Annotated in this window: 56 protein-coding genes (2 of these 56 cut by a window edge); 18 read left to right on the top strand and 38 right to left on the bottom strand. The window is 32.2% G+C overall.

Annotation, left to right across the window (positions count from 1 at the left end):
• Window positions 1–560, bottom strand: the 5' end (the start) of a protein-coding gene (locus ACTJIW_RS15525; RefSeq protein ID WP_440716627.1) for a sensor histidine kinase. 841 nt of this gene lie to the left of the window's left edge; the window shows 560 of its 1,401 coding nt (coding positions 1–560); it begins with the start codon at window positions 558–560; its stop codon lies off the left edge, out of view.
• Between the two features lie 5 nt (window positions 561–565).
• Window positions 566–1,228, bottom strand: a complete 663-nt coding sequence (locus tag ACTJIW_RS15520) for a response regulator transcription factor (protein WP_012024939.1) — start codon at window positions 1,226–1,228, stop codon at window positions 566–568.
• Between the two features lie 202 nt (window positions 1,229–1,430).
• On the opposite strand from ACTJIW_RS15520, the gene ACTJIW_RS15515 reads away from it, so the two are divergent.
• On the top strand, window positions 1,431–3,569 hold the full coding sequence (locus tag ACTJIW_RS15515; RefSeq protein WP_440716626.1) for a sulfatase-like hydrolase/transferase: 2,139 nt from the start codon (window positions 1,431–1,433) through the stop codon (window positions 3,567–3,569).
• A gap of 111 nt (window positions 3,570–3,680) precedes the next feature.
• Here ACTJIW_RS15515 and ACTJIW_RS15510 read toward each other — a convergent pair whose 3' ends face one another.
• Window positions 3,681–4,679, bottom strand: coding sequence for a zinc dependent phospholipase C family protein (locus ACTJIW_RS15510; RefSeq protein WP_149207406.1), 999 nt, complete (start codon window positions 4,677–4,679; stop codon window positions 3,681–3,683).
• Window positions 4,680–4,854: 175 nt separating this feature from the next.
• On the opposite strand from ACTJIW_RS15510, the gene ACTJIW_RS15505 reads away from it, so the two are divergent.
• Complete coding sequence (locus ACTJIW_RS15505) at window positions 4,855–5,805, top strand: hypothetical protein (protein ID WP_440716625.1); 951 nt, start codon at window positions 4,855–4,857, stop codon at window positions 5,803–5,805.
• 2 nt (window positions 5,806–5,807) lie between these two features.
• Here the strand turns inward: ACTJIW_RS15505 and ACTJIW_RS15500 are convergent, their stop codons facing one another.
• The 22 genes from ACTJIW_RS15500 to ACTJIW_RS15395 form a co-directional block, all read right to left on the bottom strand.
• On the bottom strand, window positions 5,808–6,773 hold the full coding sequence (locus ACTJIW_RS15500) for a YeiH family protein (RefSeq protein ID WP_440716624.1): 966 nt from the start codon (window positions 6,771–6,773) through the stop codon (window positions 5,808–5,810).
• Between the two features lie 74 nt (window positions 6,774–6,847).
• A complete protein-coding gene (locus ACTJIW_RS15495) occupies window positions 6,848–7,744 on the bottom strand; it encodes a LysR family transcriptional regulator (RefSeq protein ID WP_440716623.1) in 897 nt (298 codons plus the stop codon).
• Window positions 7,745–7,812: 68 nt separating this feature from the next.
• Window positions 7,813–8,559 carry a M15 family metallopeptidase gene (locus tag ACTJIW_RS15490; RefSeq protein WP_440716622.1) on the bottom strand — a complete coding sequence of 249 codons (747 nt, stop codon included), beginning with the start codon at window positions 8,557–8,559 and terminating at the stop codon, window positions 7,813–7,815.
• Window positions 8,560–9,393, bottom strand: coding sequence for a DUF4846 domain-containing protein (locus ACTJIW_RS15485; RefSeq protein ID WP_440716621.1), 834 nt, complete (start codon window positions 9,391–9,393; stop codon window positions 8,560–8,562).
• A 64-nt stretch (window positions 9,394–9,457) separates the two neighbouring features.
• Window positions 9,458–11,485, bottom strand: a complete 2,028-nt coding sequence (locus tag ACTJIW_RS15480) for a hypothetical protein (protein WP_440716620.1) — start codon at window positions 11,483–11,485, stop codon at window positions 9,458–9,460.
• 80 nt (window positions 11,486–11,565) lie between these two features.
• Window positions 11,566–12,312 (bottom strand): 3-oxoacyl-[acyl-carrier-protein] reductase, encoded by a 747-nt coding sequence (fabG, locus tag ACTJIW_RS15475; RefSeq protein ID WP_012024948.1) that lies wholly within the window; start codon window positions 12,310–12,312, stop codon window positions 11,566–11,568.
• A 432-nt stretch (window positions 12,313–12,744) separates the two neighbouring features.
• Window positions 12,745–12,891, bottom strand: coding sequence for a hypothetical protein (locus ACTJIW_RS15470; protein WP_440716619.1), 147 nt, complete (start codon window positions 12,889–12,891; stop codon window positions 12,745–12,747).
• Between the two features lie 197 nt (window positions 12,892–13,088).
• Window positions 13,089–14,438, bottom strand: a complete 1,350-nt coding sequence (locus ACTJIW_RS15465) for a DUF4302 domain-containing protein (protein WP_440716618.1) — start codon at window positions 14,436–14,438, stop codon at window positions 13,089–13,091.
• A 29-nt stretch (window positions 14,439–14,467) separates the two neighbouring features.
• The gene (locus ACTJIW_RS15460; protein ID WP_440716617.1) at window positions 14,468–15,325 is read right to left on the bottom strand and encodes a zinc-binding metallopeptidase; all 858 of its coding nucleotides are present in this window, start codon (window positions 15,323–15,325) and stop codon (window positions 14,468–14,470) included.
• Window positions 15,326–15,345: 20 nt separating this feature from the next.
• On the bottom strand, window positions 15,346–16,833 hold the full coding sequence (locus ACTJIW_RS15455; RefSeq protein WP_440716616.1) for a RagB/SusD family nutrient uptake outer membrane protein: 1,488 nt from the start codon (window positions 16,831–16,833) through the stop codon (window positions 15,346–15,348).
• Between the two features lie 14 nt (window positions 16,834–16,847).
• The gene (locus tag ACTJIW_RS15450) at window positions 16,848–20,561 is read right to left on the bottom strand and encodes a SusC/RagA family TonB-linked outer membrane protein (RefSeq protein WP_440716615.1); all 3,714 of its coding nucleotides are present in this window, start codon (window positions 20,559–20,561) and stop codon (window positions 16,848–16,850) included.
• 301 nt (window positions 20,562–20,862) lie between these two features.
• Window positions 20,863–21,975: a FecR family protein gene (locus tag ACTJIW_RS15445; protein ID WP_440716614.1), complete on the bottom strand. Its 1,113-nt coding sequence runs from the start codon at window positions 21,973–21,975 to the stop codon at window positions 20,863–20,865.
• An 89-nt stretch (window positions 21,976–22,064) separates the two neighbouring features.
• Window positions 22,065–22,676: an RNA polymerase sigma factor gene (locus ACTJIW_RS15440; protein WP_440716613.1), complete on the bottom strand. Its 612-nt coding sequence runs from the start codon at window positions 22,674–22,676 to the stop codon at window positions 22,065–22,067.
• A gap of 362 nt (window positions 22,677–23,038) precedes the next feature.
• Window positions 23,039–23,467, bottom strand: a complete 429-nt coding sequence (locus tag ACTJIW_RS15435) for a hypothetical protein (protein ID WP_440716612.1) — start codon at window positions 23,465–23,467, stop codon at window positions 23,039–23,041.
• Between the two features lie 137 nt (window positions 23,468–23,604).
• The gene (sucD, locus tag ACTJIW_RS15430; protein ID WP_012024957.1) at window positions 23,605–24,477 is read right to left on the bottom strand and encodes a succinate--CoA ligase subunit alpha; all 873 of its coding nucleotides are present in this window, start codon (window positions 24,475–24,477) and stop codon (window positions 23,605–23,607) included.
• Between the two features lie 86 nt (window positions 24,478–24,563).
• Window positions 24,564–24,926: a nuclear transport factor 2 family protein gene (locus ACTJIW_RS15425; protein ID WP_012024958.1), complete on the bottom strand. Its 363-nt coding sequence runs from the start codon at window positions 24,924–24,926 to the stop codon at window positions 24,564–24,566.
• Between the two features lies 1 nt (window position 24,927).
• Complete coding sequence (locus ACTJIW_RS15420; protein WP_149207417.1) at window positions 24,928–25,857, bottom strand: UDP-3-O-(3-hydroxymyristoyl)glucosamine N-acyltransferase; 930 nt, start codon at window positions 25,855–25,857, stop codon at window positions 24,928–24,930.
• Between the two features lie 121 nt (window positions 25,858–25,978).
• Window positions 25,979–26,545 carry an elongation factor P gene (gene efp / locus ACTJIW_RS15415; RefSeq protein ID WP_012024960.1) on the bottom strand — a complete coding sequence of 189 codons (567 nt, stop codon included), beginning with the start codon at window positions 26,543–26,545 and terminating at the stop codon, window positions 25,979–25,981.
• Between the two features lie 94 nt (window positions 26,546–26,639).
• Window positions 26,640–27,425: an acyl-ACP--UDP-N-acetylglucosamine O-acyltransferase gene (gene lpxA, locus ACTJIW_RS15410; protein ID WP_012024961.1), complete on the bottom strand. Its 786-nt coding sequence runs from the start codon at window positions 27,423–27,425 to the stop codon at window positions 26,640–26,642.
• Between the two features lie 70 nt (window positions 27,426–27,495).
• Window positions 27,496–28,884 carry a bifunctional UDP-3-O-[3-hydroxymyristoyl] N-acetylglucosamine deacetylase/3-hydroxyacyl-ACP dehydratase gene (locus tag ACTJIW_RS15405; protein WP_073410556.1) on the bottom strand — a complete coding sequence of 463 codons (1,389 nt, stop codon included), beginning with the start codon at window positions 28,882–28,884 and terminating at the stop codon, window positions 27,496–27,498.
• A complete protein-coding gene (lpxD, locus tag ACTJIW_RS15400; protein WP_440716611.1) occupies window positions 28,877–29,920 on the bottom strand; it encodes a UDP-3-O-(3-hydroxymyristoyl)glucosamine N-acyltransferase in 1,044 nt (347 codons plus the stop codon). The genes ACTJIW_RS15405 and lpxD overlap by 8 nt, the downstream gene beginning before the upstream one ends.
• Window positions 29,921–29,959: 39 nt before the next feature.
• Entirely contained in the window at window positions 29,960–31,189 is a 1,230-nt protein-coding gene (locus ACTJIW_RS15395) for an HD domain-containing protein (protein ID WP_073410478.1), read from the bottom strand.
• A 222-nt stretch (window positions 31,190–31,411) separates the two neighbouring features.
• On the opposite strand from ACTJIW_RS15395, the gene ACTJIW_RS15390 reads away from it, so the two are divergent.
• The 5 genes from ACTJIW_RS15390 to ACTJIW_RS15370 all read left to right on the top strand — a co-directional run bounded on the left by ACTJIW_RS15390 (window position 31,412) and on the right by ACTJIW_RS15370 (window position 36,050).
• A complete protein-coding gene (locus ACTJIW_RS15390; protein ID WP_012024965.1) occupies window positions 31,412–32,965 on the top strand; it encodes a bifunctional response regulator/alkaline phosphatase family protein in 1,554 nt (517 codons plus the stop codon).
• A 233-nt stretch (window positions 32,966–33,198) separates the two neighbouring features.
• Complete coding sequence (gene tsaE, locus ACTJIW_RS15385) at window positions 33,199–33,606, top strand: tRNA (adenosine(37)-N6)-threonylcarbamoyltransferase complex ATPase subunit type 1 TsaE (protein WP_073410477.1); 408 nt, start codon at window positions 33,199–33,201, stop codon at window positions 33,604–33,606.
• A gap of 152 nt (window positions 33,607–33,758) precedes the next feature.
• Complete coding sequence (locus ACTJIW_RS15380) at window positions 33,759–34,958, top strand: alanine dehydrogenase (protein WP_012024968.1); 1,200 nt, start codon at window positions 33,759–33,761, stop codon at window positions 34,956–34,958.
• 36 nt (window positions 34,959–34,994) lie between these two features.
• Window positions 34,995–35,369, top strand: a complete 375-nt coding sequence (locus tag ACTJIW_RS15375) for a DUF4258 domain-containing protein (protein ID WP_012024969.1) — start codon at window positions 34,995–34,997, stop codon at window positions 35,367–35,369.
• A 21-nt stretch (window positions 35,370–35,390) separates the two neighbouring features.
• The gene (locus ACTJIW_RS15370) at window positions 35,391–36,050 is read left to right on the top strand and encodes a hypothetical protein (RefSeq protein ID WP_440716610.1); all 660 of its coding nucleotides are present in this window, start codon (window positions 35,391–35,393) and stop codon (window positions 36,048–36,050) included.
• Between the two features lie 23 nt (window positions 36,051–36,073).
• Here ACTJIW_RS15370 and ACTJIW_RS15365 read toward each other — a convergent pair whose 3' ends face one another.
• Window positions 36,074–36,739 carry a uracil-DNA glycosylase gene (locus ACTJIW_RS15365; protein ID WP_012024971.1) on the bottom strand — a complete coding sequence of 222 codons (666 nt, stop codon included), beginning with the start codon at window positions 36,737–36,739 and terminating at the stop codon, window positions 36,074–36,076.
• Window positions 36,740–36,872: 133 nt separating this feature from the next.
• Here ACTJIW_RS15365 and ACTJIW_RS15360 point away from each other — a divergent pair, with 133 nt between their 5' ends.
• From ACTJIW_RS15360 to ACTJIW_RS15345, 4 genes are all read left to right on the top strand, one after another.
• Window positions 36,873–39,038: an endonuclease MutS2 gene (locus tag ACTJIW_RS15360; RefSeq protein ID WP_073410474.1), complete on the top strand. Its 2,166-nt coding sequence runs from the start codon at window positions 36,873–36,875 to the stop codon at window positions 39,036–39,038.
• Window positions 39,039–39,358: 320 nt separating this feature from the next.
• Window positions 39,359–39,565, top strand: a complete 207-nt coding sequence (locus ACTJIW_RS15355; protein WP_440716609.1) for a GIY-YIG nuclease family protein — start codon at window positions 39,359–39,361, stop codon at window positions 39,563–39,565.
• A complete protein-coding gene (locus tag ACTJIW_RS15350) occupies window positions 39,505–39,663 on the top strand; it encodes a hypothetical protein (RefSeq protein WP_440716699.1) in 159 nt (52 codons plus the stop codon). Before ACTJIW_RS15355 ends, ACTJIW_RS15350 begins: the two co-directional genes overlap by 61 nt.
• 13 nt (window positions 39,664–39,676) lie before the next feature.
• Window positions 39,677–40,120: a thiol-disulfide oxidoreductase DCC family protein gene (locus ACTJIW_RS15345; protein WP_012024974.1), complete on the top strand. Its 444-nt coding sequence runs from the start codon at window positions 39,677–39,679 to the stop codon at window positions 40,118–40,120.
• 234 nt (window positions 40,121–40,354) lie between these two features.
• On the opposite strand, the gene ettA is transcribed toward ACTJIW_RS15345, so the two are convergent.
• From ettA to holA, 3 genes are all read right to left on the bottom strand, one after another.
• Entirely contained in the window at window positions 40,355–42,046 is a 1,692-nt protein-coding gene (ettA, locus tag ACTJIW_RS15340) for an energy-dependent translational throttle protein EttA (protein ID WP_012024975.1), read from the bottom strand.
• 68 nt (window positions 42,047–42,114) lie between these two features.
• The gene (locus tag ACTJIW_RS15335) at window positions 42,115–42,297 is read right to left on the bottom strand and encodes a CAL67264 family membrane protein (RefSeq protein ID WP_012024976.1); all 183 of its coding nucleotides are present in this window, start codon (window positions 42,295–42,297) and stop codon (window positions 42,115–42,117) included.
• Between the two features lie 64 nt (window positions 42,298–42,361).
• Complete coding sequence (holA, locus tag ACTJIW_RS15330) at window positions 42,362–43,366, bottom strand: DNA polymerase III subunit delta (protein WP_012024977.1); 1,005 nt, start codon at window positions 43,364–43,366, stop codon at window positions 42,362–42,364.
• 93 nt (window positions 43,367–43,459) lie between these two features.
• Between holA and ACTJIW_RS15325 the strand changes: the two genes are divergently transcribed.
• The 3 genes from ACTJIW_RS15325 to ACTJIW_RS15315 are packed head-to-tail and all read left to right on the top strand — an operon-like array spanning window position 43,460 to window position 45,814.
• Window positions 43,460–43,912, top strand: a complete 453-nt coding sequence (locus ACTJIW_RS15325) for a type I restriction enzyme HsdR N-terminal domain-containing protein (RefSeq protein ID WP_440716608.1) — start codon at window positions 43,460–43,462, stop codon at window positions 43,910–43,912.
• Window positions 43,913–43,926: 14 nt separating this feature from the next.
• A complete protein-coding gene (locus ACTJIW_RS15320; RefSeq protein WP_440716607.1) occupies window positions 43,927–44,946 on the top strand; it encodes a glycosyltransferase family 2 protein in 1,020 nt (339 codons plus the stop codon).
• Window positions 44,947–44,980: 34 nt separating this feature from the next.
• Entirely contained in the window at window positions 44,981–45,814 is an 834-nt protein-coding gene (locus ACTJIW_RS15315) for an OmpA/MotB family protein (RefSeq protein ID WP_012024980.1), read from the top strand.
• 187 nt (window positions 45,815–46,001) lie between these two features.
• Here the strand turns inward: ACTJIW_RS15315 and ACTJIW_RS15310 are convergent, their stop codons facing one another.
• From ACTJIW_RS15310 to ACTJIW_RS15295, 4 genes are all read right to left on the bottom strand, one after another.
• A complete protein-coding gene (locus ACTJIW_RS15310; RefSeq protein WP_012024981.1) occupies window positions 46,002–46,622 on the bottom strand; it encodes an L-threonylcarbamoyladenylate synthase in 621 nt (206 codons plus the stop codon).
• An 85-nt stretch (window positions 46,623–46,707) separates the two neighbouring features.
• A complete protein-coding gene (locus ACTJIW_RS15305) occupies window positions 46,708–49,044 on the bottom strand; it encodes an ATP-dependent helicase (RefSeq protein WP_149207428.1) in 2,337 nt (778 codons plus the stop codon).
• Between the two features lie 234 nt (window positions 49,045–49,278).
• A complete protein-coding gene (locus ACTJIW_RS15300; protein WP_159436630.1) occupies window positions 49,279–49,440 on the bottom strand; it encodes a hypothetical protein in 162 nt (53 codons plus the stop codon).
• An 82-nt stretch (window positions 49,441–49,522) separates the two neighbouring features.
• On the bottom strand, window positions 49,523–50,290 hold the full coding sequence (locus tag ACTJIW_RS15295; RefSeq protein WP_440716606.1) for a sulfite exporter TauE/SafE family protein: 768 nt from the start codon (window positions 50,288–50,290) through the stop codon (window positions 49,523–49,525).
• A gap of 124 nt (window positions 50,291–50,414) precedes the next feature.
• Between ACTJIW_RS15295 and ACTJIW_RS15290 the strand changes: the two genes are divergently transcribed.
• A complete protein-coding gene (locus ACTJIW_RS15290; RefSeq protein ID WP_121361282.1) occupies window positions 50,415–50,936 on the top strand; it encodes a hypothetical protein in 522 nt (173 codons plus the stop codon).
• A gap of 72 nt (window positions 50,937–51,008) precedes the next feature.
• Here the strand turns inward: ACTJIW_RS15290 and ACTJIW_RS15285 are convergent, their stop codons facing one another.
• Together ACTJIW_RS15285 and ACTJIW_RS15280 are read right to left on the bottom strand one after the other, a co-directional pair.
• The gene (locus ACTJIW_RS15285; protein WP_012024986.1) at window positions 51,009–51,914 is read right to left on the bottom strand and encodes a patatin-like phospholipase family protein; all 906 of its coding nucleotides are present in this window, start codon (window positions 51,912–51,914) and stop codon (window positions 51,009–51,011) included.
• Between the two features lie 33 nt (window positions 51,915–51,947).
• The gene (locus tag ACTJIW_RS15280) at window positions 51,948–54,008 is read right to left on the bottom strand and encodes a M1 family metallopeptidase (RefSeq protein ID WP_440716605.1); all 2,061 of its coding nucleotides are present in this window, start codon (window positions 54,006–54,008) and stop codon (window positions 51,948–51,950) included.
• A 13-nt stretch (window positions 54,009–54,021) separates the two neighbouring features.
• On the opposite strand from ACTJIW_RS15280, the gene ACTJIW_RS15275 reads away from it, so the two are divergent.
• The 3 genes from ACTJIW_RS15275 to ACTJIW_RS15265 are packed head-to-tail and all read left to right on the top strand — an operon-like array spanning window position 54,022 to window position 55,746.
• Window positions 54,022–54,846 carry a diphthine--ammonia ligase gene (locus tag ACTJIW_RS15275; RefSeq protein WP_440716604.1) on the top strand — a complete coding sequence of 275 codons (825 nt, stop codon included), beginning with the start codon at window positions 54,022–54,024 and terminating at the stop codon, window positions 54,844–54,846.
• Window positions 54,846–55,241: a hypothetical protein gene (locus tag ACTJIW_RS15270; RefSeq protein ID WP_440716603.1), complete on the top strand. Its 396-nt coding sequence runs from the start codon at window positions 54,846–54,848 to the stop codon at window positions 55,239–55,241. Before ACTJIW_RS15275 ends, ACTJIW_RS15270 begins: the two co-directional genes overlap by 1 nt.
• Before the next feature lies 1 nt (window position 55,242).
• Complete coding sequence (locus ACTJIW_RS15265; protein WP_440716602.1) at window positions 55,243–55,746, top strand: hypothetical protein; 504 nt, start codon at window positions 55,243–55,245, stop codon at window positions 55,744–55,746.
• Between the two features lie 3 nt (window positions 55,747–55,749).
• Here ACTJIW_RS15265 and ACTJIW_RS15260 read toward each other — a convergent pair whose 3' ends face one another.
• The 3 genes in view from ACTJIW_RS15260 to ACTJIW_RS15250 are tightly spaced (at most 27 nt apart) and all read right to left on the bottom strand, a layout consistent with a single transcriptional unit that may run on beyond the window.
• Window positions 55,750–56,142, bottom strand: coding sequence for a hypothetical protein (locus tag ACTJIW_RS15260; RefSeq protein ID WP_440716601.1), 393 nt, complete (start codon window positions 56,140–56,142; stop codon window positions 55,750–55,752).
• Complete coding sequence (locus tag ACTJIW_RS15255; protein ID WP_440716600.1) at window positions 56,142–56,681, bottom strand: DUF1697 domain-containing protein; 540 nt, start codon at window positions 56,679–56,681, stop codon at window positions 56,142–56,144. The genes ACTJIW_RS15260 and ACTJIW_RS15255 overlap by 1 nt, the downstream gene beginning before the upstream one ends.
• 27 nt (window positions 56,682–56,708) lie before the next feature.
• A protein-coding gene (locus ACTJIW_RS15250; protein WP_440716599.1) for a hypothetical protein crosses the window boundary here: on the bottom strand, window positions 56,709–57,671 show its 3' portion. Its footprint extends 825 nt past the window's final position; only the last 963 of its 1,788 coding nucleotides appear in the window; its start codon lies off the right edge, out of view; it ends in the stop codon at window positions 56,709–56,711.

Raw genomic sequence — 57,671 nt, 5'->3', positions numbered from 1 at the left:
CTTCTTCCGGCAAAGAATCTGGCAAGAAAAAATAAAATCAATAAAATAATGGGAAATGTAACCAATAAGGTATCCATTAGATTATCTAATACCTTTGAAGAATCTGACAAAGACATCGCAATAATCAAATAGCCGATTTTTTTTGAATGTAAATGAAGCGGTACTTGTATCTGGCGAATTTTATTTCCTAATAATTTAGTATCAAAAAGCTGAAAGTGATCTTTGTTATTATGAAAAACGAGTTTCTCATTTTTTAAATTAGGAGATTTTTCAATGATTTTTTTATTTAAATCTAAAAACTGAACAAATACAGGATTTACATCAACAGAGTTGTGTTCTCTTTCCTCCCATTCTTCTGCATCCATTAAAATTACAACGCCGTTCTCAACTTTAATTTCTTTTAAGTGGTCCTGAACCTCTATATTAAGATTTTCATCTATATGATTGTAAACGGTAAGTTTTACAATAAAATAAATAGCCGAAAAAACTGCCAGAACCAAAAGCCCTGTTCCTACAATATAGTTTAATGCAATTCTATTTTTAAAAGATAATAATTTCATCTTGCTTAATCATTGGCGATATAACCAATGCCCCGAATAGTTTTAATGTAATCTTCTTCAATTTTAAGGTTCAGTTTTTTACGAATCGCATTCATAAAAACATCAATTACTCCGGTATCATATTCAAAATTAATATCCCACACATCTTTTAAGATTTCGTTTCGGGTACAGACTTTGCCTTTTTTTCTAATTAAATACGTCAGTAATTCAAATTCTCTTTGCGTTAAATTGATTTCTTCGTCATTTTTTAAAACGATATGCTTAGAAAGATCAACTGTAATGTTGCCGAGCGTAAGTATTTCATCTGTAGCTTTATTTCTAAAATGAATTTTGACTCTTTCTACCAATTCTTCAAAACTAAATGGCTTTTTTATATAGTCATTTGCTCCCGCACGCAGTCCTTCAATGGTTTCCTGAACGGTATCTTTTGCGGTTAAAAAAATAATGGGTGTTTTTTTATCCTTAATTCTTATGGCTTTGCACAAATCGAGCCCGTTAATTTTTGGCAGCATCCAATCTAATAAAATCAAATCAAATGTGTGATTTTGTGTCAACTCAAAACCTTTAGATCCATCATTGGCGGTCGTAATCTGGTATCCTTCTTCACGAAGTCCCTGTTCTAAAAACTGAACAATTCCAAGCTCATCTTCAACAATTAAAATATGCATGTTAAACTTTGATTCAAGGTTAAATTTATTTTACGTTTTTCAAAGATAGCTATTTTACAGGTCAAAAAATCTTTAAAACCATGAGAGTAATATCTGAATTGTTATCTTAAGCAAAAATTAAGTTTAGGCTAAGCAAGGTAAAAGCATAACTTCATCTAATGTTAATTAATCGAATCTAATTTTGTAAAAAATAATTAACGATATGATTTTTTACAAAAAGCTGTCTCCATTTTACAATCTTGCAATCTTCTATTTCTCAATTAGTTTAGTATTGCGCCTTGTATTACTGTTTCATCCTATAACGCAAAGTTCTTTTACTGCTTTAGAAAGTTTTAAAATTTTTAGCTTAGGATTAGTATCAGATTTTTTTGTTTTTATAATAGCCGGGATTTTTCTTTGGCTGTATCTTATTTTTGTTTCTAATTCAAAATACAACAAACCTTCGGGGTATATTATTTTAGGATTATTGACAGCATTGTTCCTTTATGTTGCATCAGGCAAAAGTATTTTTGATGAATATGGAGGTGCACTGCCAAGAATTATTCTAATTTTTATTGGAATAAAAACAGCTCTGTTTGCTTTATTTCTTTTTTTACCAAAGTGGAAAAACAAAATACGTTTCTGGCTTTTTAGTTTTGTAATTTTTCTATACGTCTTATTGATTCTTCAAAACGGATTGAGTGAATTTTTCTTTTGGAATGAATTTGGTGTAAAATACAATTTCATTGCTGTTAATTATCTTATTTACACAAATGAGGTAATTGGAAACATCATGCAGTCATATCCTGTAGTTCCTATATTTTCGGCTTTATTTTTAATAAGCGGCACAGTAACTTATTTTATTGTAAAAAGATCCGCAGATTATATTAATGATATTCCAACTTTTACTCAAAAAATCAAAATTTCAGCGGTTTATTTAGGTTTGTTTTTAGCGGCGCTTTATGCAATTCCAAATTTGGCTAAAACCGAAAATTCTAAAAATGTATTTGTAAACGAACTGCAGTCAAATGGCTTATACAAGTTTTACCTGGCTTTTCAGAATAATAAACTGGATTATTTTAAATTCTACAAAACAATGCCGAATCAGGAAGCTTTTGCGATTTTAAAAGAACAATTCCCTGATATTTCCGGAAAAATTTCTACTCAAAAAATTGCCAGCGATTCTGCAGAAACTCGCAAAAATGTAGTTTTGATTACGGTTGAAAGTTTAAGTGCTGATTTTATGAAGGCTTACGGAAATAAAGAAAATATAACTCCGTTTCTGGATAGTTTAGCACAAAAAAGCATGCAGTTTACTAATTTATATGCTGCAGGAAACAGAACTGTTCGCGGACTTGAAGCTGTAACATTGTGTATTCCTCCAACTGCTGGTGAAAGTGTTGTAAAACGAGAAGACAATAAAAACAAATTTTCTACAGGAGCGATATTTAAGCAAAAGGGTTACAATGTAAAATTCATGTACGGCGGCGATGCTTTTTTTGACAATATGCAGGATTTTTATTCTGGAAATGGTTACGAAATTGTCGATAAATCCAGCTTTTCTCCAAACGAAATAACCTTTTCTAACGTATGGGGTGTTTGTGATGAAGATATGTACAACAAAGCTATTAAGATTATGAATGATGAGGCAAAACAAAATAAGCCTTTCTTCAATCATATTATGACGGTAAGTAATCACAGGCCTTTTACATATCCTAACAATAAAATTGATATTCCGGGTGATATTAAATCGCGTGAAGGCGGTGTAAAATATACTGATTACGCTCTTAAAAGATTTTTTGAAATGGCAGGCAGACAGCCTTGGTTTAATAATACGGTTTTTGTAATTGTTGCAGATCATTGTGCTTCGAGTGCTGGTAAAACAGAACTGCCGCTGGACAAATACAGAATTCCGGCTCTTATTTATACACCAAATAAAAAGCCTGAAAAGTATAATAAATTAATGTCGCAGATTGACATCATGCCAACGCTTTTTGGAATTTTACATTTTGATTATAACAGTAAGTTTTTCGGACAGGATGTTTTAAAACCAAATTATAAGCCTCGTGCTTTTATTGCTACTTATCAGGATTTGGGTTTAATAAAGGATGATGTATTAACGATTTTATCTCCAAAACAAGAGATCAAACAGTTTCAGTTAAAACAAACTAAAATTGATCCATCTGCTGAATATCAGATTTATTATGACGAAATTCCGTTAAAATCTAAGAAATCAAATTTAGTAGACGAAACTATTTCTTATTATCAATCAGCTTCATATTTATTGAAAGAGAAAGAATATCAGTTTAAAGACTTGAGTTCTACCTCTCAAAAAGCTAAATTATATGCAAAGGTTCGTTAATTCATAAAAACAACAATCAAAAAAGCCTCAAATTCAAATGAATTTGAGGCTTTTTTTTTAAAGTTTAGTTTTCAAAACTGAAAACTCAAAACTAAGACTGAAAACTCTTTTTTAGTCGTTTTGATTTTTCATTCCGAATAAATCTCCTTTTTTATATAGTATTAAATCATCTTGTAAAGATTGATAATTTCTTTGTGTAACCGCTGGCGAATCTAAATCGCTTAAATCTGGTTTTCCTGCATTTACCCAGGCAGTATACCAAAAACTTGCCGTTGCAGTAATAGCTTTTCTCATTTGAGTCTCCACCATTCCATTTAATTGTTCGTGCAATTTTTTAGCATATTCATCAGAGAAAACAGCTGTGTTATATTTGCTTTTCAACACTTTACCTTCTGCATCTAATTTAAATACTTTGTCCTGCGGAGTTGCAGTTCTAAGACTTTTATCAATATCTAATAAAGGCTGTGCAAAGCTGTGTGTATCGTTAATCATGTCCCAGATTGCTTTATGAACATCTGTATAATACTGTGCCTCAGGAACGTTTAATTTGTAATTTTTAACGAATAATTCAGGAAGTCTGCTTTCCCAAAGAGAGTGAATTCCTTTTTGATCCGTTAACTGTCCGTCGTGATTTGCAGATGTATGCAATGGCATATGCGCATCACCTACATAATGACCTAAATCTGCTGCAAGAAATAAAATTTCGGCTCTGTTTTTTTCCTTAAAAGCTTTAGTCAGCTTTGTCATCATGTCTTCGATGTACCAAGGCAGGATTCCGTTATCACTTAAAAATTTAGCGTCGTATTTTTGTTTTGCTTCTTCTAGTGTCTGCGGATAAGTGTCAGCAGCACCAAAGTTTTCCATATCAAAATAGTGTCTGGGACCTTCTTCTTTATAATTTAAAGCATATTTTCGGATATCCGGAACCGAAGCTTCCTGTGTAATAAAATCAATGTGATTGTAGAAAAATATTTGCAATTGTTTTGGTAAAGCCATTACAGCTGCTTTATTAATACGTTCATGGCCTACATTTCCCCATGATAGCATAAAAAAGCCAATAATTAAAGCACCGAAAGCGATTAATTTTGGTCTCATTTGGATTTTTTTCATTTGTAAATTTTATTTGAGGGAGCAAATTTAGCTTTAATTAAAGAAAACGCAAAGAATAGTATTAATAAGATTCTACTAATTTAACATTTTTAATTTTTGAGCCTTGAAAGTGATATAAGTTCATATTAACAATCAATTTCTTTATATATTTGTTTCATTATATAAACACAATATTATGCGCCTTTTAATTTTAAATTTCTTTTTGTTTTTGAATGTTTTTTGTTTCGCTCAAGATGCTGATATCCAACCTAAAAACATTAGCGATACTATTTTAAACCCAAAAAGAATACTAAAAATTGCTGATCCGCTTGACGGCGTAAAAACAATGCAGAAACTTTTTCCGGGAAAATTATACAATCTTGCAGATAAAAACACCTTTATAAGCTGGAAATGTAAATCTTGTAAAGCTTCACCTTTTCTGGATGTAAACGGTGTCGAAGGCGATCAGTTATTTCCTTATACACAAGGCGTTGCAACCAGGCTTCTTGCCAATATAGATTATTCAGATTCAAAGGGAAATCAATTCAAGATATTAGCTTTTAATCATTCTGTTCATGATGAAGACGGTCTGCAAACCGGACGCTTTTTAGGCGGACTGCTTAGCTTAGCTAAATTTGCTAAAAATGGAAGTTCTTGGGAAATGAGATCTTTTCAACCTGCTGTTGCTGCTTTTGGTGCTTTTGCGCAATGCCCTACTCCTAAATTAGTTGAAATTGGTGAAGATCAATTTGCCTTTACATTGATGCATGCAAATGGCGGTGCCGGTGGTGCGTATGAAGGTTATCTTTACCTTGTTGCAGGTTTAGATGGTAAATACCAGCCTATTTTAGAAGCTGATAAATACCAGTTAACCAATTCTTCATTTATCTCCTGGTCAGGATCTTATACAGTTGTAAATGATAATGCTAAAAAACATTTTAGAGATATAATTATTAAAACTAAAGGATCTTACAACAAAACAGCGCGAGCTGAAGATGATTTTGATGTTGATTTTCCTGTGGAAATAGCAGAAATGGCAAAAACAAAAAAAGCATTTAGTTTTGAGATCGAAAGACGTTTTTCATTTAAAGGAAAATTCTATAAAATGATAGATAAACCTATTGTAAAATTTTCAAACGTAAAATAAATCTAACTTAGGTAAATAATTGCTGTTAAACTTAAGCCGGCAATAAATATCCATAAAAATATCCCCTGCAATAAAGGCTTCACACCTACTGATTTTAAAGTATTTATATTTAGAGTTGCACCAATTAAAAACAGTGTTATTGTTAAACCTATTTTAGCTAAAGCTACAATGCCTGGCGCAATAACAGAAATTTGCGGAACATAAGAATTTAAAAGCATCGCTAAAACAAACAAACCAATAAAATATGGAACTTTTATTTTGCTGTTTTTGTTTTTAAAAATTACAGCTGTTAAAAGAGAAATAGGGATAATCCATAAAGCTCTTGCAAGCTTTACAGTTGTTGCAATCTGTAAAGCTTCGGCTCCATATTTGTTTGCAGCTCCAACAACAGAACTTGTATCGTGAATAGCGATTGCACACCACAAACCGAAATCTTTTTGTGATAAATCGAGCTGATGCCCAATAAACGGGAAAGCAAATAATGCAATTGAATTTAGAATAAAAATAACTCCCAAAGCAATTGATGTTTGATTTTCATTTGATTTTATAACGGGAGAAATCGCTGCAATGGCACTTCCGCCGCAAATTGCAGTTCCACAGGAAATTAAGTGTGATGTTTTTTTCTCTGTTTTAAGCCATTTCCCAAGAAGCAAACCAAAAATTATGGTGCTGAAAATAGAAAAAACTGTCAATACAAATCCTTCTTTTCCTGCTGATAATGCACTCGATGCGTTCATTCCAAAACCCAGACTGACTACTGAAAACTGTAATAAGAAAGTTATGGCTTTGTGATTGAATTCTATAAATGGATTTCCAAAAACATTCACAATGATAACTCCAAGTAATAATGCCACTGGAGGTGAAATAATCGAAAACAGACACAAAAGAACAATTACTGCAAAAATGATCTGCTGTAAATAATGATTAATTTCAAATAGTTGTGATGCGGATTGTTGTTTCGTTTTCAAAATAGGATAATTGATAATTACCCTGCAAAGTTCCGACGATTAAATGATAATCGCCAATCGTAAAATACAATCGACTATAACTTCAAGTTATAGTGATTCGCAATGTTTTGAATAAACAATTCTGATAAAGGATCAGATTTTCCTAATAAAGTGATAATATAAAAGTATCTTTCTATGGATAATTTCTCAACATCCAAAACGATTAATTCCTTATTTTTCAATTCTTTACTTACGGCATGAATAGACATAAATGCAAAACAATCTGAATTGAGCAGATACGATTTTATACTTTCTGTACTTCCTAACTGCATTTCAATCTGCAGGTCGCTAAATTTTAAACCGACATTTTTAAGTGCAAATTCTATAACTTCAAGTGTTCCAGATCCGCGTTCACGAGTAATGAATTTCATTGATTTTAAATCGTTTACTGAAATTTCATTTTGTTTTACAAACGGATTTTTACTGCTGCAGACTAAAACTAATTCGTCTTTTAAAAACGAAATGTATTTGATAGATTGATTTTTTGACTGCCCTTCAACAATTCCAATTTCGATTTCTTTATTAATTAAAGCATTTTCAATTTGTTCTGTATTTCCGTTTAACAAATTGACTTTTATATCTTTCTGTTTTTGATGAAAACTGGCCAAAACTGGAGAAATAATATATTGCGAAATGGTTGTACTTGCTCCTAATCGCAGTAATCCTTGACGCTCGCTGATAAAGGAACTCATTTCAAAATCTATTTCCCGGTAAATTTCAAAAATCTCTTTTGTATGCTTTAGCAGAATTTCTCCAGCTGGAGTTAACGCGATTTTAGAACCGTTTCGTTCAAAAAGTTTTGTTTTATAGGTTTCTTCGAGTTCCTGAATATGTTTGGAAACTGCTGGCTGTGTAATATACAATTCAGTAGCCGCCTTAGTGAAATTAAGACGCAGTGCAACGGTATAAAATACTTTCAGCCTGAAATCCATAATTATATTTTTTTTAATTCGTAATCTTCTTTTCTCTGTATTTCTTTTAAAAATAAAATAATTTCAAATTATAACAAAAGTTCAGGTCGATACTCAAAATGCATTGTGTCATAATGTTTCCAATTTCCTCCCCAAATAAAGCCATATTTTTCAAAAATTGAAACTAACTTGAGGGGAATTTGATTTCTATATGAAAGCGTAACTTCTTCATTTTTACATTTACAATCCCATTGCCAGTAATTAGAATTTTTGACATTAATATCTATTGTCATTCCATAACTATGCATACTCAATCGGTTTGTTCCTGAAATTTTTCTCCAATTAAATGTACCTCCAATAACATTAATGTATTTTTTAAATTCTGGATTATTATCTAATTCTGCTGAGAGTTTTTTTACTATTTTATCAATTCCATTTACGGTTGTTACTTTTACTTTTTGATTGACTAATTTCGGACACCAAATAATTTCAGTCATTTTTGATTCAACTTCTGATTTCGAATTTCCGTAGATTTTCTTAAAAAAAGCTTCATTTCGAATTCTTCCTGCATCTTCCTTTGGAATTAAATTCTTATCTGCTTTATTATAAACAAACTTAAATTGATCCTCAATATCAGGATTATCTAATAATTCCTGATTCGTTTTATTTTTAAAATCATCATAAATTAAGCTTGATTTATTACTAAAAATAATTTTATTGTCCTTATAATCAATAATTTGATCTGGATATGCTTTAATTAATTTTTGAACATTCAATGGAATTTCTTGAGAAAAAGCATTTTGAAATATAAGGACTAAAAAAAAGAATCGTTTCATTTAAAAACGTTTTAATTGTGAGGAACTAAAAGTCCATTCGGGAGTTTTTAGAGAAGTGCCAAAATCGACAGCGTACCAAGGACTCAACGAACTATTATTTAGATTTTTCAAAATTTGAATTTCCTGTGCCGGCATATAGCTTTGTGCTAAAAGCATAATTTTTTGATTGTTTTTTGGATTCACAGCCATATCAACTACAATAACAGCGTGACCTGGAAAGCCTCCTTTTATAAAAACATCCCCTATTTTTATGTCTAAAGCATTAATTGGTTTCAATTCTTTTTCTAACGAAGCCGTTCCTGCATACATAAAAACCTTCTCTAAGTATTTCCAATAAGTTTCATAACTGTTGGATGGTTTTGCAGTTTTAATCCAGCTGGTTTTATTTCCTTTAATTGCAATTCTGTAACCTGCAGTCCATTTACTAAAATCGGCTCGGAAACCATTTGTAAAATTAAAATGTATTTTATCGTACTGCTTTTGGCTATAAAAATAATCTGCTCGTAAACGCATCACAGCATCAGCACATTGATGCAAATCCTGTTTTCCAATGGGTAAATCCACAACCGCTTCATAAACATTTCGATTTGGCTTTGTAGTTCCATCAAAATACAAAACATTTGAACCCAATGGTTTTAATGGAAGATTTCGTAAAAAATAATCAAACGAAGTTTTAGATTCTTCTTCTCTCACAAATCCCTGAGGCAGTTGAAAACGCTGCTGAATCGTGTTTTCAAAAAAAATGGTTTTATTGGTATTATTTGTCTCTGAAAATGAAAAAAAACAAAAAATTACCATCAAAATTGCTGCGATAAAAAAGAATTTAACTTTCATAATTTTATACTTTTAATTACAATCACAAGATTACAAAATGTCAGAAGGAATTCAATTATATTTATCACAACAATCCATTATACTTTCTAACAAACCATTCTGTCGTTAATAAAGCGGCAATTAAAATCAATAACCAAACCCAGTCTATAATTGGAGTTTTGGTTGATACATTTTTTTCGATTGATTTGTATTCTTTATTCTCTAAAAGTGTATTAATCAAATCTTCTTCCTGATTTTCAAAAAAGGCTTTTCCATTGGTTTGTAAGGCCAATTGTTTCAATTTTAAAACATCAGGATTTACAAATTGCTTTTCGATATCAAAATCTAAAATTTCGAAATGACTAGAATATGAAGTGTTCGAATTTAATTCTTTTACTGTAAAATTGTATTTCCCTGCTGTTAACCCTTCTAAATTTACAGAGAAAGAATTATTTCCTTTTAATAAGTCGTAGTTTTTTGCTTGTTTGGTTTCGGCATTTGTAACCGTAATTGTTAATCTTGCCTTTTCATCAAACTCATAATTTTTATTGAAATACTGCGCATTGATTACAATATCTTCTCCAGAATTATAAAAGTTTTCGTGTGTTACAACCAAAGATTTTTTTGAAGCCGAAGTTGCTAAATATTGGATTACTTTGTCTACAAAAACATCGTATTTCTCAAACGACTGATTATCGATATGACTCTGTAAGCGCCATTTCCAGCTGTTTTCTCCTAAAAGAAAAGCTGTTCGTTTTCCCTGGTTTTCGGCAAAAGCCAATAAAGGCGCATTTGTAGAAACATTTCTAATTTTTGAAGAAAGTAAAACTGAAACATTTCCGTTTGTTGAAATTGTTCCGAATAAATTCTGCAAAGGCGGGAAATTTTCAAATCCGATATTATCTATAGCAAATAAATTAAACTGCGATTGAAATTCAGACAAATAATCTTCGACTTGTCCGCTCATTTTGAAAACCAGATTGTTTTGCTGCTGATTCAGGAAATTAAAATCAGTGCTGTTTCCGGTTATAATAAAAGTGTTTCTTCCTGCTGCTTTATTGTTATCAAAAACCTGTTTGAAGGATGAATTTGGCTGATATAGAACTAAAACCGAAGCTTCTTGTAACTGATTAATATCGTTTGGTTTAACCAATATTACTTTACGCTGTGCATTAACTTCTACAGCACGTTTTAAAGCTGCGATATCTGGATGATTTATAGAAGAAACAATGGCAATTGTAGATTTTTGATCGATTATTTCTACAGCAAAATTTTTGATGTTATTGTAACTGTTTTTCTCTTTTGCGTTTGAAGATATATTGGCTCTAAAAATTTGCAGCCCAACCTTATCAGCCGGCAAAAGTAAATTTAAAGAAGCTGTTTTTTTAGACGATGAAAAAGAAACTTTTTCTTTTGCCACAACAGAATTTCCCTGTGAAATTGTAAAATCTGCCGTTACTGGTTTGTCTCCTGCATATTGTAGAAAAACTTCTACGGGAAATTTATTTTTATGAAAAGCATATTTATTTACGTTCAGCTGATTTATTTTTAAATCAAAAAACGTAGTTGTGTCTCCCACAACCAAAGGATAAACTTTATTAGCAGGATCGAATCTGTAAACGTAGTCGTTTCCTGTAGTTTGATTTCCGTCAGTAATAATAACCGTTGGGAAAGTCAGGTTTTTGTTGATGCTTTTTAAATTCTTGGCAGCTTCATCCAGATTAGTCTGGTTTCCTTTAAAATCAAATTTATCTGATGTTTTAAATTCATCATCAAATTGATAAGACTGAATTTCGAATTTTTCTTTTAAAGCCGGATTAGATATTAATTTTTGGTATAATTCAAGGGCTTTTTTATCTGATTTTAAAGCAGCTATTGAGCTTGAATTATCTACGGCAATTGCCAAAGGTGTTTTGGTTATTTGAAGCGAACTTTTAGAAATTATCGGATTTATCAATAAAACCAACAATCCAAAAATGACCAGAAAACGTAAAAAAGCCAAAAACCAAATCAGATTTGATTTGTTTTTGGCTTTATAAAAGTATTGAAAGTACGACAAACCACCCGCTATTACTAAAGAAAGTAATAATAATAAAATCGTGTTTGTAGTCATATTTAATTTGGGTTTATAGTTTTTAGTTTATAGTTTTTGGCTGCAGAACAATAAACAACAAACCACAAACAAGTAACATATTAGGTAAGCATTCCTCCACAAACATTAAGAACTTGTCCTGTAATGTAAGCACTCATGTCTGAAGCTAAGAAAAGACAAGCGTTTGCTACATCTTCTGTAGTTCCGCCGCGTTTCAACGGAATTCCTTCTCTCCATCCTTTTACTACATCTTCAGATAATTTTGCAGTCATTTCAGTTTCGATAAAACCTGGAGCGATTGCGTTGCAGCGAATGTTACGAGAACCTAATTCTAAAGCTACTGATTTTGTAAAACCAATTGCTCCGGCTTTTGAAGCTGCGTAGTTTGTCTGCCCTGCGTTTCCAGAAACTCCAACAACAGAACTAATATTGATAATAGATCCTGCACGTTGTTTTAAGAAAGTTTTTTGGATTGCTTTTGTCATATTGAAAACAGATTTCAAGTTAACATCAATAACTTGGTCGAAATCAGCTTCAGACATACGCATAAGTAAGTTATCTTTTGTAATTCCGGCATTGTTAATTAAAATATCAACAGTTCCAAAATCAGCTAAAACTGCATCAACAAAAGTTTGTGCTTCATTAAAATCAGCTGCGTTAGATTGGTAACCTTTTGCTTTTACTCCTAAAGCATTTAATTCTTTTTCAAGAGCTTCAGCAGACGCTGCAGATGAACTATATGTAAATGCTACATTTGCTCCGTGTTTAGCAAAAACTTCTGCAATTCCTTTACCAATTCCGCGGCTAGCGCCAGTAATGATTGCTACTTTTCCTTCTAGTAATTTCATATTAAGGTATTCGTTTTATTTTTCGAAATACAAATATAGATTATTTGGGCGTTTAATAAAATTTGTAATATAAAAAATGGTCGTGATTCTTACTATTAATAACAAAAAACAACTCATTTTTTGAGCTGTTTTTTTATAAATAGTAAATTATTATAAGTGATTTTGTTTCGTTAAAAAAAAATAACTATCAATACAACAGCTATAAATAACATTCTATAAATTGCGTTTTTAAAGTTGTGTGTATCCTGAAATCTGTCATCTTTCTTTTGTTTTATAAGGCCTGCTATTGCTATTGGAATAATTATTACAATTGAAAGACATAAATAATACCTTTTATAATTTAGGATAAAATACTGATATCGTAATAAGTATTAAACCCCAAAAAAGATAAAAATATTGATAAGTCTTAAGTATTTTTCAATTTGTATCATTTTAATTAGCCTTAATAGATTCTGGAAACGAACACGATACAACACAATAAGTTTTATTTGGAGGAGTTCTAGTTCCGCTTACAATTGACTTTTGTTCGTCTTTGCCTAAAACTTCAATTCTATTGAAATTTAAAAGTGATTTTAACATAGTAATTAGTTTATTTATTTTTGTTACTCAATCATTATTGTCTGTCCGTTTCAGACAGAAATTAAATGTGCTTGATTCTTATATTAATATAAGAAAAAAAAACACGATAAAACACACATTAATAGGTTTTTAGTGTTAAAAAAAAGCAGTTCAAATAATGAACTGCTTTCTTCCTAAATAAAAATAAAAAATTAAAACTAATTTAATTGATATGTTGTCATTCTAAAACTGCTTGAAGCACTAGTAAGGGTATAAATAGTGTTTGTAAATGAAATTTTAAAATTTTCTTTTTTAACATACAGACCTGCAGTTGTAAAAAATTGTTCGTCAATATCTTTTAAGAATGCCGGAGCAGGAATAATTGCTGTTCCATTATCCCATGAATCATGAGTTAATACCAATGTTTTAGTTGTATTATTAGGACTTGTTGTAAAGTTATGATAAACCGATGGTCTTCCTCCATTAAAACGATATTCGATATAATCTCCAAAAGCAGAATTAAAATACACCTGAATCCTTGCTATAGATTGATTGGCAGGCAAAGTTGCATTTACTTTATTAATCAAGAATCTGAAATAATCAGAAGTTGTTGGAGCATTGTATAAGTTAGCAGCAATATACCCTACAACCATCTGAGGTTTTCCGTTTACAAAGTTTGTATAATCGTCCGTTATTATTGGCGGGGCATTTGTATATTTGATAGTAGCTTTAACTCCATCTTTTCCTGTTGCTACAAAAGTGTTTGTCGCACTTTCATAAACAAAATCCGAAAGTTTTTGATCTTTAACTGTTAATGGAATTTTAGTAAAAGCACCTGTAGGATTAAATGAAAAAGCTAAATCATAACTTTCGTTTGGAGTTGATGGATCCAAAGAATATCCTGTACCAAAACGAGCATTAGTATTGTAATCAAAATCATAGCTTTTAGTTGTACTTCCATCATTGATTTCCAATAACCTAAACAATGGACTTGTCATATCACCAGTAATGTTTTTAATAATTGGTGTATTTTTTGGTAAATCTTCCCAGTCTTTTGGTGTTGCTTTTACAAAACGTAAGAAATGTCCATTTCTATTGGTCCTAAAAATGATATCTCCATTCTTTTGTCCGTAGTAGTAAAACTGAAAATCACCTAAATAACCTTTTGCAAGAAGACCTGCTGTAGGATAATCTGCAGCATTAGATAAAAGGTGAATTCTGTTTTCTGTTGTAAAAACCAAACTCACTGTACTTCCTACCTGAATATCATACTGGCTTGTATAAACTCCTGTATCGCTATTAAAATCAGATGCCATTTCAACTTTTCCTGCCGGAAGGAATTTAAATAAATGCGTCCATCCTCCTAATTGTGTACTATCTGTGTAATAAACAGCTTTCCATCCATCTGCCGATGAAAGCAATACGTCGTTTAATTCTTTTTGACGGCCGCTTAGTCGCTCAGTAGCATTTTGATCAAATTTTGCATCTACCTCTGGGCTTGAACATGACCCTAGCAGCAAAGCTGCGAAAGAAATCATTAAGCATTTATATATATATTTTACTTTCATAATATTGTTTTTTTATAAAAATTAATATCTTAATTATTTATGACAGCATCTGTATTTTTCTGAGCTTCATCTCTTAAAGCATAAAAATCTACGTTATAAGCATCTTTGTAATATTTAACTACAATTGCTTCTTTTGCTTTAATGTTAGCTTTGGCAGTTGCATCTGTAACGCCAGCCAATATTGCATCATATTCTGCTTTTGAGCTTGTTAAAATTGTGGCAGCAGTTTCAGCAAAATCCTCATAAATATTCAATCTCGCATAACTTGTTATAAATCCTAATGATCTTGAAGTGGCAATTGGTTCATTATACCATGTTGAAGTATATCCTGATGGTGTAAGTTTTGCCCAAGCCTGCTCATCAAAAGGTTTTGTCTGGTTTAAAATATGTACGTACTCGTGCTGAATAGTGTGAATAAACTGCGTTACACTTGATCTGCTTTTTTTATTCAGGTTATCAATTTGAAAAAGAGAAACTCTCTGACCAGCTTCTGCAAGACCTAAAGTAACAGTACCATTTGTATTTAAGTTTACACCTCCAACAAGTACAAATTCTCTTGGAGCCACTTTTTTTACAAAATTTACTCCTCCAATAGTTGTATAGCTATCGATCCAGATTTTCTTAACTACTTCCATTGCCGGCTGTACTTTTGATACTAAAGGCGGATATAAATATTTATTAAAGTCTACTAAATTTTGGTTCCACTCATAGTATACCGCAATATTATATGGATCTAAGAAATTAGTACCAATCCATTTGTCTAAATCTGTTTTCTCCGGTACTGAAAAATCTAATTGACTTTCTTTTGGCTGATCCTCCTGAGCACAAGATGCAAGAAGAAAAACTCCAGCAATTACTGCTATTTTATATGTTTTGAATATTTTCATAATACTTTCTAATTAAAAATTTATCTAGGATTTTTTTCAATACCATTATCTGAAGCTCTAAGCGGAATCTGCAATGCTCTTCTTTTATCGTCTTTTTCTAAAACATTACTTCTGGTAATTTTACCAAATTGAAGCGTATTATGCGTTACAACAAGGTTAAAGCGTTTAATATCAAACCATCTAGTACCTTCACGAAGAAAATCTTTTCTTCTTGCTTCAGCTATTGCTTTGATATAAGAAGCCTGAACAGGAGTTAATGTATAAAACGGAGTAAACTCATTTGGAATTACTGGATATTTTGCTGTAACTACTGTTTCATTTAGTAAATCTGTTGCTGGATTATACCCACTGGTTCTGGTTCCTAAAAAGTATCCTAATTCAGTATTAGCTTCTGCCATTCTATTTTTCATTACTAATGCCTCAATACGATTCAAGTACAATTCGTCATTACTAAATAATACTGTCGCAGTGTAAGGTATACCTGTACCAGATGTTAAGTTAGTATATTTAAAATACTCGTAAAGTTTAGGTGTAAATACATTTGTACCTCCAAAATACTGTCCATTAGCTCTAATCAAATTAGCTTTACCCCACATGTTTGTCTGAGTTCCTAATATTTCATCAGATTTATTTCCAGGAAGACTAAATCTATAAGTGGCAACTCTGTTAGCAATTGAATTCGGATAGCTAATCAATAAATTAGTTTCTTGTTCTGCTCTAGAATATTCAATAGGCATTGTAGCAAAAGCTACAGCATTAAAAGCTGTCCAATTTCTAATTTTTGTTGGTTTAGAACCAATTGACTCAGTAAATTCAAGAACTTTATCCCAATCTCCTTTTATTAAGTAAAAACGGGCAGCAAAAGCTTTAGACGCATCTACGTTAAAGTGGAATTTAGGTTCTTTATACTCATTTGTAACATATTTTAAACCTTCATTGATATCCTGCTCAATAAAATCGAACACTTCTTTAACTGTATTACGTTTGTATTTTGCCAATAATTCTGTTTCTGGTTTTGTTATATAAGGCACACCTAAATCAGTAGCTGCCGTTGCTGGATTATAACGGTTTGACCAAAACTGAACCAGCATAAAATGATTGTAAGCTCTTGCTATTAACGCTTCTCCTTTTTGCGGATTTAAAGTAGCTGGATTTCCTAATTTTTCAATCGCTTCTAAAGCTTGGTTTGCAGCTGCAATTGCTTCGTATGATGCTGTCCAAAACGCATTTTCACTATCATTTCCAATCTGAGTCTGCATTTCCCAGTTAAAACTTTCCTCATTAATGACACTTGTTACAACTTGTGATTCAGTATCAAAAACGTTGTCTGACATTACCTCTCCAATTGGCAGATACGATCTGTTAGGATAAGCCGTTACAAGTAATTCTGATACTTTTTCTGGCGTATCTATTTGTGTTCTGTTATCTGGTATTTCTGAAAGAAAATCATCACAACTGCTAAGTCCGATCATTAATAATAATGACAGTGTTATTTTTATATTTTTCATAATCAATTTTATTGTTAAAATGAAAGATTTATTGCAAATGTATATTGTGCCGTAATAGGGAAAGCTACACCTCCTGTGTTACGGAATTCAGGATCTTGACCGTTTAATTTTTTATCAGAATAAATCAACCATGGGTTAACCGCTGATCCTTTTAAATTGAAAGTTCCTACTCCTAATTTTCTCTTGAAATCACTTGGGAATTCCCATGCAAGAGATATGTTTTTCAATCTTACAAAATCACCGCTTGCAATTCTAACATCAGAAAAATTATAAGTATTATACGCAATTTGTAAATCGCTCGATCCATAATTTCTATTCAACAATCTATCTGCAATAACTGGAACATTTGTATAGTTTTCGTCGCCAGGATTAATCCATCTGTTAGCAAAATCTTTTGTAAAAACAGTTTGATCATTATAAGCATTACTGTATACAGGGTTTAATCTTACTTTATTCCCTCCAGATCCTACGACAAATACATATAACGTTACGTTTTTATAAGTAAATGTATTAGCAAGACCAATTGATTTATTAGGCTCTACAGATCCTTCGTATTTCAAATAATTTGTTACATTATTAGTATCTTGGAAGTTAGCATCTGTAATATTACTTTCAGCACCGTCTTGTAATTTAAAAGTTGGTAATCCTTGATTGTTTAACCCTGTAAATTGGTAAGAGTACAATGAGTTTCTAGGATGTCCTACTGTATTACCTCCATTTGTAGCAATTAAATCAAATACAGCTGGTTTGTTAGCCAATTTTGTAATTTTTTGATCATATACAGAAAAGTTCAATGTAGTAGACCATTTAAAATCCTGACTAGAAATGTTTTGAGTAGTAATACCTACCTCAAGACCTTTTGTCTCCATATCTGCGTTGTTACCTTGCTTAACCTCTTGCCCACCAATTCCTGATGTAATTACGTAATCGATCAAATCAAATGCTTTACGACGATAAACATCTGTAGTAAGTTGTACTCTGTTTCTAAACAATCCTAAGTCTAAACCAATATTTGTTTCATATTGTTTTTCCCAAGTCAAATCTTTGTTTTGTAAATCTTCAATACGAATTGCGTTTTCTCTATCACCAGTGTTGAAACGGTCTGTGATATAACTTTTGTAAATAGCCAATGAGTTTGTAGCCGGTCCGGCTGTAGCTGTTAAACCGTAAGAAGCTCTAAGTGCTAAAGTATTTACAGATTCTACATCTTTCATAAAACTTTCTTCTTTAACATTCCATTTACCACTCACTGTATAAGTTGGCAGCCATCTAGAAGAACCACTATCACCTTGTCTGTTAGATCCATCATAACGCCCAGTAACAGAAGCAGTATAACGACGATCGTATGTGTATCCTACTTTTCCAAAGAAACCGACTGTACGCTCTCTTTCTGCTCCAAAATCATAGTAAGAGTTTCCATCATTGATTAATTTTTCAATTAATTTAGGATCAGTAAATGCGCTAAGTCCTTTTCCAAATTGAATACCAGCAGCAGTAAAGTTGTCATTATTTCTATCTACAGATCTAAACTCTGTTCCAAAGAATCCTTCAACTTCATGTTTGTCATTAAATGTGTTTCTGTAAGTAATACTATTTCTAACATTATATGATGTCATATCGTTAGTGTATTTTCTTAAGAATCCTCCATTTGGTAATACCGAAATTTTTGGTGCTGTTAAATCGTTTGGATTTTGATATAAAAAGACGTTATCTTTTTGAATTTGAGTATTTAGGTTTGCTCCAACTCCTGCATTATAAGCTCCAACAACGTTTGAACCTTCGTAAATTTTGTGCTCTCTTGATGTATTAGCATAACGAGCAGAACCTGTAAAATTATACGTTAAGTTCTTGTTGATTTTATAATCTAAATCACCTTGAAAACGAACATCCTGTACCTTAATGTCCATCGTATTATTTTTCAATTCGTTAAGAATATTCATCGGTGCCCAGTTATTTTGGTAATACTCTAAATTACCATTTTCATCATAAGGTCTCAATGTTCTACTTGTACTTAATACATAATTGAATGGGTTGATGTCAAAATCTCGGGTAATTTTACCAAACACAACATCATTTTTACTTTCGTAAGTTCCAGGAGCTTCCTGATCACGAATAGATCCCAATGTAGATAATGTAACTGTTAATCTGTCGTTGATAAAAAATGTACCTTTAATATTTGATGATAACTGTTTTACATTATCAGCTAAAGTCCATCCCGGATCTGTATAATATCCTAATGAAGCATAAAATGTATTGTTTTTTCCACCACCAGAAAAACTTAACGAATGATTTTGAGTAATAGATGGTCTAAATAAAACTTTGAACCAATCTGTATTTCCTAACTCATATTTTTTCAAGAATTCATTAACATAAGGCTGTTCATTTTTAACACCATATAAACCATTTGAATCTTGGTAAAGATTAATTTGTTTGGCTAAAATACCATAAACACCACTAAATCTAGCTGTTAATGATGAGCTCTGATCTAAGTATCCTTTTGTTCTCATTTCCTGAAAAACACTCATAGATTCCTGAGAATTTAAAATATCATATTGAGTGTAACTAGGAACTGTTCTTACTGTATTTTCTACAGTATAATTAACTTTTAATGGAGAATCTCTACGCCCTTGTTTAGTTGTAACAACTACAACACCATTTAACGATCTTGAACCGTAAATAGAAGTAGCTGATGCATCTTTAAGGATTTCAATACTTTGGATGTCATTAGCATTTAATCCAGCTACAGCAGAACTTAATAATGTTGCTGAATTTCCAGAAGCTAAGTCAGCAAATGAAACATTGATGATATCTTCCTGAACAATACCGTCAATAACCCATAATGGTTTTGTATCTCCAAAAATTGAAGAAGATCCACGAACAGTAATTTTAGGAGTAGCACCAAAAGATCCTGTAACGTTTTGTACTGTAACCCCTGCCGCCTTACCTTCAATCATACGGCTTACATCAACAACACCATCAACTTTTAACTCTGAACCAGAAATTTTGCTGATTGCACCTGTAAATGTTCTTTTAGATGTTTTCTCATATCCTGTTGTAACTACAACTTCTTTTAAGTTTTGACCAGCTTCAGTAAGAACAACTGTTGGTGTAACATTCGTTATTCCAATTTCTTTCGTTTCCATACCTACGTAAGAAATTACAAGTTTATCAGCATTTGCTGGCATTTCGATAGAGAAATTTCCATCAAAGTCTGTCAGAACGGCAACTTTTGTTCCTTTTGCCATTACTGTTGCTCCCGGAAGCGGGCTTCCTGTTTGATCTGTTACTTTACCTTTAATAATTGGTCCGGCGGTTAGTACTTCAAAAAGTGAATCATGGTTATCTGCACTTGCAAATGGATCTGCAGCGGTTTTTTGCAGAATAATTTGATTGCTCACTTCTGAAAAAGTAATATTAAATGGCACCAAAATTCGGCTTAGTATGCTAGAAAGCGTTTCCTGATTCGCTTCTATACTAACTTTTCGGCTTAATTGAGGGAGCCTTGAATTGTACGAAAATTTTACATGAGCCGATTTTTCAATTTTAGATAAAGCATTATCAAGAGTCAAATTTTCAACTATAATGGTAACTTTTGTATCTAATTTTTTTTGCCCATTTACATTATTTGCCACGGCAAAGCTCGAAAACACAAGTGCCAAGACAAACTGAAATAGTGTTATTTTCATGATTCTATGGAGTAATCGTTGTTTAACAACTGGTTTTTTCATAATTTTGATTTGTTTTGATTAATACTAATTTGAGTGTATTTTTAAGAAACGATGAATTACTTTTTACAGAAAGCAATTCAATTTTATAAGTGTCGATAATGTTACAGCATTTCGGCACTTTTTTTTGCAGTACATTTTTTACATAGGCAATAATTTATTTCTGGTTGAGTTAAGTTTTTGGTTAATATTTTTGATAAAAAGCATAGAAATTAGCCGCGATTATTTTCAAAAAAATAGGATTACACTTCAAAAAAGGAGTCATTAAAAAATAGTTTGTCTATGTAATTACAGTTACATAAAATTAATTACAGCCTTCTGAAGTTATGATAATCTGATTTCCATTCATTTCAAAACTGGTATTATTGCCTATGCTTTTACAGACAATTTTTAATTTCTCTGTTAAAGGCTGATCACTCAGTGATGTGGTTAAATGGCATTCTTTTAATTTATTTTGCGGATAATCTATATCTACAAGATACGCCTGCTCTATAGTCTCAAAAATTTGTGATACCGGAATATCGTTAAATTCAAAGCTCAATTGTTCAATATTTCCAACATTTTGAACCAATACAGGATCTTGAGTGATATTTGTAATTTTATTGAATTTCATATCGTTCCGCAGAAATCTCAGTGCCTGATTTGGAAGAAGCACAATTTCTTCTTCGTCTGATTTAGAAATTAATTCGTTAGATTTTACCTTAACTTTACCGGTACGTACTAAAATTTCTACATCTGGCTGATCAGAATAAGCTTTAACTCTAAAGCTGGTTCCAACTACTTTTGTAACAATCTCGTTCGCATAAACGAAAAAAGGCTTTTTAGGATTTTTACTAATTTCAAAGAAACCTTCGCCGGATAAATACACCTTTCTTTCGTTCCCGGTAAAGATTTTAGGGTAACTCAATTTACTATTGGGCTGCAGTAAAACAGAACTGCCGTCTGATAGTGTAATGATTTGTGGTTTATTAGAATTGTTGGTTTGTTCTACTAATCCCTCACTGTTTTCATCAATAAGTTCTTTGTAGGTTACAATTTTGTTTTCAGTTTTAAAATGATTGTTATAAAACCAGGCTGACATTAAACCAATAACTAATGTTGCAGCTATTCCGGTAAGAAATCTTTTTCTGAAAAAATTTAACTTTAAAGTTTTAACGTTTTTTTGATTTTCTTTTTCACGAATTTTGAGCCAGGTATCTTGTAACGCTCTGTGAATATCAGATTTAGTTAATTCGTTCTCTGGAATTTTCATTGCGAGAAGCATTAATCTTGCATCTTCAACTAATTTCGCACGCTGACGACTTTCTAAAGTCCATTCTTCCCATCCGTTTTCATCAACTCTTGATAAAACCCACTGTTGGAATGATTCATCTGATAAGAAATCTTCTATTTCGGTATATTTATTACGTTTTTGCATCTAAAAATAAGGTTACAAAAACATAGAGGACAGTTTCTTTATTATATACTCACCAAATTATGATTTTTTTTAAACTTTTTTAACTTTTTTTAAAGAGAGCTTGAAAACAATAGAGTAATTAAGGCAAAACTACCCTTCCATTCTTTACGAAGAGTAAGTAAGCCACGATGAAGTAAATTACTGGCCGACTGATAATTAACATCCAGCATCTCGGCTATCTGCTCAACCGAAAGTGCCTGATGATAACGAAGATATAGAGCTTCTTTTTGTCTTGGCGGTAATTCGTTTAACAATTTATTTAGATATGAAACTTTTTCTTTTGTTGCATAATCATCATCCAAAAGATCATTTTCTACAGAAAATTCCAGAAGAAAAGCAATATCGTCTGTGCTTGCGGTTTTTCTAAAAATATGATCACGTTCAAATAATCGCGCAATTCTTTTTCGAACGCTAGATAATAAATAGGCTTTTACTACTACACTGCTCTGTAAAGAACTGCGATATACCCAAATATCCGTAAAAACATCCTGAACACAATCCTGAACTTTTTCAGCATAAGGCGAAAGTGAATTCCCGTAACTGACCAGATCACCATAATAACGCTCAAATAATAGTGAGAATGATTTCTCATCTCCTAATATTAAATCATTCCAAAGTGTATTGTCATCAATTAAATTGGCTGGTAGGATTCGGGTCTTCATAATAGTGGATTATAACTCTAAAAGCATTAAGTTTCTTAATGTAAAAAATACACTATTTTAACATTATTACTTTTAATTGTTCGATAAATATATAAAAGCAAATATTTAAAACCAATTATTTTACACAAAAGAGACAGTTCTCTAACATAGAAAACTGTCTCTTTCTTTTGGTATCACTAGGATCTTAAGGAAATGTTAAAATTATTCTGAATTAAGAAATAATCTCAAAATATAAGATTTTACATCGATAAACTATTTACTTAAAAACGCAGCATTTCACGAATTAATACAACTTAAAAAAGCAAAAGCCTTATAGAATCTATAAGGCTTTAATGTGTAGTTACTGTTATTTAAACCGCTTTTTAGAAAGCTACATTCCATCTAGGTAATTTTGCATTTGCATCTAAAAAGTTTTGTAAAACCTGTCCTTCAACCGCAGTTGGAATAGCTTTTACATCTGCATTGAAAGTTTCGTACCAAACTACTTCAAGAACAGAAATGTTCTCTAATTTCATTTGTGCAGGCCAAGAATATTTTCTCCCAGTTTTAGCAAATTGATGCCCGTTTACAATTTTATCGTATAAACCTCCATTTTTAGTTTTAAGAGTTCCTTCATTTTGAACTGTTCCAGTAGAACCTACCATGATTAATTCTTTTGAATCTCCGTCAATTTCATAAACCACAAAAATCCCTGCACTTCCTTCCGGAGCATTGCAAACTTCTTCTAAACTATCATTTACAGTAAAAGTAAAACTATTACTTGATTTAAATTTTTCTAATTCTTTGTACATATTTTATTTTTAAGCTTCTATCCCGATAGCTATCGGGACTGAGGTTCTCCGATGCTAAGTTTTTTCTATCTAAAATGTAAAAAAGTCTCAACAGGATATTGAGACTTTTTTGGAATTTATTATTTTGATATTAGAGATTATCCTAATACTTCTTTTACTTTTTTACCAATTTCAGCTGGTGAATCAACAACATGAATTCCGTTGTCTCTCATAATTTGTTTTTTAGCAGCAGCTGTATCATCAGAACCTCCAACGATTGCACCTGCGTGACCCATTGTTCTACCAGCAGGAGCAGTTTCTCCAGCGATAAAACCAATAACTGGTTTACGGTTACCATCAGCTTTTACCCATTTTGCAGCATCAGCTTCTAATTGACCTCCAATTTCACCAATCATGATGATCGCTTCAGTTTCTGGATCGTTCATTAATAATTCAACAGCTTCTTTAGTTGTAGTTCCAATGATTGGATCTCCACCAATACCAATAGCTGTAGTAATTCCTAAACCTTGTTTTACAACTTGGTCAGCAGCTTCATAAGTTAAAGTTCCTGATTTAGAAACGATACCAACAGTTCCTTTTTTGAAAACGAAACCTGGCATAATTCCAACTTTAGCCTCACCTGGAGTAATAACACCCGGACAGTTTGGTCCAATTAATCTTGAACTTCTTTCTTTAACATAATTATTTGCTTTAATCATGTCTGCTACAGGAATTCCTTCTGTAATAGCAATAATTACTTTAATTCCAGCATCAGCAGCTTCCATAATTGCATCAGCAGCAAAAGCCGGCGGAACAAAAATGATAGAAGTATCAGCACCAGCTTGATCAACAGCATCTTTTACTGTATTAAAAACCGGGCGGTCTAAATGGCTTGTACCTCCTTTTCCTGGAGTAACACCACCAACAACATTAGTACCGTACTCAATCATTTGAGAAGCGTGGAAAGTTCCTTCGCTTCCTGTAAATCCCTGAACAATTATTTTGGAATCTTTATTAACTAAAACACTCATGATATATATTTTATGTAGTTTTTAAATTTGTGTTGCAAAAATAAGGTTTTGTAATGTATTTTGCCTCTTTTATTGTCAAAAAAATATTAAGAAAATTGACTCATCTGATAACCTCTGTAAAGTTTGTCATCTTTTATCTGCCATATTGTTGAAAAATGTGCCAGAAGCATCTCTTCACGAGGGTTCTCGATTGTTTTTACATAATGGGAATAACGTACTGATACTAAATCATCTTCGGCAATAATATGGCTTATCCTCACTTTAGATCGTACATATGCCCTGCTAAGTTCATTTGCCATTTCTAAAATCGAATCATGATTCATTTCTATGAATCCTTTACTGCTATTCCATTCAATGATAACATCTGGATGCAGATAAGTTTTTAGAACTTCACTATCAATCAAGGCATCCGACTTATAAAATTTTTGAACAAACTCTTTTATAGACATATTACTTCAATTTATTTAGAATTTCAGGAATCTTTTTGATATTAGCCAGTTGCTTTAACTTTTCTCTTGATTCTTCAATTGGAGTTCCAAAGTATGATTTACCTCCTTCTACAGATTTAGTAACACCTGTCTGCCCCATAATAACAGCCTTTGCTCCTATCGTAATGCCGCTGGTGGTTCCTACTTGTCCCCAAATTGTAACTTCATCCTCAATAACAACACATCCGGCGATACCTGTTTGTGATGCAATCAAACATTTTTTTCCGATAACTGTATCATGTCCAACATGAACCTGATTATCCAGTTTTGTACCTTCTTTAATTGTTGTATCTCCAGTAACTCCTTTGTCAATTGTACAAAGAGCACCAATACCAACATTGTCTTCAATAACAACTCTTCCGCCAGATATTAACTGATCGAATCCTTCCGGACGTTTTTTATAATAGAAAGCATCAGCTCCTAAAATACTTCCGGCATGTATAATAACATTATCACCAATCACGGTATGATCATAAATTGACACATTTGAGTGAATCAAACAGTTCTTACCAATTTTAACATGATTACCAATAAAACTATTTGGCTGAATTACAGTTCCTTCTCCAATTTGTGCTGTAGCTGAGATTGCAACATTAGCAAATTGAAATGGTTTAAAATGTCTGGTTAAAGTATTGAAATCTCTGAAAGGATCATCAGAAATCAAAAGAGCTTTACCTTCCGGGCATTCCACTTCTTTGTTAATTAAAACGATAGTGGCCGCAGACTGTAAAGCTTTATCGTAATATTTTGGATGGTCTACAAAAACAATATCTCCAGGTTCAACGACATGTATTTCGTTCATACCTAAAACCTGAAAGTCTTTGTCTCCAATAAATTTGCAGTTAAGCAAATTTGCAATTTCTTGTAAAGAATGACTCTTTGGAAATTTCATATATTATAATTAGAAAATTTGTCAATTAGAAAATGAGTCAATTAGAATGTGAATATACAAAATTATGTCGATTCACAAATTATCTAATTGACTCATTGTCCAAATTATCTTAATTAAAAGACTACTCTTTTACACGCTCCATGTAAGAACCAGAAGCTGTATCAATTTTAATTTTATCACCTTCGTTGATGAACAAAGGAACGTTTACATTAGCACCTGTTTCAACAGTAGCATTTTTAGTAGCATTTGTTGCAGTATTTCCTTTTACTCCCGGCTCAGCATAAGTAACTTCTAAAATTACCGATGCAGGCATATCTACAGATAAAGGCAAATCAGTTTCAGTATTAATCTGAACCATTACATTTGTTCCTTCTTTTAATAAATCCGGAGCATCTAAGATATTTTTGTTTAAAGAAATCTGCTCAAAAGTTTCGGCATTCATAAAGTGAAATTCATCACCTTCTGGATATAAAAACTGAAATGTATGTGTTTCAACACGTATAACGTCAATTTTATGACCTGCTGAAAAAGTATTATCTAATACTTTTCCTGAAGTTAAACTTTTTAATTTCGTTCTTACGAAAGCTGGACCTTTTCCAGGTTTAACGTGAAGAAATTCAATAATTTTATAAATATCGTGATTAAATTTAATACACAATCCGTTTCTAATATCTGATGTAGACGCCATTTGTTTTTAATTTTATTTATTTTTGTTGAATCGTTGAACCGTTTAACTGTTTTTTCGATTAAACGACTAAACAAATAAACAATTAAACTTTATTTTAATAGTTTCCTGAATAACCTTTCATAATTCCTCGTGATGAATTTCTAATAAAATCAAGAATTTCATCTCTCTCAGGAGTTGCTTCCATTTCAGCTTCAATAATACTTAAAGCTTGCGTAGTATTGTAATTCTTTTGATATAAAATTCTGTAAATTTCCTGAATTTCTCTAATTTTTTCAGTACTAAATCCTCTTCTTCTTAAACCAACTGAATTGATACCAACATACGACAATGGTTCTTTAGCCGCTTTTGTGTAAGGAGGAACATCTTTTCTTACCAGAGATCCGCCAGAAATCATAGCATGATCTCCAATATGAATAAACTGGTGAATTGCAGCCAAACCGCCAATTACGGCATGATTACCTACAACTACGTGACCAGCTAATGCTACACCGTTTACAATAATTGCATTATTACCAATTTCGCAATCGTGAGCAATGTGAGCGTAAGCCATAACTAAGCAATTGTTTCCAAGAATAGTCTGTCCTGAAGCAATTGTTCCTCTATTAATAGTTACACACTCTCTAATTGTACAATTGTCACCAATAATAGCTAAAGAATCTTCACCGCCAAATTTTAAATCCTGAGGCACAGCAGAAATTACAGCTCCTGGAAAAATGTTACAATTTTTTCCAATTCGAGCTCCTTCCATAATGGTTACATTTGAACCAATCCAAGTACCATCACCAATAACAACATTATTGTGAATTGTTGTAAAAGGCTCAATTACAACGTTTTTAGCGATTTTCGCGCCAGGATGAACATATGCTAATGGTTGATTCATCTATGTTTTATATTTTAAATTAAAATAATCTAATTTTAGGGCAACAAACCTAAACAATAAATTTGATTAATTATTGTTTTCTTGCAATTTGTGCCATTAATTCTGCCTCAGTTACTAATTTTCCATTTGCATAAGCATTAGCCTGCATGTGACAAATTCCTCTTCTGATAGGAGAAATCAATTCACATTTAAAAATTAACGTATCACCTGGCAATACTTTGTGTTTGAACTTAACATTGTCAATTTTCATGAAATATGTTAAGTAATTTTCCGGATCTGGAACTGTGCTTAAAACTAAAATTCCTCCCGTTTGTGCCATAGCCTCTACAATTAAAACTCCCGGCATTACTGGAGCCTCAGGAAAATGTCCTACGAAGAAGTTCTCATTCATAGTAACATTTTTCAAACCAACCACATGACGATCAGACATTTCGATGATTCTGTCAATCAACAAGAATGGCGGTCTATGAGGAAGCATTGACATGATTTTGTGAATATCCATCAATGGTTCTTGGTTTAAATCGTAAACAGGAACATGATTTCTCTGCTCTATTTTAATGATTTTTGCCAGTTTTTTAGCAAACTGAGTGTTTACAAAATGCCCAGGTTTATTTGCAATAATTTTTCCTTGAATACGAACTCCAATTAGAGATAAATCTCCAATAACATCAAGCAATTTGTGTCTTGCAGCTTCGTTTGGATAATGTAAAGTAAGGTTGTCTAAAACGCCGTTTGGTTTTACAGATATTTCATCTTTACCAAAAGCTTTCTTTAAATTTTCCATTGTAGACTCAGATATTTCTTTATCTACATATACAATTGCGTTATTTAAATCACCGCCTTTAATTAAACCGTGTTCTAATAATGATTCTAATTCATGCAAAAAGCTGAATGTTCTAGAACTTGCAATTTCATCTTTAAAGTCTGATAAACTTTTTAAAGTTGCATTTTGAGTACCTAAAACTTTTGTACCAAAATCTACCATAGTAGTTACTTGATATTCATCGCTTGGCATAACAAGAATTTCACTTCCTGTTGCTTCATCTGTAAACGAAATAACTTCTTTTACTACATAAACATTACGGCTTGCGTCTTGTTCTTCGATTCCGGCTTTTTCAATTGCTTCAACAAAATATTTTGATGAACCATCCATAATAGGTAGTTCAGAGGCATTCAATTCAATAATAATATTATCCAAATCGCAACCAACTACTGCAGCTAAAACGTGTTCAGGAGTTTGTATTTTAACACCTAATTTTTCTAAATTAGTTCCTCTTTGCGTATTAACAACATAATTAGCGTCAGCCTCAATGACTGGCTGGCCTTGCAAATCTACTCTTACAAAAGTGAAACCATTATTAATAGGAGCAGGTTTAAAAGTCATAGTAACTTCTTTTCCAGTATGTAATCCAACTCCTGTTAGTGAAATTTCATTTTTGATGGTCTTCTGTTTAACCATTATTTCCATTTTTTGGGTTTATTATTTGTTTTTTTATTTCTTCAACTTCGGCAACTATCTTAGGAAGATTTTTAAAGTGAACATACGATTTATTAAAATCAGTATATCCAAGAGATGGCGTTCCCTGCAGAACTTCATCATCTTTAATGTTTCTCGCTACTCCAGACTGTGCCTGAAGTCTCACATTATTTCCAATAGTTAAGTGGCCTGCGATACCAACCTGCCCTCCAATCATACAATTCTCACCAATTTTAGTAGAACCTGCAACGCCGCTTTGTGCCGCAATTACTGTGTTTTTACCAATTTCAACATTATGGGCGACCTGAATTTGATTGTCTAATTTTACTCCTTGTCTAATAATTGTAGAACCAAGAGTTGCTCTGTCTATTGTTGTATTTGCACCAATATCTACGTTATCTTCAATAATAACGTTGCCAATCTGCGGTACTTTACTGTAAACTCCTTCTTCATTTGGTACAAAACCAAAACCATCTGCACCTATAATAGTTCCTGAATGAATAGTGCAATTATTTCCAATTACAGTTTCTGAATAAATTTTTGCGCCGGCAAAAATAAACACATTATTACCTATTGTTACATTATCTCCAATAAAACTGTTAGGATAAATTTTAACATTATCTCCCAAAACGACATTCTGCCCTACGTAACTAAAACTTCCCAAATAAAGATTTTCTCCATATTTAGTTCCTTCAGACATAAATGACTGCGGCTCGATTCCGTTTTTATTTAATTTTACCTGATTGTAAAAGTGTAAAAGTTTAGAAAATGCTGCATAAGCATCTTCTACTTTTATTAGTGTAGTAGTAATTTCCTGTTCAGGAATAAAGGTGTCGTTAACAATTGTAACAGTTGCCTTTGTACTATATATGTAATTGATATATTTGGGATTAGCCAAAAAAGTGAGAGATCCCTCCTCACCTTCTTCTATCTTAGAAAGTCGAGAAACTTCTGCATTGGGATTTCCAACAACTTCTCCTTCTAAAATTCCTGCTATTTGTTCTGCTGTAAATTTCATCGCGACAAAAATATAAAAAATAGATTTTAAATGTTAATTTTAGATAAGTTGTTTTGGAAAACAGATATAATATTTTGTCACCAATTTAGATAACGATTTCAAATTCAATTGATCAGAAGCTTCAACAACATCCTCAATTGTTTTATCTTTTTTCAAAATTCGTATTGGTTCGGCAGCTTTACTATAGGCCTGATTCTTAATTTTACCTCTAAATATGAAATAACCCGCATCTAAAGCCGAAATATTATGCGCTTCAGCAAACTCTTCTTTTAAAGACTGCGATTCCTCCATCGGAATTTTATCTGCACTAAGTTTTATCTTTAACAAATCTCGATTAATGATCATTTTGCTTAAAGTTGAAAGTATAAAATCCGGATGTCTCTGCCAGGATTTTAGTGCACTTATAATATCAAAATCATCTAATTGAGAAAACAAATCTAATTTTTCGGCATCAAAATCTTCTAAAGTAATTTTATTCTGCATGAAATACATAAGCGGTTCACTGCAAGGAAGTTTCACTCCTTTTAAAGTAAGCTCTTTGGCTCTTTTTAATACCTTCATTAAAATTAATTCGGCAACCAAACTAGTTTTATGCAAATACGCCTGCCAGTACATTAATCTTCTTGAAAGCAGAAATTTTTCGACAGAATAAATTCCTTTTTCTTCAATAACTAAAACATCATCAACCACATTCATCATCTGGATCAAACGTTCTGAGTTTACATTTCCTTCGGCAACTCCAGTATAAAAACTGTCTCTTTTTAAATAATCCATTCTATCCATATCCAATTGACTTGAAATCAACTGCAGCATAAATTTCCTGTGATATTCTCCTTTAAAAACCTGAATTGCCAGACTTAATCTTCCATCAAATTCTTCATTAAGCTGATTCATAAACAACAGCGAAATGGCTTCGTGATGTACATCTTCAACAATACTTTTCTCCATTGCATGCGAAAATGGCCCATGACCAATATCATGGAGCAAAATTGCTATTAAAAGAGCATTTTCTTCTTCTTCAGAAATAACAACATCTTTAAAACGCAGTGTATCGATTGCCTTTTTCATTAAATGCATACAGCCCAAAGCATGATGAAAACGTGTATGATTTGCTCCTGGATAAACTAAATACGACAATCCCATTTGTGAAATACGGCGTAGACGCTGAAAATAAGGATGTTGGATTAAATCGTAAATAAGCTCGTTCGGTATAGTAATAAACCCATAAATTGGGTCGTTAAATATTTTTAATTTATTAATTTGAGTCACAAGTTGGTTATTTTTTTGGTCAACAAATATAAGTAAATAAGTATAAACACATTTTAGTTTTTAACTTAAAAAGTTGTTATTTAATATCAGTATTTTCTTAAACATTAAATAAGCCAAAAAAATAATTCAAAATAAATTTCATTTCAGCATTCCTAATTTTATACTATTTTTAATACTTTTTAAGTTCTATACATTTAAATTGCATTAAAATTAAAACTGTTTATGGATAAGATAAGAATACTTTGGGTCGATGATGAGATCGATCTTTTAAAGCCACATATATTATTTCTCGAAAAAAAGAATTATGAAGTTACAACAAGCAACAATGGTCTTGACGCTATTGCTTTGTTTGAAGAAGAAAACTTTGATATTGTTTTTCTTGACGAAAATATGCCGGGAATGAGCGGTTTAGAAACACTTTCTGAAATGAAAGAAAAAAAATCAGCCATCCCGATGATTATGATTACCAAGAGCGAGGAAGAATATATAATGGAAGAAGCAATTGGTTCTAAAATCGCAGACTATTTGATAAAACCAGTAAATCCAAATCAAATTTTACTGAGTTTAAAAAAGAATCTGGATGATTCAAGGCTGATTACAGAAAAAACAACATTAGATTACCAAAAAGAATTCCGCAAAATTTCGATGGAATTAGCTATGGTTAATTCGTATGAAGACTGGGTTGAATTGTACAAAAAACTGCTTTTCTGGGAATTGAAACTCGAAGATATTAACGATCAGGCGATGATTGAAATTCTTGAATCTCAAAAAGTTGAAGCAAATTCACAATTCGGGAAATATATTGAAAGAAATTACGAAGACTGGTTTGCTCCAAAAGCAGATAAACCAATTCAATCTCACAATTTATTTAAAGAATTAGTTGTTCCCGAAATTAAAAAGAAAGACAAACCAATCTTGTTTGTTGTAATTGATAATCTTCGTTACGATCAATGGAAATCTTTTGAAACTGTAATTTCTAATTATTACAAATTAGAAAAAGAAGTTCCGTATTTCTCTATTCTTCCAACTGCAACACAATATGCCAGAAATGCGATTTTCTCAGGTTTAATGCCTTTGGACATGGAAAAACAATTTCCGCAATACTGGAAAAATGACGTTGAAGACGGAGGAAAAAACCTTTATGAAGCCGAATTTCTTTCGGCACAAATAAAACGTTTAGGTTTAAATATTAAGGAAGATTATTTTAAAATCACCAATTATGCAGGCGGAAAAAAACTGGCAGAAAACTTCAAAGCTCTAAAAGGCAATGATTTAGTAACTGTTGTTTACAATTTCGTCGATATGCTTTCGCATGCAAAAACTGAAATGGAAGTTGTAAAAGAATTAGCTTCTGATGACAAAGCATATCGTTCACTGACTTTAAGCTGGTTTAAAAATTCTCCATTATTAGAAATTATTCAGCAGGCACAGCTTTTAGGATTCAAATTAATCTTAACAACAGATCACGGAACAATTAATGTAAAAAATCCGTCGAAAGTTGTGGGAGATAAAAATACAAGTCTAAATTTGCGTTACAAAACCGGACGCAGTTTAACATACGAACAAAAGGATGTTTATGTGGTTAAAGAACCAAAAACAATTGGTTTACCGGCTATAAATATGAGCAGTTCGTTTATTTTTGCCAAAAATGATTTTTTCCTGGCTTATGTAAACAACTACAATCATTATGTAAGTTATTATAAAAACACATATCAGCACGGCGGGATTTCGTTAGAAGAAATGATTATTCCGTTTTTGGTATTTAACCCTAAATAAAAAAGTTTACAGTCGCAGTCTCAGTTTTCAGAGAGGACTTGAAACCTATTTAGAAATGTTTTTGCACAGATTAAAGGATCAAAACAGATTAAAAAATCCTTGAAAATCTTTTAATCTGCGGCAAAAAAAGAATTTCGCTTTTCGCGGAAAACAATTAAACTAAATTAAAAAGTTTTCAATCTCAGTCTGAGAACTGAAAACTGCGACTGAGACTAAAATAAATAAACATAAAAATGAATATCGTTTTTTCATTAGATCAAATTCAAGAAGCTGCAGAGCAGATTATTGCTTCAAAACCTAAAAAAATTATACTTTTTAATGGTGAAATGGGAGTTGGAAAAACAACTTTAATTAAACAGTTATGCAAAAGTTTAGGTGTTGAAGATGCAACAAGCAGTCCTACTTTTTCTTTGGTAAATGAGTACTACACTTCTAATAATCAAATTGTTTATCATTTTGATTTTTACAGGTTAAATAAAGAAACTGAAGCTCTTGATATGGGGGTTGATGATTATTTATACTCGGGGAACTGGTGTTTTATTGAGTGGTCTGAAAAAATTGCTAATCTCCTTCCGGAAGAAACTTCGACCATAACAATTGAATTATTGGCAGATGGAAAAAGGGAGCTGAAATTGGTGTAAAATACTTTGTGAATTTTAGCAAATTTTGCGATAAAATTTGACACAAAGATTTTCAAAAAATAACTTAACATTCGACATTAGTATTAGCACAATTTTTACACTAATTTTAAAACTTTTTACGTAATTTGTACCCTTAATTTTTTGCATTATCCATGTCAATTACCTTAACTCCATTTACAAAACAACAATTGATTCCGCAAGAAGAAAAACTTGAGGTTGGTCGTTTTAAAAGAGAACTTTTTATAGGAATCCCTAAGGAAACAAGTTATCAGGAACGTCGTATTTGTTTGACTCCGGATGCTGTAAATTCCCTTACCTATGAAGGGCATCGTGTCATGATCGAATCTGGTGCCGGAGAAAGTTCGAGTTATACAGATAAGGAATATTCAGATGCTGGTGCAGAAATTACAAAAGACACTAAAAGAGTTTTTGGATGTCCGTTTTTATTAAAAGTAGAACCGCCTACATTAGCTGAAATTGAAATGATTAATCCTGAAACGGTAATTATTTCGGCAATTCAGTTAAAAACAAAAAAAAGAGAATACTTTGAAGCTTTGGCACAAAAAAAGATTACTGCCCTTGCCTTCGAATATATAAAAGATGAAGATGGTTCTTATCCTGCCGTAAAATCTTTAAGTGAAATTGCAGGAACGGCTTCTATTCTTATCGCAGCCGAATTAATGATTACAAATGAATTTGGAAAAGGACTTTTATTCGGGAACATTACCGGAGTTCCGCCTACCGAAGTTGTAATTCTTGGAGCTGGAACAGTTGGGGAATTCGCTGCAAAAACTGCAATTGGATTGGGTGCAAACGTAAAAGTTTTTGATAATTCGATTACAAAATTACGTCGTTTACAAAACAATTTAAGCCAAAGAATTTTTACTTCTACCATTCAGCAAAAAGCATTATTAAAAGCCTTAAGACGTTGTGATGTAGCAATTGGCGCTATGCGGGGAAAAGAACGCTGTCCAATTGTTGTTAGTGAAACTATGGTAGAACACATGAAAAAAGGTGCTGTAATAGTTGACGTAAGCATCGATACAGGTGGCTGCTTTGAAAGTTCTGAGGTAACAACGCATGAAAAACCAACTTTCATTAAAAACAATGTTTTACACTATTGTGTGCCAAATATACCTTCTCGTTATTCTAAAACTGCCTCATTATCAATCAGTAACATCTTAACACCTTATCTTCATCAGATAGCCGAAGATGGTGGTATCGAAAGTGCTATAAGATGCAATAAAGGCTTAAAAAACGGAATTTATTTATATCATGGAATTCTAACAAATAAAGCTATTGGCGACTGGTTCGACCTGCCAGACAACGATATTAATTTACTTGTATTTTAAAGGAACTTTAATGTACCTTTGCAAAAATTTTATTTCATGAAGTTCGTACACCGTTTTGCCTATTATTTGATTGGATTAGTTATGGGATGCTTTTTTGTAGCCCTTGTATTTAGTGGTAAAGACACTCGCTGCAACTATTTTCCAAATGCCCGAGTTTTAAATAATCTAAGAACTAAACCTTTTCAATATTCAGATAAAGCAATTCAGACTTTAAACGAAAAATGGATTGATACCGCTGACATTAAAAGTACTTTAACATACGGTGATGTTGACTTTGACCAAAGCAATGTTCCTTTTAAAAAGGGAAAACTTTATATAATTGAAGGAAAAACAGCTAAAAATCAAGAAATTATATTAAAAGTAGTAAACTACGAAAAGAAAGCTGTTTTAGAAGAAATCATTAAAAAATAATCTCTATTCATTTTTTGACTCATGAACAAAACCAATAGAATTTTCTTCCATGATAATCCATATCCGTTAGGACATACTTTAGAAGAATTTGTTTGGAGTGCAAGAGTCGATCCGGAAAGAGGATTATTATTTGATTTTCATTTAAGGACAGATTCTTATTACGCAGAAGATGATTCTGATGATGAAGAAGAGGCAGATTCTGACTGGAAATCTAAAACTGTTTGGGAAAATTACCATAATTGTATATTATCGTCAACCGAATGGCATTCTGGCGGAATTGTAATGGGAACTCCCGAAAATAAATTTGATTTTTCTAAATTCAATCACGAAACCCTTACTGCTGATAAATTACCGTTAGGAGATAATTTTGATTTTCAGGATTTAGCTTTTTACATCTATTTATTAGGACACGACAGCTGCTGCGATCATAAAATAGTTTTAAACAGAAACGCTGATAATACTTTTGAAATTTCCTGGACAGGAAAAATCGCCCGAACGTATTATGGCGATTATGAATTCAAACAAAACTTTGAAGCCAATATCAGCAAAGTAAAATTTGACGGAATATATTTTTGTTACGGTCTTAGTGAAGAAGAAAATTGGAAAATACTTCAAAACTGCACAGTAGACCCAAGCATTTTTAGAGTATCAGGTGAAAAATTTGAGGTCCTTAATTATTAGAATAAAAAAGAACCTCTAATCATTTACCATTCAATTTGTTTTAATCCTTTTGATTTTAAGAAATCATTTGTCTGGCTGAAATGTTTGTTTCCAAACCAAAAACCTCTGTTTGCACTTAAAGGCGAAGGATGTCCGGATTTTAAAATATGATGTTTTGATGAATCAATCAAAGCAGCTTTCTTTTGAGCAAAACCACCCCAAAGAAGAAAAACAACATTTTCTTTTTCGGCAGAAATTTGTTTAATAACAGCATCAGTAAATTTTTCCCAGCCTTTTCCCTGGTGGCTTCCTGCTTCAGACTGCCTAACCGTTAAAGTTGCATTTAAAAGAAATACACCCTGATCTGCCCAGCGCTCAAGATTACCGGTTGACGGCATTGGTTTACCCAAATCAGTTTCGATTTCTTTAAAAATATTATGCAAAGAAGGAGGAAAAGGAATTCCGTCATTTACAGAAAAACATAAACCATTTGCCTGATTTGGTCCGTGATAAGGATCCTGCCCAATGATAACCACTTTTACTTCATCAAAATGACAATGATCAAAAGCAGAAAAAATCTGATTTCCCTTTGGATAACAAACCTTAGTGGTATATTCTGATTTTACAAAAGAAATTAATTCGCTGAAATATGGTTTTTGAAATTCTTCATTTAGAATTGGTTTCCAAGAAGAATGCATTTTTACGTCCATAACATTTTTTTTAGCGAATATCAGAAATTATAAGTTAAAATCATATTTACACATAACAAAATTTAGACACGAACTAGTAGAATTCAATCATTATGTTTTTGTACTTTTGCGTGTACTTTCTTAAAGAAATTAAATGATTAGTATTACCGAAAAAACATTACAAGACTTACAATTTCCAACCGTACTTGAAACCATTTCAGATGGATGCAATACCGATATTGGAAAAGAAAAAGCTTTACAAATAAAACCATTTAGAAATAAAGAAGAATTAATGCAATCGCTGATGCAGACTTCAGAATATGTTTCTTCTTTTCAAAATAATAACGCAATTCCAAATCACGGATTTGATGCCATAACTCATGAAATTAAATTTCTGGCTATTGAAGACAGCTTTCTTGAAGTAGGGAGTTTTAGAAAAATTGCAAATCTTTCTGCAACAACAAATGTCTTATTAAATTTCCTGAAAAAGTTTGATGATTATTATCCAAACTTAAATGCCAGAGCATCTCGTGTAGAATTAACGAAAGATATTATAACAGCAATTGATGCAATTGTAGATAAATACGGAGAAATAAAAGACAACGCCTCTCCTGCTCTAGCCGGAATTCGTCAGAATATGAATTTAGTTCGTGGTAAAGTAAACCAAAGTTTTGGTTTAGCACTGACTCAATACAATGGCTTAGGATATCTGGATGATATAAAGGAAAGCTTTGTACAAAATCGTAGAGTTCTGGCAGTTTTAGCAATGTATCGTCGTAAAGTAAAAGGTTCTATTTTAGGAAGTTCGAAAACCGGAAGTATTGCTTATATAGAACCAGAAGCTACCTTAAAATATTCTAGAGAATTAGCCAATTTAGAATACGAAGAGAAAGAAGAGATTACACGAATATTAAAAAATTTATCAAACGTAATTCGTCCTTATCTTCCTTTGTTAATTGAATATCAGGAGTTTTTAAGTGATATTGATGTAGTTGCTGGAAAAGCAAAATATGCTAATCGCATTAACGGAATTCTTCCAGCAATAACAGAAGAAAGGCGATTATTTTTTAGAGAAGCGTATCATCCAATTTTGTATCTAAACAATAAACAGAAAAAAGAAGTTACGCATCCGCAGACCATTGAGTTAAAACAAGAAAATAGAATTATTGTAATATCGGGACCAAATGCTGGAGGAAAAACCATTTCCCTAAAAACAGTCGGTTTATTGCAATTAATGCTGCAATCTGGAATTTTAATTCCGGTTCACGAACGCAGCGAAACTTTCTTATTTGATAGAATCCTGACTGATATTGGAGACAACCAATCAATTGAAAATCACTTGAGTACTTATAGTTACCGATTAAAAAACATGAATTACTTTTTAAAGAAATGTAATAACAAAACCATGTTTTTAATTGACGAATTTGGTACAGGTTCTGATCCCGAACTTGGTGGAGCTTTAGCTGAAATTTTCTTAGAAGAATTTTATCATCGAGAGGCATTCGGAATTATTACAACACATTATTCTAATTTAAAAATTCTCGCAAACGAATTACCATACGCAACAAATGCGAATATGATGTTCGATGAAAAATCTCTTGAACCAATGTACAAACTGGCTTTGGGTCAGGCTGGAAGTTCGTTTACTTTTGAAGTGGCTCAGAAAAATGGAATTCCGTTTGGATTGATCAATCGTGCGAAAAAGAAAATCGAAGTTGGAAAAGTTCGTTTTGACAAGACCATTGCAACACTTCAAAAAGAGCGTTCAAAACTGGAAAAAACTTCTTTAAATTTAAAAGAAGAAGAAACCAGAGCGCGTGAAGAAAGTAAAAAGATGGAAAACATCAATACTAAAATTCAGCAGAAACTGGAAAGCTATCAAGAATTATACGACAGCAATCAGAAGATTATATACATAGGACAAAAAATTGATGATATAGCTGAAAAATATTTCAACAACAAAAACAAAAAAGAACTTATTGGTGAATTTTTGAAAATTGTTGAGATCGAAAACTCTAAACGTAAAAAAGCAACTCCAAAAGAAGCTAAGGCAAAAGTTGAAAAACAAAAAGAAATTATTGCCGAAGTACAGGTAAAAGTTGAAGAAATTCGAAAAGAGAAAAAAGAGAAGAAATTAAAGCCGGTTATTGAAAAACCCAAACCAATTTTAAAAGTTGGTGATCGAGTAAGAATGCTTGATGGAAGATCTGTTGGTAGTATTGATATAATTGAAAAAAATAAAGCAACAGTAAATTATGGCATATTTACCTCAAAAGTAAGTTTGGACGAATTAGAATTAGTGGAAGCTGTTAAAAAATAAGTTTTCTGACTCAGTCGCAGTTTTTTTCAGACTTAAAAAATTCTCTAAAAAAACACGAAATTAAAATAAAGCGATTTAAGGAGTTGTTTTTTATTTTACACAAAAGAAGATTCCTTTTTCTTAAAAGCTGTTTTAAAACAATTTATAAAAGCCGTTTTCTATTAATTAAAATTATCAATCAAATAAAATCAATAGTAAATATTTATAAATAATAAAAAAACTTACAAAAAAAATATTTTCATTAGTTTTGTCATTGCGAGGAACGAAGCAACCACACTAAGTATGATCGTTCTCCAAATTCACAAAATTTAAAAGAGAATATGAAACCTGGATTTGTATACATTATAACAAACAAATATCAAACAGTAGTATATGTTGGAGTAACATCAAATCTCCCTAAAAGAATCTTAGAACATAAAAACAAAAAATATCCTAAATCATTTTCAGCAAAATACAGTCTCAACATTTGGTCTACTACGAGCAATTTCAATGGATTGAAGATGCAATTGCAAGAGAAAAACAAATAAAGGCAGGATCTAGAGAAGCAAAAAATAATTTAATACGTTCTAAAAATCCAAAATGGGAAGATCTATTTGATGAAATAGAAAATATAATGACTATGTAACAATAAAATTGTAATGGAAAAACATCGTGAGATTGCTTCGTTCCTCGCAATGACTGCAAAAAATAAAAAAATAGTTCTTTTTGACGGAGTTTGTAACCTCTGTAGTTCAGCGGTTCAATACATCATCAAGCATGACAAAAAAGATATTTTTAGATTTGTAGCGTTGCAATCAGAATTGGGAATTTCAATTTGTAAACACCTAGGAATCAGTTTTTCTAAAATGGATAGTATTATTTTGTATGATCCTGGAACAGCTTATTTTTATAAATCTTCTGCGGTTATTGAAATAGCCAGAAATTTTGGCGGACTTTGGAAGATTGTTCCAATTTTTCGAATTGTTCCAATTTTCATTAGTGACAGGATTTATAATTATGTTGCAAAAAACAGATACAATTGGTACGGTAAAAAAGAAAGCTGTATGATTCCAACTCCAGAATTGAAATCGAAGTTTCTTTAAGAAATTCCAAATTCTAATAGCGAAACTGTAAACTTACGCAATGTTGTCATTTCGACGAAGGAGAAATCTTCGCAAGTAACTCCGTTCAAATAAGCCGATCTTTATATAGCAACTCGTGGAGATTTCTCCTTCGTCAAAATGACAAACAAAACGTGAAAACCTCACAAATAAAAATCCCAAACTCCGATAAATTTGGAATTTGGGATTTTTTTTATTTGAAATTTATTAGAAAAATTATCTAATCAATTTTCTGTATTTCAAACGTTTTGGAGTTAAATCACCGCCAAGACGTTTCTTTTTGTTTTCTTCATAATCAGTAAAACTTCCTTCGAAGAAATAAACTTCAGAATCTCCTTCAAAAGCTAGAATGTGTGTACAAATTCTATCTAAGAACCATCTGTCGTGAGAAATAATTACAGCACAACCAGCAAAATTCTCTAAACCTTCTTCAAGTGCACGAAGTGTATTTACGTCAAGGTCATTCGTAGGCTCATCCAGTAAAAGTACGTTACCCTCTTCTTTCAAAGTCATTGCTAAGTGCAAACGGTTACGTTCTCCACCAGAAAGCATTGAAACTTTTTTGTTTTGCTCACCGCCGCCAAAGTTGAAACGAGATAAGTAAGCTCTTGAGTTTACTTGTTTCCCTCCCATCATAATCAATTCCTGACCATCGGCAAAGTTTTCCCAAATAGATTTATTAGGGTCAATGTTTGAGTGAGACTGATCTACGTAAGCAATTTTTACAGTATCACCAACAGAAAATTCTCCACTATCTGTTGCTTGTTCTCCCATAATCATTTTGAAAATAGTAGATTTACCAGCACCGTTTGGTCCAATGATTCCAACAATACCTGCTTGAGGCAGAGTAAAATTCAAATTATCGTATAATAATTTATCACCAAAAGCTTTTGCAACATTTTTAGCTTCAATAACATTTGTTCCTAAACGCGGACCATTTGGAATGTAGATTTCTAATTTTTCATCTAATTGTTTTTGATCTTCATTTAATAATTTGTCGTAGTTCTGTAAACGTGCTTTTTGTTTTGTCTGACGACCTTTAGCTCCCTGACGAACCCACTCCAACTCACGCTCTAAAGTTTTTCTACGTTTAGAAGCTACTTTTTCTTCCTGAGCTAAACGATTTGATTTTTGATCTAACCAAGAAGAATAGTTTCCTTTCCACGGAATACCTTCTCCTCTATCTAATTCAAGAATCCAACCAGCCACATTATCAAGGAAATAACGGTCGTGCGTTACAGCAATTACAGTTCCAGAATATTGTGCCAAGTGCTGCTCTAACCAAAGTACAGATTCAGCATCAAGGTGGTTGGTAGGCTCATCTAAAAGCAATACATCTGGCTGCTGCAATAACAAACGACATAAAGCAACACGACGACGCTCTCCTCCCGAAAGATTTTTAATTGGCGTATCTCCTTCTGGAGTACGCAGTGCATCCATTGCGATTTCTAATTTTGTATCGATTTCCCAAGCACCAAGCGCATCAATTTTATCTTGCAATGCCGCTTGGCGGTCCATCAATTTATCCATTTTATCCTGATCTTCGTAATATTCCGGAAGACCGAATAAATCATTAATTTGGTTGTATTCTTCTAAAACTGCCATAGTTTCAGCAGCACCTTCGCGAACAATTTCGATAACTGTTTTAGAATCGTCAAGAATTGGTTCCTGCTCTAAATATCCAACAGTATATCCTGGCTGAAAAACAACATCACCCTGATAGTTTTTATCTACACCTGCAATAATTTTTAAAAGAGAAGATTTTCCAGAACCGTTAAGACCCAAAATACCAATTTTAGCTCCGTAAAAGAAACTCAAATAAATATTTTTAAGTACTGGTTTGTCTGCTCCCTGATAGGTTTTACTCAATTTCTGCATTGAGAAAATTACTTTCTTATCGTCTGACATTTTTTATTTTAAATTTTAATTATTTATTTTTTTATCTATTGAAAATGCAATTGTAATTGCTAAATATTTTAAACTCTTCCTTTCAAAGCATTAAAAACCCAAGCATTGGCAAAAAAACCAACACCTGCCGCCGCAAATCCCCAGCCTGATACATCTCTGTATCTAAAAGCTCCAAGACCTATAAGCAGTAATCCCATGAGCACCATTATTAAAGTAGCCCATCCTAAAACGGTATTTTTATTCATCCCCATAATTATGTCATTATTATTTTAAAGCATTTTTTTTAGAAAGGCAAATATCGTGAATTTTAACGGCTTAATTAAATATTTTATAAAGCATTTCTTTTAGTAAATCTGATTGAGGTAAAGCATTAGCACCTACACCTTTACTTTTAACATCAATATCTCTTAAAGCTCCAACAATCTGGCTCACTTTACGCATTGGATAATTCTTTACAGCTAAATCATATTCTTTTAGAAAAAACGGATTTACACCAAGAACTGAAGCTACATTTTTTGGATTTTTATCTTTTAATCCGTGGTATTTTAAAAGCTGTACAAAAAAACCAAAAACAAGTCCGGTTGTCATTACAAGCGGATACTCTTTTGGATTATGAGCAAAGTTTTCAGCAATTTTATATGCTTTCAGCTGATTGCGTTCACCAATTGCTTTTCGAAGTTCAAATACATTATAGTCTTTACTAAAACCTATATTTTCTTCAATATGCTGGGGCGTAATCATAGTTCCCTGAGGAAGAATAATTTGCAGTTTTTCAAGTTCGTTATTTATTTTACTCAAATCAGTTCCTAAAAACTCCACAAGCATGGCATTGGCTTTTGGGTCTATTGTATACTTTTTCCCGGCTAAAACTCGTTTGATCCAATCTCCTACCTGATTTTCATATAATTTTTTACTTTCGTAAACTATCCCGTTCTGAGCCAAAAGTTTAGTTACTTTTTTTCTCTTGTCTAACGTTTTGTATTTATAACAAAAAACCAAAACAGTAGATTCCATCGGGTTATTTACATAGGCTTCAATTTTATCAATTGTTCTGGACAATTCTTGTGCTTCTTTTACAATAACAACCTGACGATCAGCCATCATAGGATAGCGCTTGGCCGTTGAAACTATATCTTCAACACTAACATCTCTTCCATATAAAACAGTTTGATTGAAACCTTTTTCTTCTTCAGCCAAAACATTTTGTTCGATATATTCAGACAACTTATCTATATAATAAGGTTCTTCACCCATTAAAAAATAGATAGGTTTTATATTACCTGCCTTAATATCGTTAACAATTTTAATTACTTCGTCCATTCAATCTTTTGTTTCAAGTTTAAAGTTTCAGGTTCTGCTTCAAAACTTGAAACTTTAAACTTGAAACCTCAAACTATTTTTTATTTTTGCTTTATGTTAAAACTAAATTTCCCAACTTATACTTTCCGATTCAAAAATAGCGAAAATAAAGTGTCTATTTTTGATGAAATCAGGAAAAAATTTATAATTCTCACCCCAGAAGAATGGGTTCGCCAGCATGTAGTTCATTATTTAATTAATGAAAAAAAATATCCAAAATCCCTCATAAACGTAGAGAAAGTTTTAACAGTCAACGGATTAAGAAAAAGATATGATGTAGTGGTTTTTAATACGGATGGTTCTATACATATATTAGTAGAGTGTAAAGCTCCAGAGGTTAAAATATCTCAGGCAACTTTTGATCAAATTGCCCGTTATAATATGACAATGAAGGCACGGTTTTTGAATGTCACAAACGGACTGAGTCATTTTTACTGTCAAATGGATTTTGAAAACGAAAAATATCAGTTTTTGCAGAGTCTGCCCGATTATACTATTATTAAATAAATTAAAGAATACTTTTGGATAAAATAGCAGTTGTCATTTTAAATTGGAACGGAGTAAAATTGTTAGAACAATTTTTACCGTCTGTTCTGCAATATTCAGAAGAAGCTACGATTTATGTTGCCGATAATGCATCAACAGATGCTTCTGTAAATTTTGTTAAAGAAAATTATCCGTCGGTAAAAATCATTCAAAACACTGGAAATTATGGTTTTGCAAAAGGATATAATGATGCGCTTCAAAATGTAGAAGCAGAAATTTATGCCTTAGTAAATTCTGACATTGAAGTTACGGAGAACTGGCTGAAACCAATTATCGAAACTTTTGATAAAGAAAAACAAACCGCCATTATCCAGCCAAAAATTCTTGATTTTAAAAACAAGGAATATTTTGAATATGCCGGAGCAGCCGGAGGTTTTATTGATAAATATGGTTTTCCATTTTGCAGGGGAAGAATCTTTGAAACATTAGAAAAAGACAACGGACAATATAATGATGATTGTGAATTATTCTGGGCATCCGGTGCTTGTTTCTTTATTAGAAAAGAAGTTTACCATGAATTAAAAGGTTTTGATGAAACTTTCTTTGCGCATCAGGAAGAGATAGATTTATGCTGGCGTGCAGCAAATGAAGGAAATATTATAAAGTACAATTCAAAGTCGGTGGTTTACCATGTCGGCGGTGCTACATTGCAGCAAGGAAATCCCAAAAAGACGTATTTGAATTTTAGAAATTCGTTGTTGATGCTTGTCAAAAACCTACCAAAAAAAGGATTATTTTTTGTGATTTTTTTCAGAATGGTTTTAGATGGAATTGCTGGTATCCGTTTTCTTACACAAGGAAAATTTAGTCATACAATTGCAATTTTAAAAGCACATTTTTCATTTTATTGTATATCTTTAAAATATCTAAGAGAACGAAAAGATTTTCAAATACAGCAATACTATACTGTAAAAAGTATCGTTTTCCTGTATTATATTAAGAAAATAAGGGTTTTTAAAGAAATCTTTAACACTAATCAAAATATTAAAAACTAAATTTGTAATCAACGTTTAATTAAATATAATACCTATGAGAAAAATAGTTATCGCACTATCAGTATTAATGGCCTTAACTTCGTGTGTATCGAAAAAGGAATATGCAGCACTGGAGGCTAAGCAAAAAGAAACCCAAGATTTATTAAACTCTTGCACAGTTAAATTAAATTCTTGTCTAGAAGAAAAAGCAGGATTAGCAGCAACAGCTGAAAGCTATAAACAACATAATCAAGACTTAATTAACAGCTCTAAAGATCTAACAGTTTTAACTACAAAAGGTGCTGAAAACCTTGAAAAATCTTTAGAAAGCTTGAAAGAAAAAGATTTAAAAATCTCTAGACTTCAAGATGCACTTACTAAAAAAGACAGTGTAACTTTAGCTTTAGTTACAAGCTTAAAAGGTGCAGTTGGAATCAACGACCCGGATATCGAAGTTAATGTTGAAAAAGGAGTTGTATTTATCTCTATCGCTGATAAATTATTATTTAAAAGCGGAAGTTATGACGTAAGTGACAAAGCTAAATCTGTTTTAGCTAAAGTTGCTAAAGTTGTAAATGACAAACCAGATTTTGAATGTATGGTTGAAGGTCACACAGATGATGTTCCTTACAAAAGCAATGGAGTTATCTTAGACAACTGGGATTTAAGTGTTAAACGTTCTACTTCTATCGTTCGTGTTTTAACTAATGATCTTGGAGTTAATCCAGCTAAATTAATTGCAGCAGGTAGAAGTTCTTATGTACCATTAGTTGCAAATGATTCTGCTGAAAACAAAGCTCGTAACAGAAGAACTCGTATCGTTGTTATGCCAAAAATCGATCAATTCTACGATATGATCGAAAAAGAGATGAAAAAACAAGCGAAATAATTCTTTGTTTCACATACTATTTAAACAGAAAAAGCAGGTCAATTGACCTGCTTTTATGTATCCTTAATTTTTTTAATAACCAATTAAATATAAATCAAGAATAGCATTATTTTTATTAACTAACTAAATTTTAACTATACTAAAGTTAGTTATATTTTTTAATTTTTTACACAATTTCAGTGTTTATTTACAAAATATCGATATCACCTTTCCCTTCTCTAACAACAATTGGTTCATGTTCTGAGAGATCAATAATGGTTGAACCCACATTATCTCCATAACCGCCATCGATTACCATATCGACTAGATTCTGCCATTTTTCAAAAATCAATTCAGGATCTGTTGTGTATTCAATTACATCATCTTCATCTCGAATCGAAGTCGAAACTATAGGATTACCTAACTGTCGTACAATTTCTAATACAATATTATTATCAGGAACACGAATACCTACAGTAGTTTTCTTTTTAAACTCTTTTGGCAGGTTGTTATTCCCTGGTAAAATAAAAGTGTAAGGCCCGGGTAAAGCTCTCTTTAATATTTTAAAAGTTGAAGTATCGATTTGACGCACATAATCTGATAAGTTACTCAAATCATGACAAATAAATGAGAAATTAGCTTTTTCTAATTTTACTCCTTTAATTTTTGCTATTTTCTCTAAAGCTCTCGAATTGGTAATATCACAACCTAAACCGTAAACAGTATCTGTTGGATAAATTACCAATCCGCCATTTTGAAGCACTTTCACTACTTTTGCAATAGCAGCTTCGCTAGGTTTATCTGGGTATATTTTTATAAATTCTGCCATAGTTTTTTTCAAGTTTTTATTTCTCAAATTTCAGGTCTAAGCTTCAACAACTTGAAACTTCAAACCTTAAACTTGAAATTTTAGTTTATCCTACCACATCTAATTTAGCAAATCTCAGCAAGAGTTTTTTAATACCTCCTACTTCAAATTTAATTTCGGCTTTTTTATCAGCTCCAACACCTTCTAAATTAATCACTTCTCCTTTTCCAAAACGTTCATGCATTACAACATTCCCAATCGTTAATTTATTATCAAACAAATTAGCACTTGAACTTGCTGGCGCATTTCCTGAAACAGGTTTTAATTTACGAATATTCAAATCCGGTTTTGGATTATTATCTGTAATATGTTTTGGCGGAGTTCCTCCGACCGGTTTTGCTAATCTTAACTTTGATTTATCAATATCACCAAAAATATCTCCATCGATAGGCGATTTATATCTGTAATTCGTTTCAGCCGGAGTCAGATATTCTAAATATTGTCCATCTATTTCTTCAATAAAACGAGACGGTTCACTGTCTGTTAATTTCCCCCAGCGGTAACGAGATTGTGCATAAGTCAAATACGCTTGGTGTTCTGCACGTGTTAATGCAACATAAAACAAACGACGTTCTTCTTCAAGTTCACTTCTGGTGCTCATACTCATAGCACTTGGAAACAAATCTTCTTCCATTCCAACTACAAAAACATGAGGAAACTCAAGTCCTTTTGCAAGGTGAATGGTCATTAATGCTACACGATCTTCATCAGTTGTATCTTTATCTAAATCCGTCGCAAGTGCCACATCTTCCATAAATTCAGATAAAGCTCCTCTTGCACCGTCAATTTCTTTTTGTCCTTCTGTAAAATCTTTAATACCGTTTAAAAGTTCTTCGATATTTTGAATTTTTGCCATTCCTTCCGGAGTAGCATCTTTTTTCAATTCCTGAACTAAACCTGTTTTCTTGGCAACATGATCTGTTATATAAAATGCATCCTGATTTTGATCAATAACCTGAAAACTCTGAATCATGGTAACAAAATCTTTTAGTTTGTTTTTTGTACCCGAAGTCAGTTTTAAATCAATTTTATCAATGTTTACCATCACTTCCCAAATCGAACGTTTGTAGTGATTGGCCGCAATAGTAAGTTTTTCAACCGTTGTATCTCCAATTCCACGAGCAGGATAATTGATTACTCGAATCAATGCTTCTTCGTCTTTTGGATTAATTACTAAACGCAGATAACACAAAACATCTTTAATTTCCTTACGCTGGTAAAATGACAATCCTCCATAAATTCTATACGGAATATCTCTTTTCCTTAAAGCATCCTCCATAGCACGCGACTGTGCGTTTGTACGATACAAAATAGCAAAAGATCCATTATGAAGCTGATTCTGCATTTTTTGTTCAAAGATCGTACTGGCAACAAAACGGCCTTCTTCGGCATCTGTCAAGCTTCTGTGGACTTTAATTTTTGGTCCAAATTCATTCGCAGTCCAAACTACTTTATCAAGTTTGGTTTTATTATGCTCCATTACCGTATTTGCCGCTTCTACAATATTTCGGGTTGAACGGTAATTTTGCTCCAGACGAAACATTACTACGCCTTCATAATCCTTTTGGAAATTCAAGATGTTATTAATATTCGCACCACGGAAGGCATAAATACTCTGCGCATCATCTCCAACCACACAAATATTCTGAAATCTGTCTGATAAAGCTCTAACAATCAAATACTGAGAGTGATTTGTATCTTGGTACTCATCAACCAGAATGTAACGGAAACGATCCTGATATTTGGCTAAAACTTCTGGAAATCTAGTTAACAGTTCGTTGGTTTTTAGCAGCAAATCGTCAAAATCCATTGCACCAGCTTTAAAGCAACGCTCTACATACTGCTGATAAATTTCTCCCAATCTTGGTCGTTTTGCCATTGCATCGGCTTCAACCAATTCCGGATTATTGAAATATGCTTTTACAGTAATCAAACTGTTTTTATAACTAGATATACGTCCTAAAATTTGTTTTGGTTTATAAACATCACGATCCAGCTGCATTTCTTTAATAATAGAAGAAATTAATCTGGCCGAATCCTGAGAATCATAAATAGTAAAATTAGAAGGATAACCCAAATGATCTGATTCTGAACGAAGAATACGAGCAAAAATCGAGTGAAAAGTTCCCATCCAAAGATTTTTTGCTTCAGAAGCTCCTACAATATCTGCAATCCTGTGCTTCATTTCACGTGCCGCTTTATTAGTAAACGTCAGCGATAAAATATTAAAGGCGTCAACTCCCTGCGCCATCAAATAAGCAATTCTAATCGTTAAAACACGAGTTTTTCCCGAACCTGCACCAGCAATAATAATCATTGGCCCGTCTTTTTTTAGAACGGGTTGTCGTTGCGCTTCATTGAGTTGATCAATGTACTTTTGCATGAAATTTTTCTCCATATGATGCAAAAATAAGAATTAATGATTGAAAAAGCTACTAAGATCCTAAGGTTCTAAGAAGCTGAGTTTTTTTCTTTTTTGAAGCAGAACATTAGGCATTTTATCAAACATAGTTCCCGCTTTCGGCTTTATCTCTCCGCTTCTCTGCGAGGATACCTCCTCTATCGGGGCTAGATTCAAACAATTGGTTTCTTTTGAGAAATTGGAAAGAAATGAAATTTAAATATTGTACTTCGCTTTTAATTTTTGTTTAAAATCTTCAAAATCAATAGTTCTTCCTGCTTTTATATCTTCCTCACTTTTTTGCAATTCTTTGGATATAGTTTCATCTTGAAAATCATTAACAAGATCCTCAGAATTTTCAACAATTTTATCCTTCATTATAGTCTTTTTAGTTATTTAACAATTCAAAATCTCAACATCTTAAAAACTTAGCATCTTAGAATCTCAGTCCCTTAGAACCTTATTTATAAAACACATCGTACGCAAATCGAATCAACGTTCCAACAACTACAACCAAAAAGAAAATCCTGATAAAACCATTTCCTTTATTAATGGCAAGTTTTGCTCCTAACCAGCCGCCAAGTCCATTGCTTATCGCCATAGGAATCGCAATCGCCCAGATTATTTTTCCTTTTATCATAAACAGGCAGATAGAACCAAAATTTGTCGCCAGATTTACCATTTTAGCATTTGCAGAAGCATGTAAAAAATCAAACCCTAAAAGAGCAATAAAGGCTACAACAAAAAAACTTCCGGTTCCTGGACCAATAAATCCGTCATAAAAACCAACAATTATACTAATAAAGACGGCATAAATTATTTGAGTTGTCTGCGAATGATCTTTAGCAGCATGCTGTCCAAAATTTTTCTTTGCATAAGTATAGATAAACAACAGTGACAAAACCACAAGCAAAAGCGGTTTCATAAAATCGTTGCTTACGAGCGTTAAAACGGTAGAACCTAAAAATGCAGACGGAACTGCCAGAAACATCATAATTAAAAGCAGTTTCCATTGAATAATTACTTTTTTTAGGTATTGAAAAGCAGCAAAAGCAGTACCGCTGAAAGCCGGAATTTTTAAAGTTCCTATTACTGTAGAAACTGGAAGGTTTGGCAGTAAAATTAATCCCATTGGTGTCTGGATTAGTCCGCCGCCACCCACAATTGCATCAACAAATCCCGCCGCAAAAGCAGCTAAACAAAGAAAAAGTATTATGTATGAATCCATTAAAAGTGTGTTTCAATAAATTAAAAAACAAGTTGCAAAAGTACAGCTTCCATTTTGTTTATTGAGATAAATTTAAAGTGGATTTCTCATCAAAAAGTATATTTTTGCTAAAAAATTTGACCCAATGGATTTTACAAGAATTATAGAATTAGCCAGTTATACTTTACCTGCAATTGTTACTGGATTTGTAGCTTATCGTTTTTTTGAACTGCATATTAAAAACAACGATAAGAAACGTGCTTTTTTATTAAACAGAGATTATCAGAAACAATCTCTTCCAATACGTTTACAAGCTTATGAGCGTATGACTTTGTTTTTAGAACGTATTAATTTGACTAAATTATTAATCAGAATTAGTCCAATTTCTCCAGATAAACACGATTACGAAAATTTTGTAATTGATCAAATCGAACAAGAATTCGAACACAATTTAACGCAGCAAATTTATATGTCTGAAGAATGCTGGACTATTATCACAACTGCCAAAAACTCAACCATACAAATGATTCGCAAAGCTGCTATGAGCGATCGCGTTGACAGCGCCGATAAACTTCGTGAAGTTATTTTAAACGACTTATTAGAAAAACAATCTCCAAGTAATGCTGCTTTGAGCTATATTAAAAACGAAGTTGCAGAACTTTGGTAAAAAAATATTTTAGATTTTAGATTGCAGAGTTCAGATAATGGACATTCAATCTAAAATCTAAATTTTTCCATCTTAAGTTATTTTGTTATCACTCATAACCTCAGATTTATTCTGAGCATATTCATACCCCTGCTCCCACCATTCTTTCATTACTTCTTTATTAAAAATCAAAGCGTTATCAGTTAATTTCGTTGGCGTGTAATATAAATTAAGTTTTACATCTTTACTGTTTGCCATAAGTTTTCCTATAGCAATATCATGTTTTTCTACTTGATCTAAAGCAATTCTAAACAAATCTATCATCAACGAAAATGGATTTTTACCAATTACCATTTTACTGGTATTAACTTCAGTTTCCAGAATAATAACATCAATTTCTGTGGCGCCGCGATTAATTGCTTCACGAATTGGAACCAGACTCGAAAAACCGCCGTCACCATATTCGTAATTATTCTTAGTCACTAAGCTCATAAACGGGACATAATTACTGGAAATCCAGGACCACTCGCAAAATTCTTCGTAAGTACAATCTTTAACCGATTTATATTCTGATTCGTTTTTGGTAAAATTCGTGACTGTAATAACCACGTCATTATCCATTTTTTTTAATTTATTGAAATCAGAAAGCGAAAAATTATTCTGAATATATTTCTTCAAACCTTTACTTTCTCCAAAAGTTCTTTTTCCTTTAAAAAACTGACGAAGTACATTAAAGTGGTTGATGGTTACAATATCAATTCCTTCTTTTACTTTTACAACAAACGGACAAATATTAAAAATACTCGTCATTGTTACATTGGTATAAACTGAATGGATTTTTTTAATGTGACCGAGAGCTAAATGCGGAATGAGCAGGCTTCCTGTAGAAGTTCCTATAAATAAATCGTATTCATGTTTTTTTTCTTCTATTAAATATTGTGCAACTCCTCCGGCGAATGCGCCTTTACTTCCTCCGCCAGAAATAACTAATGCTCTCATAAAATATATAAAGTAGGTTTTATTCTCTATGTTTTATTCTTTCAATAAACGATCCAATTGGAATTGTTCATCGGGGTTCAAATTAGGTAAAATTCTATTAAATGAAGTACGCATTTCTGAATTTTTCAATAAAACTCTGATTGTTTCTCTTCCAAACTTAGAAAACTGCCACATATGGTGCGTGGTAGCGTTAACCAGATTAGTCAAAACATCATCGTTTATAAACTTAAATGCAATTAGTTTTTCCAGAGCATTTTGGCGTGTAGTTGCTTCATATTCTGGAGTCGAAAAAGAAACCAATTCATTTATAAGTTTCTCAGGTTCATCACTATATTCGGGCGTTGATAAAGCAAGAGACAACCATAAAGTTCGCAGGTTGTAATCGTTAAAACCAATCCATTCTTTTGATTTATCTAGATATTCTTTTCTATGGATTGGAAAATTTTTCCACAAATAAAACAAAGCTATTTCTTGTGTTTCATACGATTTATCATCCAGCAGCGTTTCATATTCTTTTCTAAAATCTTCTGGTATAGCTGGCAGAGTTCCTGCTAAGGTTTGTCGAAGTTGAATATTGTTTTGCTGTAGTGCTTTTAATAATAGTTCTTTTTTATTCTCATATTTTTCAGTTTGCAATTGAGAAATAACAGCTTGTTTTACAGAAAAATGAACATCAGAATCTAAAGTCTGCTTTAAAAAATCAATCTTTTCACTTAAAGGTGTTTTCTTCAATTTATCGACTTCTAAACGAGCTTTTATTGCTTTATTTTTACTCAATAAAGCATTTGCCGTCGGCGTATCAAAAGCCGTGGATTCAAGCCAGGTTTTTTGAAACTGAACCAAATCAAAATCAGAAACTTTTTTAATTTCGTCAAAGAAATTCTGCGTGTTTACATTCTTAAACGCATATTTTTTTAAATAACTTTTAATTGCTTTTTTAAATGCTTTGTCGCCAATAGATTCATGCAGAACGAAAAGCGTCCACGCTCCTTTTTCATAAAAAGTAAGCGAACTCGCTTTGGCATTTAAAACCGGAATTGCATCTGTTCTCGATGCAAATTTTATCTGCTGGGCTGTATCATATAATTTTGCATAAAAATAATCATCGCCAAAAATATCGCGCTCTGCCAATAATGCATAATAGGTCGCAAAACCTTCCTGAAGCCAATGGTGTGTACTGCTTTCTGCTGTAATTAAATCTCCAAACCAGTGATGTGCTAATTCGTGAGCATCAACATTTGTATAATTTCTGTCAATAAAAGCAACATCATCAACCACATAACGTGTTGTAAAAAGCGTTGTAGTTGTGTTTTCCATTCCGGCATATAAAAAATCACGAACAGGAATCTGCCTGAAAACTTTCCAGGGATATTTCACGCCAATTTCTTTTTCAAGAAAATCAAAAATACATTTTGAATAACGGTAAGTAGGTTCAAAACGTGCTGTGTCTTTTTTCTCTAAATAATATTCTAACGGAATTTTTGATTTTGAAGTAAAATCTTTTCTCTCGTATTTTCCAACAGAAAGCACTAATAAGTAAGAACTCATTGGGTTTTCCATTTGATACTGCCAATGAATTTGATCGTCTTTATCGGTTTTGCTTTTTAAAACTCCGTTTGAAACAACCTGATAGTCTTTTTTATAAGTTATACCAATATTGAAAATCACTTTTTCGTTTACATCATCAAAACTCGGAAACCAATTACTGGTGTACCTTCCTTGTCCCTGTGTCCAGATTTGATACTCATTATTTTCAATATCAACAAAATACAATGCCTGTTTCGGTTTTACATTGTAGTTAAAGGTAAGGTGATTATTTCCTTTCTGAAAATTATTCAAGATTTGCAGTTCTTTAGTAGTGTTCAAAAAAATAACGTCTTTACCATCAACTTGAACATTTGTAAATTCCATATTTTTCCCGTCAATTTTTATAGTATCAATGGGCTGCAGCACATCAAATTTATAATCTACATATCCGGAAATCGTTTTTTGGGAATCGTTTATTGTTAATTGTCCTGAAACCGTTTTAAAGTCAACATATTTGGTTTGCTGTGCAAAAACGAAGGTGGTTATTAAAAGGAAGATATATTTCATTGAAAATAAATTAATGGCGAAATTCCAAAGTTACAAAGGTTTGATCAACAAATCGAATGAAATTTGTAAGTTTACGATAGAAAATAAATCAAACGTGTCTACACCAAAAAAAGCCTTATTTAACTGGAGCAGCGGAAAAGATTCTGCTCTTGCACTATACAAAATCTTACACAATCCAGATTACAAAATTGAATATCTGCTTACCAGTGTCAACCAGCAGTATCAGCGGATTTCTATGCACGGTGTTCGAGTAGATTTATTGGAAGCACAATCTAAAAGCATTGGAATTCCTTTAAAAGTTATGCAGATTCCTGAAATGCCAACGATGGAGGTTTACGAAAATGTAATGACAGAAACCTTGACAGAACTTAAAAATCAAGGAATTAGTTTTTCTGTTTTTGGGGATATTTTTTTGGAAGATTTACGAAAATATCGTGAAGGACAATTAGCAAAAATAGATTTTGAAGGCGTGTTTCCTATTTGGAAAATTCCGTCGCATGATTTGATTCAGGAATTTATTTCACTCGGATTTAAAACTATTGTAGTTTGTGTAAATGAACGTTATTTAGACAAAAGCTTTGTGGGCCGCATAATCGATCAGGATTTTATAAATGATTTACCTGAAAATGTAGATGTCTGCGGAGAAAACGGTGAATTTCATACTTTTACTTTTGATGGTCCAATCTTTTCTGAACCTATCAATTTTAAAGCTGGAGAGATTGTCTACCGAAAATATGAAAAACCGCAAAATCAAAATTCTTCGGATGCAGCATGCGACACAAATACCTCTGATGCATTTGATTACGGATTTTGGTATTGTGATTTAATTAAAGAATAATGAATAGATTTTATCTAAAAAAAGCAATTGTTTTTATACTGCTCATTGCAGCGATTAGTACTTTGCAAAGCTGTTTAGTCAGCCGTTGTAAAAGACCTCAAATTACGGGTTATATTTATGATTTTGAATCTCATAAACCTATTGAGAATTGTAATGTAGGTGAAACAATGAGCGGTGATAACGGTTATTTTACGCTCAACGAAAAAAGATACCGTCAGTTTACATTTTTTGGATTTGAAGCGCCGCCTTTATCTGTAAACGAAAAAATTGAAAAAGAAGGTTATGAATCTCAAAATATTCAATTTATGAATCCGTTTGGCGGAGGCGCCAGAAAAGGAAGTCTGCATAATGCCGATACAATTTATTTGAAAAAAATCAAGATTAAAACAAACTAATATGGCTTTAAAAGAAAATATTGAAGTAAAAAAAGTGCTTCAGTTTCTTGAAGAAATAGAAATTGATGTAATCGAAAAACCATTAGATTCTACTTTTTTACCAGGATTAGAATTAGGTCCAAACTGTATTTATATTGATTACGATAAATTATTATATCCCGGTGATATACTGCACGAAGCCGGACATTTAGCAGTAACGACAGCTTCTAATAGAAATTTGATTGGCACAGATGAAATTCCTGCAGACTGGCCGACTCAAGGAGAAGAAATCGCAGCTATTTTATGGTCTTTTGCGGCGCTGCATTACTTGCAGTTACCAATAGAGTTTGTGTTTCATCCAAATGGTTACAGAAATCAGTCTGACTGGTTTATTTCGAATTTTAACAGCGGTACTTATATCGGATTGCCGTTTCTTGAATGGATGGGATTGTGTGTTGGAAATGAAAGAGCCGAAAAAGAAAATAAATCTCCTTTTCCGGCTATGCAAAAATGGCTTCGGGATTAAAAATTAAGTTGATTGATCAACCCATGTTTTAAGAAACCACTTATTATCTTTTAACTCAAAAATATAATCAGCATATATACCAGTATCAATGCCGCGCTGCTCAATAACTGCGCTTTTTTGTTTCAGTATAATTTTTTGTTTAAACTCCATTCCTTTATCGTCTAACTTTAGAATCCTATAATTCTTTTGAGTCTTGGTAACACTAATTTCTTCTAAATTATCATCAAGCGTTTTGATTACAATAGGAAATTTTACACGGCTTAATTGAAAATTTTTATCTTCATTAAATTTCTTAAGAAAAGAGTTGAAATTTTCAATGTTGGTTTTAGTTTTTTCCTGTGCTGCTGTTAACTGGCAGAAACAAGCAATTAATAAGATTGCAATTATTTTTTTCATTATTCTTCGTACATTTTAAGCAGGTTCGTAACGGTATTAAGGTTTCGCATAGTTCCTATTACATTTAATTTTTTCTCGATATATTTAAGTTCTAATCTTGTTTTTCCGGCGCCAACAGCATATTTAATAAAAATTCTGTTTTCGTCAATGCTTGCTTCATCGGGTTTAAACTGACTAATTTTTAAGTCGTGAATGTGTTCTTTTTTTAAAGCAATTGAAACAAAAACGATATATAATCTTTTAATATCAATGTCTTTTTCTTTCAAATAAGGATTATTAGCAAAAGATAATTCTAAATCTTTTTTTGAAAGCACTAATACAGGAACTTCATGTCCAAAAACTTTGAAGATTTCCTGTTTAATCATGAAACCAATTTTTGAAGCTTCTTCTTCGCTGTCTACAAAAACATTTCCGGACTGCAGATAGGTTCGAACGTTTTTAAAACCAATATTTTCCAGCATCGTTTTTAAAGCTTCCATTTTCATCATATTATGACCGGAAACGTTTATACCGCGTAAAAGTGCTAAATGTGTTGCCATTTTTTTTATTTTATTCAAAGATAAAAACTATTCTTCTTCGTCTTCCCCTATTTCAATATCAAACTTCGTTAAAAAATCGTTTAAACGTTTTTTATACTTTTCTTTGGCCTGGTTTACAATTTCATCCGTTTCTTCGTTTGATTCTATCGGATCCAGATTAAATTCATTTTTAACCCATTGGTGAAACTCTGCTTTATTTTCGTTTTCATCATAATATTCATCATCTTTATAAAAATAAGCAGAATCAAAATCAACTGAAATTTCGGTATCCAGAGTTAAAATGTGAATTAATTTACGAATGTTTTCTGCTACTACATGAATTCCTCCTTCATCCCCAAAAACTACTATCGGACAATTATTCAAATCATTATCAATAAGCCAGTAAGCATAAGAACTTCCTGAACCATTTGCTCCGGCAAATTCAATAAAACTGTTATAGAATTCTTCTTTTTCTGACCATGTTTTTATACCGGTTTTTTCTTCGGTTATTGTAAGACCAAAACATTCTGAATACGTTTCAGATCCGTATTGCTGGTCAAACTCATATAGTTTTACTAAATCTTCCGGTAAAGCATAATTTCCAAACTGAACAGCATATTCTTCTAATGAAAAACTATTATCATATTCTTCATATTCTGTTTCATCGTCGCTGTCTTCATCATCATAATCGTCGTCGTCATCTTCAGAAGGTTCTGCGGTAAGTACTTCAAAAGCTTCTATTGCAGCACGTTTTACACAGTACATTTCTATTCCTTCTGCAGTTTCATTATTTGCCCATTGGTATTTTGGATTTCCATCATCATAAAGATATTCAAGAACAAGGGTAATTTCTTCATCATCATGACACCATAACGCGCGTAATTTGATATTAAAACCATTTCCTATTTCTTCAGAAATCTGACTGTATTTCTTCCCTTCATATTCAAAAGGAATAAAAGAGTATTCATTATTTCCAACTTTTTTGCTGATTCTGCCAATATGTTTTACATA

This window comes from Flavobacterium sp. 22659, from assembly GCF_052044235.1.
Taxonomy (GTDB): domain Bacteria; phylum Bacteroidota; class Bacteroidia; order Flavobacteriales; family Flavobacteriaceae; genus Flavobacterium; species Flavobacterium johnsoniae.
This window is presented reverse-complemented; position numbering and strand designations above follow the sequence as displayed.

Excerpts from the sequence above, each read along its gene's own strand:
- ACTJIW_RS15520 (WP_012024939.1), bottom strand. The coding sequence starts at position 1,228 with ATGCATATTTTAATTGTTGAAGATGAGCTTGGAATTGTTCAGTTTTTA.
- ACTJIW_RS15515 (WP_440716626.1), top strand. The coding sequence starts at position 1,431 with ATGATTTTTTACAAAAAGCTGTCTCCATTTTACAATCTTGCAATCTTC.
- ACTJIW_RS15510 (WP_149207406.1), bottom strand. The coding sequence starts at position 4,679 with ATGAAAAAAATCCAAATGAGACCAAAATTAATCGCTTTCGGTGCTTTA.
- ACTJIW_RS15505 (WP_440716625.1), top strand. The coding sequence starts at position 4,855 with ATGCGCCTTTTAATTTTAAATTTCTTTTTGTTTTTGAATGTTTTTTGT.
- ACTJIW_RS15495 (WP_440716623.1), bottom strand. The coding sequence starts at position 7,744 with ATGGATTTCAGGCTGAAAGTATTTTATACCGTTGCACTGCGTCTTAAT.
- ACTJIW_RS15490 (WP_440716622.1), bottom strand. The coding sequence starts at position 8,559 with ATGAAACGATTCTTTTTTTTAGTCCTTATATTTCAAAATGCTTTTTCT.
- ACTJIW_RS15485 (WP_440716621.1), bottom strand. The coding sequence starts at position 9,393 with ATGAAAGTTAAATTCTTTTTTATCGCAGCAATTTTGATGGTAATTTTT.
- ACTJIW_RS15480 (WP_440716620.1), bottom strand. The coding sequence starts at position 11,485 with ATGACTACAAACACGATTTTATTATTATTACTTTCTTTAGTAATAGCG.
- fabG (WP_012024948.1), bottom strand. The coding sequence starts at position 12,312 with ATGAAATTACTAGAAGGAAAAGTAGCAATCATTACTGGCGCTAGCCGC.
- ACTJIW_RS15470 (WP_440716619.1), bottom strand. The coding sequence starts at position 12,891 with ATGTTAAAATCACTTTTAAATTTCAATAGAATTGAAGTTTTAGGCAAA.
- ACTJIW_RS15465 (WP_440716618.1), bottom strand. The coding sequence starts at position 14,438 with ATGAAAGTAAAATATATATATAAATGCTTAATGATTTCTTTCGCAGCT.
- ACTJIW_RS15460 (WP_440716617.1), bottom strand. The coding sequence starts at position 15,325 with ATGAAAATATTCAAAACATATAAAATAGCAGTAATTGCTGGAGTTTTT.
- ACTJIW_RS15455 (WP_440716616.1), bottom strand. The coding sequence starts at position 16,833 with ATGAAAAATATAAAAATAACACTGTCATTATTATTAATGATCGGACTT.
- ACTJIW_RS15450 (WP_440716615.1), bottom strand. The coding sequence starts at position 20,561 with ATGAAAAAACCAGTTGTTAAACAACGATTACTCCATAGAATCATGAAA.
- ACTJIW_RS15445 (WP_440716614.1), bottom strand. The coding sequence starts at position 21,975 with ATGCAAAAACGTAATAAATATACCGAAATAGAAGATTTCTTATCAGAT.
- ACTJIW_RS15440 (WP_440716613.1), bottom strand. The coding sequence starts at position 22,676 with ATGAAGACCCGAATCCTACCAGCCAATTTAATTGATGACAATACACTT.
- ACTJIW_RS15435 (WP_440716612.1), bottom strand. The coding sequence starts at position 23,467 with ATGTACAAAGAATTAGAAAAATTTAAATCAAGTAATAGTTTTACTTTT.
- sucD (WP_012024957.1), bottom strand. The coding sequence starts at position 24,477 with ATGAGTGTTTTAGTTAATAAAGATTCCAAAATAATTGTTCAGGGATTT.
- ACTJIW_RS15425 (WP_012024958.1), bottom strand. The coding sequence starts at position 24,926 with ATGTCTATAAAAGAGTTTGTTCAAAAATTTTATAAGTCGGATGCCTTG.
- ACTJIW_RS15420 (WP_149207417.1), bottom strand. The coding sequence starts at position 25,857 with ATGAAATTTCCAAAGAGTCATTCTTTACAAGAAATTGCAAATTTGCTT.
- efp (WP_012024960.1), bottom strand. The coding sequence starts at position 26,545 with ATGGCGTCTACATCAGATATTAGAAACGGATTGTGTATTAAATTTAAT.
- lpxA (WP_012024961.1), bottom strand. The coding sequence starts at position 27,425 with ATGAATCAACCATTAGCATATGTTCATCCTGGCGCGAAAATCGCTAAA.
- ACTJIW_RS15405 (WP_073410556.1), bottom strand. The coding sequence starts at position 28,884 with ATGGTTAAACAGAAGACCATCAAAAATGAAATTTCACTAACAGGAGTT.
- lpxD (WP_440716611.1), bottom strand. The coding sequence starts at position 29,920 with ATGAAATTTACAGCAGAACAAATAGCAGGAATTTTAGAAGGAGAAGTT.
- ACTJIW_RS15390 (WP_012024965.1), top strand. The coding sequence starts at position 31,412 with ATGGATAAGATAAGAATACTTTGGGTCGATGATGAGATCGATCTTTTA.
- tsaE (WP_073410477.1), top strand. The coding sequence starts at position 33,199 with ATGAATATCGTTTTTTCATTAGATCAAATTCAAGAAGCTGCAGAGCAG.
- ACTJIW_RS15380 (WP_012024968.1), top strand. The coding sequence starts at position 33,759 with ATGTCAATTACCTTAACTCCATTTACAAAACAACAATTGATTCCGCAA.
- ACTJIW_RS15375 (WP_012024969.1), top strand. The coding sequence starts at position 34,995 with ATGAAGTTCGTACACCGTTTTGCCTATTATTTGATTGGATTAGTTATG.
- ACTJIW_RS15370 (WP_440716610.1), top strand. The coding sequence starts at position 35,391 with ATGAACAAAACCAATAGAATTTTCTTCCATGATAATCCATATCCGTTA.
- ACTJIW_RS15365 (WP_012024971.1), bottom strand. The coding sequence starts at position 36,739 with ATGGACGTAAAAATGCATTCTTCTTGGAAACCAATTCTAAATGAAGAA.
- ACTJIW_RS15360 (WP_073410474.1), top strand. The coding sequence starts at position 36,873 with ATGATTAGTATTACCGAAAAAACATTACAAGACTTACAATTTCCAACC.
- ACTJIW_RS15355 (WP_440716609.1), top strand. The coding sequence starts at position 39,359 with ATGAAACCTGGATTTGTATACATTATAACAAACAAATATCAAACAGTA.
- ACTJIW_RS15345 (WP_012024974.1), top strand. The coding sequence starts at position 39,677 with ATGGAAAAACATCGTGAGATTGCTTCGTTCCTCGCAATGACTGCAAAA.
- ettA (WP_012024975.1), bottom strand. The coding sequence starts at position 42,046 with ATGTCAGACGATAAGAAAGTAATTTTCTCAATGCAGAAATTGAGTAAA.
- ACTJIW_RS15335 (WP_012024976.1), bottom strand. The coding sequence starts at position 42,297 with ATGGGGATGAATAAAAATACCGTTTTAGGATGGGCTACTTTAATAATG.
- holA (WP_012024977.1), bottom strand. The coding sequence starts at position 43,366 with ATGGACGAAGTAATTAAAATTGTTAACGATATTAAGGCAGGTAATATA.
- ACTJIW_RS15325 (WP_440716608.1), top strand. The coding sequence starts at position 43,460 with ATGTTAAAACTAAATTTCCCAACTTATACTTTCCGATTCAAAAATAGC.
- ACTJIW_RS15315 (WP_012024980.1), top strand. The coding sequence starts at position 44,981 with ATGAGAAAAATAGTTATCGCACTATCAGTATTAATGGCCTTAACTTCG.
- ACTJIW_RS15310 (WP_012024981.1), bottom strand. The coding sequence starts at position 46,622 with ATGGCAGAATTTATAAAAATATACCCAGATAAACCTAGCGAAGCTGCT.
- ACTJIW_RS15305 (WP_149207428.1), bottom strand. The coding sequence starts at position 49,044 with ATGCAAAAGTACATTGATCAACTCAATGAAGCGCAACGACAACCCGTT.
- ACTJIW_RS15300 (WP_159436630.1), bottom strand. The coding sequence starts at position 49,440 with ATGAAGGATAAAATTGTTGAAAATTCTGAGGATCTTGTTAATGATTTT.
- ACTJIW_RS15295 (WP_440716606.1), bottom strand. The coding sequence starts at position 50,290 with ATGGATTCATACATAATACTTTTTCTTTGTTTAGCTGCTTTTGCGGCG.
- ACTJIW_RS15290 (WP_121361282.1), top strand. The coding sequence starts at position 50,415 with ATGGATTTTACAAGAATTATAGAATTAGCCAGTTATACTTTACCTGCA.
- ACTJIW_RS15285 (WP_012024986.1), bottom strand. The coding sequence starts at position 51,914 with ATGAGAGCATTAGTTATTTCTGGCGGAGGAAGTAAAGGCGCATTCGCC.
- ACTJIW_RS15280 (WP_440716605.1), bottom strand. The coding sequence starts at position 54,008 with ATGAAATATATCTTCCTTTTAATAACCACCTTCGTTTTTGCACAGCAA.
- ACTJIW_RS15275 (WP_440716604.1), top strand. The coding sequence starts at position 54,022 with ATGGCGAAATTCCAAAGTTACAAAGGTTTGATCAACAAATCGAATGAA.
- ACTJIW_RS15270 (WP_440716603.1), top strand. The coding sequence starts at position 54,846 with ATGAATAGATTTTATCTAAAAAAAGCAATTGTTTTTATACTGCTCATT.
- ACTJIW_RS15265 (WP_440716602.1), top strand. The coding sequence starts at position 55,243 with ATGGCTTTAAAAGAAAATATTGAAGTAAAAAAAGTGCTTCAGTTTCTT.
- ACTJIW_RS15260 (WP_440716601.1), bottom strand. The coding sequence starts at position 56,142 with ATGAAAAAAATAATTGCAATCTTATTAATTGCTTGTTTCTGCCAGTTA.
- ACTJIW_RS15255 (WP_440716600.1), bottom strand. The coding sequence starts at position 56,681 with ATGGCAACACATTTAGCACTTTTACGCGGTATAAACGTTTCCGGTCAT.